Origin of the sequence: Gelidibacter japonicus (assembly GCF_010725055.1) — a bacterium.
GTDB classification, from domain to species: Bacteria; Bacteroidota; Bacteroidia; order Flavobacteriales; family Flavobacteriaceae; genus Gelidibacter; species Gelidibacter japonicus.
In genome coordinates, this window is the sequence record NZ_BJKB01000008.1 from 57,672 (window position 1) to 115,342 (window position 57,671).

At 38.4% G+C, this 57,671-nt stretch carries 53 protein-coding genes (2 of these 53 cut by a window edge); 28 read left to right on the forward strand and 25 right to left on the reverse strand.

The genetic code is table 11. The features are described 5' to 3' along the window. The 3 genes from G6N06_RS09715 to G6N06_RS09725 form a co-directional block, all read right to left on the reverse strand. A protein-coding gene (locus tag G6N06_RS09715; protein WP_163516319.1) for a hypothetical protein crosses the window boundary here: on the reverse strand, positions 1–150 show its 5' portion. It extends 99 nt beyond the left edge of the window; 150 of the gene's 249 nt are visible here — the first part of the coding sequence; its start codon is at positions 148–150; the stop codon falls past the left edge of the window. Between the two features lie 206 nt (positions 151–356). Further along, positions 357–1,268 carry a tetratricopeptide repeat protein gene (locus tag G6N06_RS09720; RefSeq protein ID WP_163516322.1) on the reverse strand — a complete coding sequence of 304 codons (912 nt, stop codon included), beginning with the start codon at positions 1,266–1,268 and terminating at the stop codon, positions 357–359. A 45-nt stretch (positions 1,269–1,313) separates the two neighbouring features. After that, entirely contained in the window at positions 1,314–2,015 is a 702-nt protein-coding gene (locus G6N06_RS09725) for a hypothetical protein (RefSeq protein WP_163516324.1), read from the reverse strand. A 220-nt stretch (positions 2,016–2,235) separates the two neighbouring features. Here G6N06_RS09725 and G6N06_RS09730 point away from each other — a divergent pair, with 220 nt between their 5' ends. Next, positions 2,236–4,614 carry an arylsulfatase gene (locus tag G6N06_RS09730; protein WP_205334753.1) on the forward strand — a complete coding sequence of 793 codons (2,379 nt, stop codon included), beginning with the start codon at positions 2,236–2,238 and terminating at the stop codon, positions 4,612–4,614. A gap of 175 nt (positions 4,615–4,789) precedes the next feature. On the opposite strand, the gene G6N06_RS09735 is transcribed toward G6N06_RS09730, so the two are convergent. Further along, positions 4,790–6,445, reverse strand: coding sequence for a tetratricopeptide repeat protein (locus G6N06_RS09735; RefSeq protein WP_163516326.1), 1,656 nt, complete (start codon positions 6,443–6,445; stop codon positions 4,790–4,792). Positions 6,446–6,845: 400 nt separating this feature from the next. On the opposite strand from G6N06_RS09735, the gene G6N06_RS09740 reads away from it, so the two are divergent. From G6N06_RS09740 to G6N06_RS09830, 19 genes are all read left to right on the forward strand, one after another. Next, the gene (locus G6N06_RS09740) at positions 6,846–8,309 is read left to right on the forward strand and encodes a DUF1254 domain-containing protein (protein WP_163516328.1); all 1,464 of its coding nucleotides are present in this window, start codon (positions 6,846–6,848) and stop codon (positions 8,307–8,309) included. 72 nt (positions 8,310–8,381) lie between these two features. Continuing rightward, positions 8,382–9,821, forward strand: a complete 1,440-nt coding sequence (locus tag G6N06_RS09745; RefSeq protein ID WP_163516329.1) for a DUF1254 domain-containing protein — start codon at positions 8,382–8,384, stop codon at positions 9,819–9,821. 118 nt (positions 9,822–9,939) lie between these two features. Then, entirely contained in the window at positions 9,940–10,335 is a 396-nt protein-coding gene (locus tag G6N06_RS09750) for a YidH family protein (protein WP_163516331.1), read from the forward strand. Between the two features lie 11 nt (positions 10,336–10,346). After that, on the forward strand, positions 10,347–10,730 hold the full coding sequence (locus tag G6N06_RS09755; RefSeq protein WP_163516334.1) for a DUF1622 domain-containing protein: 384 nt from the start codon (positions 10,347–10,349) through the stop codon (positions 10,728–10,730). A 44-nt stretch (positions 10,731–10,774) separates the two neighbouring features. Then, the gene (locus G6N06_RS09760; RefSeq protein ID WP_163516336.1) at positions 10,775–11,641 is read left to right on the forward strand and encodes a pentapeptide repeat-containing protein; all 867 of its coding nucleotides are present in this window, start codon (positions 10,775–10,777) and stop codon (positions 11,639–11,641) included. Positions 11,642–11,652: 11 nt separating this feature from the next. Beyond that, positions 11,653–12,420, forward strand: a complete 768-nt coding sequence (locus G6N06_RS09765) for a hypothetical protein (RefSeq protein ID WP_163516338.1) — start codon at positions 11,653–11,655, stop codon at positions 12,418–12,420. A gap of 91 nt (positions 12,421–12,511) precedes the next feature. Next, positions 12,512–13,324 carry a transporter gene (locus G6N06_RS09770; RefSeq protein WP_163516340.1) on the forward strand — a complete coding sequence of 271 codons (813 nt, stop codon included), beginning with the start codon at positions 12,512–12,514 and terminating at the stop codon, positions 13,322–13,324. Between the two features lie 52 nt (positions 13,325–13,376). Continuing rightward, positions 13,377–13,856 carry a hypothetical protein gene (locus G6N06_RS09775; protein ID WP_163516342.1) on the forward strand — a complete coding sequence of 160 codons (480 nt, stop codon included), beginning with the start codon at positions 13,377–13,379 and terminating at the stop codon, positions 13,854–13,856. Between the two features lie 13 nt (positions 13,857–13,869). Continuing rightward, the gene (locus tag G6N06_RS09780; RefSeq protein WP_163516344.1) at positions 13,870–14,382 is read left to right on the forward strand and encodes a glycine zipper family protein; all 513 of its coding nucleotides are present in this window, start codon (positions 13,870–13,872) and stop codon (positions 14,380–14,382) included. 15 nt (positions 14,383–14,397) lie between these two features. Beyond that, complete coding sequence (locus G6N06_RS09785; protein ID WP_163516346.1) at positions 14,398–15,174, forward strand: hypothetical protein; 777 nt, start codon at positions 14,398–14,400, stop codon at positions 15,172–15,174. A 139-nt stretch (positions 15,175–15,313) separates the two neighbouring features. Continuing rightward, entirely contained in the window at positions 15,314–16,039 is a 726-nt protein-coding gene (locus G6N06_RS09790; RefSeq protein ID WP_163516349.1) for a DUF3575 domain-containing protein, read from the forward strand. 80 nt (positions 16,040–16,119) lie between these two features. Continuing rightward, on the forward strand, positions 16,120–16,797 hold the full coding sequence (locus tag G6N06_RS09795; RefSeq protein ID WP_163516351.1) for a hypothetical protein: 678 nt from the start codon (positions 16,120–16,122) through the stop codon (positions 16,795–16,797). 36 nt (positions 16,798–16,833) lie between these two features. Continuing rightward, positions 16,834–17,535: a porin family protein gene (locus tag G6N06_RS09800; RefSeq protein ID WP_163516353.1), complete on the forward strand. Its 702-nt coding sequence runs from the start codon at positions 16,834–16,836 to the stop codon at positions 17,533–17,535. A gap of 28 nt (positions 17,536–17,563) precedes the next feature. Then, a complete protein-coding gene (locus G6N06_RS09805; protein ID WP_163516355.1) occupies positions 17,564–18,595 on the forward strand; it encodes a hypothetical protein in 1,032 nt (343 codons plus the stop codon). A gap of 61 nt (positions 18,596–18,656) precedes the next feature. Next, complete coding sequence (locus tag G6N06_RS09810; RefSeq protein ID WP_163516357.1) at positions 18,657–19,793, forward strand: BamA/TamA family outer membrane protein; 1,137 nt, start codon at positions 18,657–18,659, stop codon at positions 19,791–19,793. A 119-nt stretch (positions 19,794–19,912) separates the two neighbouring features. Next, a complete protein-coding gene (locus G6N06_RS09815; RefSeq protein WP_163516359.1) occupies positions 19,913–20,818 on the forward strand; it encodes a transporter in 906 nt (301 codons plus the stop codon). 133 nt (positions 20,819–20,951) lie between these two features. Continuing rightward, positions 20,952–21,968, forward strand: coding sequence for a DUF481 domain-containing protein (locus G6N06_RS09820; RefSeq protein WP_163516361.1), 1,017 nt, complete (start codon positions 20,952–20,954; stop codon positions 21,966–21,968). Between the two features lie 25 nt (positions 21,969–21,993). Further along, positions 21,994–22,470 (forward strand): YqhA family protein, encoded by a 477-nt coding sequence (locus G6N06_RS09825; protein WP_163516363.1) that lies wholly within the window; start codon positions 21,994–21,996, stop codon positions 22,468–22,470. An 11-nt stretch (positions 22,471–22,481) separates the two neighbouring features. Continuing rightward, a complete protein-coding gene (locus G6N06_RS09830; protein WP_205334754.1) occupies positions 22,482–24,473 on the forward strand; it encodes a mechanosensitive ion channel family protein in 1,992 nt (663 codons plus the stop codon). Positions 24,474–24,590: 117 nt separating this feature from the next. Here G6N06_RS09830 and G6N06_RS09835 read toward each other — a convergent pair whose 3' ends face one another. The 8 genes from G6N06_RS09835 to G6N06_RS09870 all read right to left on the reverse strand — a co-directional run bounded on the left by G6N06_RS09835 (position 24,591) and on the right by G6N06_RS09870 (position 32,764). After that, entirely contained in the window at positions 24,591–25,268 is a 678-nt protein-coding gene (locus G6N06_RS09835) for a metal-dependent hydrolase (protein WP_163516366.1), read from the reverse strand. A gap of 583 nt (positions 25,269–25,851) precedes the next feature. Continuing rightward, positions 25,852–26,754 (reverse strand): 1,4-dihydroxy-2-naphthoate octaprenyltransferase, encoded by a 903-nt coding sequence (gene menA, locus G6N06_RS09840; RefSeq protein WP_163516368.1) that lies wholly within the window; start codon positions 26,752–26,754, stop codon positions 25,852–25,854. Between the two features lie 18 nt (positions 26,755–26,772). Continuing rightward, the gene (locus tag G6N06_RS09845; protein WP_163516370.1) at positions 26,773–27,612 is read right to left on the reverse strand and encodes a 1,4-dihydroxy-2-naphthoyl-CoA synthase; all 840 of its coding nucleotides are present in this window, start codon (positions 27,610–27,612) and stop codon (positions 26,773–26,775) included. Between the two features lie 21 nt (positions 27,613–27,633). Beyond that, positions 27,634–28,464, reverse strand: coding sequence for a CvfB family protein (locus tag G6N06_RS09850; protein ID WP_163516372.1), 831 nt, complete (start codon positions 28,462–28,464; stop codon positions 27,634–27,636). Between the two features lie 99 nt (positions 28,465–28,563). Continuing rightward, on the reverse strand, positions 28,564–28,905 hold the full coding sequence (locus G6N06_RS09855; RefSeq protein WP_163516373.1) for a DUF2853 family protein: 342 nt from the start codon (positions 28,903–28,905) through the stop codon (positions 28,564–28,566). An 87-nt stretch (positions 28,906–28,992) separates the two neighbouring features. Beyond that, a complete protein-coding gene (gene menD / locus G6N06_RS09860; protein WP_163516375.1) occupies positions 28,993–30,750 on the reverse strand; it encodes a 2-succinyl-5-enolpyruvyl-6-hydroxy-3-cyclohexene-1-carboxylate synthase in 1,758 nt (585 codons plus the stop codon). A gap of 426 nt (positions 30,751–31,176) precedes the next feature. Next, on the reverse strand, positions 31,177–32,337 hold the full coding sequence (locus tag G6N06_RS09865) for a chorismate-binding protein (protein ID WP_163516377.1): 1,161 nt from the start codon (positions 32,335–32,337) through the stop codon (positions 31,177–31,179). A 1-nt stretch (position 32,338) separates the two neighbouring features. Beyond that, the gene (locus tag G6N06_RS09870; RefSeq protein ID WP_163516379.1) at positions 32,339–32,764 is read right to left on the reverse strand and encodes a PaaI family thioesterase; all 426 of its coding nucleotides are present in this window, start codon (positions 32,762–32,764) and stop codon (positions 32,339–32,341) included. A 272-nt stretch (positions 32,765–33,036) separates the two neighbouring features. Between G6N06_RS09870 and G6N06_RS09875 the strand changes: the two genes are divergently transcribed. After that, on the forward strand, positions 33,037–33,681 hold the full coding sequence (locus G6N06_RS09875) for an alpha/beta hydrolase (protein WP_163516381.1): 645 nt from the start codon (positions 33,037–33,039) through the stop codon (positions 33,679–33,681). 37 nt (positions 33,682–33,718) lie between these two features. Here the strand turns inward: G6N06_RS09875 and G6N06_RS09880 are convergent, their stop codons facing one another. From G6N06_RS09880 to dnaK, 3 genes are all read right to left on the reverse strand, one after another. Then, positions 33,719–34,924, reverse strand: coding sequence for an NAD(P)/FAD-dependent oxidoreductase (locus G6N06_RS09880; protein ID WP_163516383.1), 1,206 nt, complete (start codon positions 34,922–34,924; stop codon positions 33,719–33,721). A gap of 114 nt (positions 34,925–35,038) precedes the next feature. Beyond that, entirely contained in the window at positions 35,039–35,986 is a 948-nt protein-coding gene (locus tag G6N06_RS09885; RefSeq protein WP_163516385.1) for an NAD(P)H-dependent flavin oxidoreductase, read from the reverse strand. 411 nt (positions 35,987–36,397) lie between these two features. Next, entirely contained in the window at positions 36,398–38,308 is a 1,911-nt protein-coding gene (gene dnaK, locus G6N06_RS09890; protein ID WP_163516387.1) for a molecular chaperone DnaK, read from the reverse strand. Positions 38,309–38,482: 174 nt separating this feature from the next. Here dnaK and G6N06_RS09895 point away from each other — a divergent pair, with 174 nt between their 5' ends. After that, on the forward strand, positions 38,483–39,004 hold the full coding sequence (locus G6N06_RS09895; RefSeq protein ID WP_163516389.1) for a hypothetical protein: 522 nt from the start codon (positions 38,483–38,485) through the stop codon (positions 39,002–39,004). A 69-nt stretch (positions 39,005–39,073) separates the two neighbouring features. Here G6N06_RS09895 and G6N06_RS09900 read toward each other — a convergent pair whose 3' ends face one another. Further along, positions 39,074–39,304, reverse strand: coding sequence for a hypothetical protein (locus tag G6N06_RS09900; RefSeq protein ID WP_163516391.1), 231 nt, complete (start codon positions 39,302–39,304; stop codon positions 39,074–39,076). 17 nt (positions 39,305–39,321) lie between these two features. Between G6N06_RS09900 and G6N06_RS09905 the strand changes: the two genes are divergently transcribed. The 6 genes from G6N06_RS09905 to G6N06_RS09930 all read left to right on the forward strand — a co-directional run bounded on the left by G6N06_RS09905 (position 39,322) and on the right by G6N06_RS09930 (position 47,351). After that, positions 39,322–40,746, forward strand: a complete 1,425-nt coding sequence (locus G6N06_RS09905; RefSeq protein ID WP_163516393.1) for an L-serine ammonia-lyase — start codon at positions 39,322–39,324, stop codon at positions 40,744–40,746. 212 nt (positions 40,747–40,958) lie between these two features. Beyond that, positions 40,959–42,437 (forward strand): SGNH/GDSL hydrolase family protein, encoded by a 1,479-nt coding sequence (locus tag G6N06_RS09910; protein WP_163516395.1) that lies wholly within the window; start codon positions 40,959–40,961, stop codon positions 42,435–42,437. After that, positions 42,434–43,729, forward strand: a complete 1,296-nt coding sequence (locus tag G6N06_RS09915) for a GDSL-type esterase/lipase family protein (RefSeq protein ID WP_163516397.1) — start codon at positions 42,434–42,436, stop codon at positions 43,727–43,729. The genes G6N06_RS09910 and G6N06_RS09915 overlap by 4 nt, the downstream gene beginning before the upstream one ends. Then, complete coding sequence (locus tag G6N06_RS09920; protein ID WP_163516399.1) at positions 43,722–45,380, forward strand: MBOAT family O-acyltransferase; 1,659 nt, start codon at positions 43,722–43,724, stop codon at positions 45,378–45,380. Before G6N06_RS09915 ends, G6N06_RS09920 begins: the two co-directional genes overlap by 8 nt. A 239-nt stretch (positions 45,381–45,619) precedes the next feature. Continuing rightward, positions 45,620–46,438: a 3-methyl-2-oxobutanoate hydroxymethyltransferase gene (gene panB, locus G6N06_RS09925; protein WP_163516402.1), complete on the forward strand. Its 819-nt coding sequence runs from the start codon at positions 45,620–45,622 to the stop codon at positions 46,436–46,438. A 205-nt stretch (positions 46,439–46,643) separates the two neighbouring features. Further along, positions 46,644–47,351 carry an RluA family pseudouridine synthase gene (locus G6N06_RS09930; protein ID WP_163516403.1) on the forward strand — a complete coding sequence of 236 codons (708 nt, stop codon included), beginning with the start codon at positions 46,644–46,646 and terminating at the stop codon, positions 47,349–47,351. Between the two features lie 213 nt (positions 47,352–47,564). On the opposite strand, the gene G6N06_RS09935 is transcribed toward G6N06_RS09930, so the two are convergent. The 9 genes from G6N06_RS09935 to G6N06_RS09975 all read right to left on the reverse strand — a co-directional run. After that, positions 47,565–48,428: a sensor histidine kinase gene (locus tag G6N06_RS09935; RefSeq protein ID WP_240338027.1), complete on the reverse strand. Its 864-nt coding sequence runs from the start codon at positions 48,426–48,428 to the stop codon at positions 47,565–47,567. 658 nt (positions 48,429–49,086) lie between these two features. Then, on the reverse strand, positions 49,087–49,590 hold the full coding sequence (locus G6N06_RS09940; protein WP_163516405.1) for a hypothetical protein: 504 nt from the start codon (positions 49,588–49,590) through the stop codon (positions 49,087–49,089). A gap of 166 nt (positions 49,591–49,756) precedes the next feature. Then, complete coding sequence (locus tag G6N06_RS09945) at positions 49,757–50,608, reverse strand: 5-oxoprolinase subunit C family protein (protein ID WP_163516548.1); 852 nt, start codon at positions 50,606–50,608, stop codon at positions 49,757–49,759. Beyond that, entirely contained in the window at positions 50,601–51,335 is a 735-nt protein-coding gene (pxpB, locus tag G6N06_RS09950; RefSeq protein ID WP_163516408.1) for a 5-oxoprolinase subunit PxpB, read from the reverse strand. The genes G6N06_RS09945 and pxpB overlap by 8 nt, the downstream gene beginning before the upstream one ends. A gap of 4 nt (positions 51,336–51,339) precedes the next feature. Then, positions 51,340–52,092 (reverse strand): 5-oxoprolinase subunit PxpA, encoded by a 753-nt coding sequence (pxpA, locus tag G6N06_RS09955; protein ID WP_163516410.1) that lies wholly within the window; start codon positions 52,090–52,092, stop codon positions 51,340–51,342. 273 nt (positions 52,093–52,365) lie between these two features. After that, positions 52,366–53,592 carry an Nramp family divalent metal transporter gene (locus G6N06_RS09960; protein WP_163516412.1) on the reverse strand — a complete coding sequence of 409 codons (1,227 nt, stop codon included), beginning with the start codon at positions 53,590–53,592 and terminating at the stop codon, positions 52,366–52,368. Next, positions 53,585–54,706, reverse strand: a complete 1,122-nt coding sequence (locus tag G6N06_RS09965) for a DUF2891 domain-containing protein (RefSeq protein WP_163516414.1) — start codon at positions 54,704–54,706, stop codon at positions 53,585–53,587. Before G6N06_RS09965 ends, G6N06_RS09960 begins: the two co-directional genes overlap by 8 nt. 749 nt (positions 54,707–55,455) lie before the next feature. After that, positions 55,456–56,994 carry a YifB family Mg chelatase-like AAA ATPase gene (locus G6N06_RS09970; RefSeq protein ID WP_163516416.1) on the reverse strand — a complete coding sequence of 513 codons (1,539 nt, stop codon included), beginning with the start codon at positions 56,992–56,994 and terminating at the stop codon, positions 55,456–55,458. Between the two features lie 368 nt (positions 56,995–57,362). Next, positions 57,363–57,671, reverse strand: the 3' portion of a protein-coding gene (locus G6N06_RS09975) for a hypothetical protein (RefSeq protein WP_163516418.1). The gene runs 846 nt beyond the window's last position; only the last 309 of its 1,155 coding nucleotides appear in the window; the start codon falls outside the window, past its right edge — the gene reads right to left on this strand; the stop codon is at positions 57,363–57,365.

Genomic DNA, 57,671 nt, shown 5'->3' on the forward strand with positions numbered 1-57,671 from the left:
CATCTTTTTCTTGAGTTCGCATACCATTGCAGCGCATAAGATATGATCAGCGCATAGATCTCTAAAGTTTTCATCGGTTTTAAATAGAAAATCTATCTTCTCTTCATAATCCGGAAATAATCGAATAATTGAAATGACTTTATTATGCATTGGAAAAGATCCGAAGTTTAAATGATTAAGGTAAATGTAGGTTACCTTAATGCTATTTGTAAGTGTTACACGGTTACTTAACGGTTAAAAGATGGGTTGTAATTTCTGATAAAGTCCCGCTATAATGGCCTTTGTGGACTTTTATCAAAACTGAAAATTTCACAAATTTCTATTATAGATACATCCTGCTAAGTCGTGTTATGCCGTTATGCCGTATGAAGTCCCGCTTTTTTTGCGCCTTCAATAATATCTTTTATCAAAGGTTTATCCAGTAAAAATGCATCCAAGGTTGGATAGAGGTATTTTACTTTTTCAGAAAAACTTTCATTCAACAATCTAATATGATCCTGTGCATCTGCAATCATTCCAAGTTGGCCCTTGGCTGAGGCTTTAGTAAGGGGATCAAGGAATACATCAACAGGTTCGATTTTATTGGCATATTCAAGCGCTTTTTTGTAATTTTTTTTATGAAAATGAACCAGAAAGAAACCGAAATAAAACCACCATGGACAATGCGGATTAAGGTCAAAAGACTTGGTAAGTAAAACCTCAGCACGCTTATATTCTCCAGCGCAGGCCAAATTAAATCCAATACCACCCATTAATGATACCGAGGTGGGATTTAGGGACAAGGCATATTCTAAGCCCTTAATGGCCTCATCTTTATTCTGTAAATACACTTGAAGCCAACCGTACTCGTGATTGGCATGTTGGCACTGTGGATCTATACGCAATGCTTTTTGGGTAAGTTCAAGCGCTACTTTTAACGGCTCTTTAACAGTTGGATAACCAAGAGATTGGGCAAGTACATACAACTCTGCAAGCATTGCCAATCCTGTGGCATAATTAGGATCACTCTCCACCGCCCTTTCCAAAGCTTCTCGGGTTTTCATATAGGTTTCCTTAGAGTAATTCATATGGAAATAGTAGTTCCAAAAGGCTGCATCAAATGAATTTATATTGGAGGCACTTTGCCGTGTTGATTTGGAATTATCTTTAATGATACATCCGTAATACCCTCCCAATACAAAACATATATTTTCAACTATTTGATCTTGAATTGAAGTAAGGTTTTCAATATTTAAAGGATAGCTATAGGAATTGGACCAAATCTGCATCCCATTCACGGTTTTTATCAATTGGGCATTTACGCGAATGTTTTCTTACGATCGTTTTACGGAACCTGTAATAATATAATGTACCCCTAAATCAGAACCTATAATCCGGACATCCTCAGGGTTATCGGCATACTTTCGAGCCGAATGGTGGGCAATGACGTCAATATCCTGAAAGTTACTAAAGAGTTGGGTAAGCTCTTCACCAAAGCCATCTACAAAAAACTGATATTCACCATTAGGCCATAAGTTACGAAAAGGCAAAATGGCAAGGGTAAGCTTTGATCTTGTATAAACCGGAGGCTTGGTATCAACTTTTACTTCTGATTTTTGAACCTGGGCAAGCGTTGTTTCCTTATGCGGTTTTTCAAGGAGATGGCTGATTGCCTGTTTTCTAAAAACCGGCACATAGGTTCCCTTTATGACTTCAATCTTAAGTTGATCTGAAACCCCCGGGCCACGATAATATTCGTTCAGCAATCTTCTAAGTCTGCCGGCATGAATACGGACGATGGCGTCAATTTGTGGATTAAAATCGTCAGGTTTTCCCAATGCATTTACGGCAATGGTATATTCCTTGAGCCCATCTGTATTACCTTTTAAAGTTTCTTCAACAATAAATTTTAAAAAATTTTTAAGAACAGCAGAACGGGAAAACAATTCACTGGTCATAACAAGTTCCAACGCTTTTTGGATTTTACTTTTGGTGGAGTCAGATAGGATGTGTTTTTCTGGTAAATTTTGCTGCATTTATAAGGAAAGTAAGAACATATTTATACTAAAGAGGTGTGGATTGAATTATTACCATCAAATATACTTAAAATTAACAAAATTAGTTTCCATTTTCTTACAAAATCGCAGAGTAAACCGCTCTGTTTTAAAACTCAGTTTTACCGTTAAGTAACCGTATTTAACTTATATGGTTAAGGTTATAGATTTAAATTTGAATGTCTATTTAATACTACAACCAATGAAAACAAAAACTGCATTCTCAATCATTATCACAGCAATCATGTTCTTTATCGCGCCTAATATGGTGTTAGGACAGGATGTTCTGCCCTTTCCTCCTACACCATCGGCCAGTCAGGCTGGATTAACAATGAAAACTTCCACCTATAAAAAAAGAGTGGAGCCACAGCGTCTTGCAAAAGATGCTCCCAATATACTTATCATTCTTATTGACGACGTAGGACCTGCCACTCCATCCACTTATGGAGGTGAAATAAATACACCCAATTTAAGTCGAGTGGCAAATCAAGGGATTTCTTATAACAGATTTCACTCCACAGCCATGTGTTCCCCAACAAGAGCTTCCATTCTTACAGGTAGAAATCATACGGTGGTAGGAAACGGTCAGATAGCTGAAATAGCTAACGATTGGGATGGGTTTAGCGGCACCATTCCTAAAACTTCTGCAACCATTGCTGAAGTTTTAAAAGCGTATGGCTATAACACCAGTGCTTTTGGAAAATGGCACAACACCCCTGCAGAGCAAACCACATCAAAAGGACCATTTGATTACTGGCCTACCGGATATGGTTTTGAATATTTTTATGGTTTCTTAGCTGGTGAAGCATCTCAATACGAACCACATATGGTACGTAATACGACTCCTGTTGCACATCCACATACAACCCGAGATCACGACTACTATCACCTCACAGAGGATATCACCGATGATGCCATAAAATGGTTAAGAGAACAACAGGCTTTTTCGCCAGATAAGCCTTTCCTAATGTACTGGGCGCCAGGAGCAGTACATGGACCACACCATGTCGCCAAGGAATGGGCAGATAAATATAAAGGTAAATTTGACGACGGCTGGGACGAATACCGCAAAAGAGCTTTTAAGAGACAAAAGGAATTGGGATGGATTCCTCAAGATGCGAAGTTAACTGAGCGTAATGAAACCATGGCAGCCTGGGATGATATTCCTGAATCTGAAAAACCATTCCAGAGCCGATTAATGGAAGTTATGGCTGGGTTTTCTGAACATACAGATTATAATGTAGGTTTGCTTCTTGATGAAATAGAAAACCAAGGCAAAATGGACAACACTCTTATTTTTTATATATGGGGTGATAATGGCTCCTCTGCAGAAGGACAAAATGGAACCATAAGTGAATTGTTAGCTCAAAACAGTATACCTACAACTATCCAACAGCATCTTGACGCTTTAGAAGAACTTGGCGGTATGGACGCTTTAGGCTCACCAAAAACAGATAATATGTACCACGCTGGATGGGCTTGGGCAGGTTCAACGCCCTACAAATCCACAAAATTGATTGCTGCCCACTTTGGTGGCACACGTCAACCTATGGCAGTTTCCTGGCCTAAGAAGATTAAGCATGACAACACACCAAGATCTCAGTTTCACCATGTCATTGACATCGCACCAACTATTTACGATGCCGTAGAAATTCAAGAACCATTGATGGTAAATGGTTTTACACAAGATCCTATCAATGGCGTTAGTATGGATTATACTTTCAACGATCCTAATGCTAAAGGAACGAGAACTTTGCAGTTTTTTGACATCATGGGAAGCCGCGGATTGTATTATGACGGATGGTTTGCTTCGGCATTCGGTCTTCGTAATCCGTGGGTTCCCGGAATTCCTGATGGAGCTGCAACATGGAATCCTGAAGAAGATTCTTGGGAGCTCTATAATATTAATGAAGATTGGAGTCAGGCAAATGACCTTTCCAAAAAGAATCCAAAGAAACTTGCAGAAATGAAGAATATGTTTTTGGTAGAATCTGCCAAGAATAAAAACCTTCCAATTGGAGGAGGCTTGTGGTCAATTATTTACCATCCTGAAGATGCTCCCGCAACACCTTATACAGACTGGACTTTTAGCGGTCGTATAGAGCGCATGCCTGAATTTACTGCACCAAAACTGGGTAAGTTCGATAATAATGTAAGCATGGACATCACTGTTCCAGAAAATGCCAATGGTGTACTATATGCACTTGGTGGGTTTTCAGGCGGCCTATCGCTTTATGTAGTAGATGGTTATTTAAGCTATGAGTATAATCTATTTGAAATTGATCGTACTCAAATCAAGTCTAAAACCAAATTACCAACTGGTAAAGTTGCTATAGAAGTGGTTTCTAGATTGGCCTCTCCTCAACGTGGATCGGCGCTAAACGTCTCATTGAAAGTTAATGGGAAAGAAGTGGCTAATGGTCAAGTGCCAATAACAGCAGCATTCGCATTTACAGCAAATGATTGTTTAGATTTTGGAATTGACTTGGGCTCACCTGTATCTATAGATTATTATGATAAAGCGCCATTTAAGTATAATGGAACCTTAGGTACTTCAAAGGTTTGGTATCCTAAAAAATAGAAGAATCTTTAAATAAGATAAACGTTCACCTCAATAATCAGGGGTGACCGTTTATATTTTTAAACCTATCATATAACTAGTTTACTTTAAAGAGATGCGTATTCTGAAAAATTGTTGTAACAATAGGTTCAGCAAAGAAGACACCAATTCTGACAACGAATGGGTAATTAAAAGGTTAATTAATATTAACCCCCGCTTTTTTGGCTCCCTGAATAATTTCTTCAATTATAACTTTATCAAGTAGAAAGGTGCTAAGCGTAGCCTCCAGATTATTCATAATTTGTGAAAAATTTTCGTTTATTCTTTGTACACTTAGTTGGGCTTCCAATAACAATCCCAATTGTCCCATTGCCGCAACTTTAAGCAAAGGGTCCAAAAACACATCTTCGGAAACATCAATTTTTTGGGCGTACTTCAAGGCTTCTGTATAATTACCTAAATGATAATAAACAAGGAAAAAACCCAAATAATACCACCATGGGCAATAAGGGTTTAAATCCAATGATTTATGCAACAAAAATTGAGCCCGCTTATATTCACCCAAACAGGCAAAACCAAAACCCAGTTGCCCATCCACCGAAGCTGAAGAATAACCTAATTTTATACTGTTTTCAAAAGCCTTAATTGACGCTTTCTTATCTCCCAAGTAGATGTTTGCCCAACCATATATAATGTGGGCGTATTGGGAACGAGGCTCAAGTTTTATAGCTTTTTTTATTAGTTTGATGGCTTCATTTATTGGATCTTTAATATTTGGATACCCAAGTGAGTGTGTAAATAAATAAGTATCTCCCAATACTACCAGACACATGACGTTATTTGGATCCTTTTCAAGGGCCTTTTCCAATGCGTATCTACTTTTTAGACAGTCGTCCTTGCCATGGGTCATTTGGGCGTAATAGTTCCATAATAAAGCATCAAAAGATTGTATATCTTGCTTCATATCAGATTCAACCAAACCTAATGTGGTTCTAACTATAAATCCATATTGACCACTTAAAATTGAAAAAACATCATGATCAATTTGATCCTGTATATCGATCATATCATTTTTTTCCAGATCGTGGGTGTAATTTTTTGACCAAATTTGAATGCCTTTCACAGTTTCAATCAAAGCTACATTCACTCTAATCTCCTTATTGGAACGTTTTACCGATCCGGTGATGACGTAATGAACCCCCAAGTCGGCACCTATCACGCGGATATCTTCAGAGATACTCGCATATTTTAGAGAAGAGAAATGGGCAACCACCGCAATATCTTCTTCGGCACTAAATATTCTTGTAAGTTCTTCTCCAAAACCATCCACAAAAAACTGATATTCATCATCCGGACATAAATTTCGAAACGGAAGAACCGCAAGCGTTAGTTTTGAACGTGAATAAACTGTAGGCGTAGGTGAAAGCTCAATCGCTTTAAGACCGTGTTTTTTTTCTGTGTCCTCCTGCTTAAAATTGGAGGATTGAACTGATTGCGACCTAAAAGCAGGTACGTAGGTGCCTTTTACCACTTCAATTTTTACCGAATTATTTAGTCCAGGACCCTTGTAGTAATCGTTTAGCAATCGTCGGAGCCTTCCTGCATGTATTCTGACGATAGCATCTATCTGCGGATTAAAGTCATCAGCTTTCCCCAATGCACTTACGGCAATGGTATATTCCTTTAAATTTTCAGTGTCACCCTCAATGGTTTCTTCCACTATAAATTTTAAGAAATTGGATAATACCGAAGAGCGAGAAAACATTTCACTCGACAGAATACGGTCCAATTCTTCGCGAATTTCTTCTTTCGTGAAATTTGATAATTCAGGTTTGCTTGAATCTCCTTGCATTTATAATAGGTAACAATTTTGAATGGCACTATTTCTTAGTGATTGCATTAAAATGGAGACCAAGATAGTTAAATTTTAGAGGGCAGTGGATTTTTTTTATTCGTAAACCACTAAATCTATGGTTCTTATCGGTACGATTTAACAAATGGATTTAACCGTTAAGTAACCGTATTACACTTACACAGCTAATCGTATCTATGTATTTTTGATAATCACTTAGCGCATTTTAACATTTGATACCATATAGGCTGGAGCTCCATTTTAAAAATTTTCAAGTGAATTTAAAGTTTTTTAAAGTCTATCCTTTTTGATGAACCAAATGTGTATCGTTTTAACAATGCGTACTACTTTTTATAATGTAAAACTTTAATTAAGGGACTATAGTCAAAAAAAAATAATCATGGAAAAACCAGAAAACAACTCTCAAAAAGACAAAATATCTAAGGAATTATTAGAGTCAATTGGAATGCCTGATCACGTGGAGACCTCTATTGGCAATCTTGAATTCTTTGATGGTGTACCTACTGACGAAACCATCGCTAAGCTCTATGACAATCTTGACCGTTCGCGTGGAGTTCAAGTATTTCTTGACAACCAAGGGGCCGCATCTCTATTTGCCATGCGTAAGGGAAATTCGGAGATTGGTGTAACTGCCAATAAAGTGAGTATTACAGAACAACTTCTAAAGGCAAATTCTCTTTACTTGACGGGCAATACGTCTACGCTTTATGCACTAACCTATCTCGATCTGGATATTGATGGGCCTCTGGTGGTTGATCTTCCACCTGGAATGCTTGGGTTTATCGATGATGCCTGGTTTCGTTTCGTCGAAAACATGGGGCTTCCCGGACCTGACAAAGGTCAAGGAGGTAAATATTTGATGTTGCCTCCCCATTATACAGGTGATGTGCCCGATGGATATTTTGTAGTCAGGACGACAACTTTCCATAACTTGATGTTTTTGCGAGGTTCAATTGCCAAAGGTCTGGAAACAGCCGTAGAAAACATCAAATCGGGACTGAAAATTTATCCGTTATCCAAGGTATCTAATCCCCCCGCCACAGAATTCGTGAATTGGTCGCCAAGAAATTACAGCACTGTTATTACCCGAGGTTTAAACTTTTACGAGGGCCTTAATCAAGTAATACAGGAAGAGCCAATCGATGCCATCGATCCTGAAACACGAGGCACATTGGCAGCTATTGGCATTGTAAAGGGAAAACCTTTTAAACCTGATGCCCGTATGCAAAAAATATTGATTGAAGCAGCAGATATTGGAGCGGCTACGGCACGAGCTATCACCTACCGTCCACGATTTGATGGCGTGATGATCTATCCCGATACAAATAGCGCTTGGTCTATGGGGTATGCTCATAAAAACACCTCTTTTATTACAGATGGAGCGATGAATCAGGATGCGCGTGTTTTATTTCTTTACAACGCCACTGGTGTAACCCCTGCAATGGCATTAACACGAGCAGGTGTGGGTTCAGATTATGCGATGGCACTCTTGGATGCCGATAAAAACCCTTTCGATGGATCCAAAACCTATAAGTTGCATCTACCTCCAAATGTACCCGTAAACGATTTCTGGGCAGTAACCCTTTATGATACGCAAACACGCTCCTTATTGGAAACCAAGCAGCCATTTCCAACGGTGGGCAGTCAGGACAAGGGTATACAAAAGAATGAAGATGGATCTTACGATGTCTATTTCGCACCAGAAACGCCCACCGGGAAAGAAGGCAATTGGGTAGAAACCGTACCAGGAAAAAGTTGGTTCGTTATCTTACGAATGTATGGACCACTGGAACCTTGGATAGAGAAGGTATGGCGACCAAGTGAGGTTGAATTGGTAAAATAACATTTTTTGCTATTTAAGCAAGCAATCAATATTCCATAAGAGAAGAATTTATAAACTATTAAAACGAGAACTATGAAAACAAATTTATTAAAAACTATTGGGGTCTTTACAATGATCACCAATTCCGAACAAAATGACAAAAAGGCTGGTAATGGGAGCAGCAAGCTTAGCCTTGGGCAGCTCAAGACCCTCGCCGAAGACGGATTTATTTTCGGCTTGCCTTTAGTGATGAATTATGCCATTATGAACGAATATGCCGTTGATACGACTTCCAATCAGTTCAAGGCACCATTTAACCATATCAAAAATGAGCCGCGTTTGTTTACCTATAAGGATTTGGCTGTTCTTAGTCCAAATAGCGATACCCCATATTCATTGGCCTGGTTGGATTTGCGCGCTGAACCTGTTGTAATTACTGTACCAAAGGTGGATAAAGGTCGTTACTATTCCGCGCAATTGGTGGATGGCAACGTTTACAACATTGGTTACATCGGCAGCCGTGCCACTGGCAATGATGCAGGTTCTTATGCCGTTGCAGGCCCTGACTGGAAAGGCGAAAAACCAAATGACGTAGGACAGGTATTCCACTCTACTACTCCATTTTTACTGGTCGTTTTTCGTACTCAGCTTTTTGATGCTCAAGACATGCCCAATGTTATAAAGGTTCAGAATGGATATAAAATTCAAACCCTTTCTGCATTTCAAGGTACATCGGCACCACAGTCGGCCCCAAAAATTGACTTTCTACCTGCCAAATCCTCAGGGGTTAAGGCCAATTTTTGGACCTACCTCAACGCCGCACTTAAGTATATACCAGAATCCAATCAAGACAAGGATATACGCAACAGGCTTTCCAAGATCGGCATTGGAACAGGAAAAGAATTCGATATAAAAGATCTGTCCGCAGAACAACAACAAGCTATGTTGGATGGAATGAAAGCTGGAGACGACAAGATTAATCAATACGTGGCCAGCGGGGCAACCGACGTTAATGGTTGGCAGGTAGGTTCTTTGTGGGGCGATGTCGATTTCTATAATGGGGATTGGCTTAAACGAGCTGGAGGTGCCAAGGCTGGTATTTACGGTAATAATGCTTCCGAGGCCATGTATCTATTGGGTCGAAAGGACGCCGACGGGGGAGTTTTGGATGGTAGTAAACATAACTATACACTCACATTTCCTGCAGGTTCGCTTCCACCTGTCAATGCCTTTTGGTCGGTGACAATGTATTATGGTGATAGCCAATTCCTCGTCGAAAACCCTATCGATCGTTATCTAATTAATTCTCCTATGCTTTCAGACATGAAGAAAAACAATGACGGTTCGTTAACGCTTTACCTTCAAAAGGATTCACCGGGCAAAGACAAAGAATCCAATTGGTTACCAGCACCTGCTGGACCCATTTATTTAGCCCTTCGTTTGTACTATCCATCGCCGGCCACGGAGGCTTCTTCCGTATTGCCTCCCGGCAAAGGTAGTTGGGGACCTCCAGGAGTTAAAGTAGCCGATTGATCTTGCGAGCCTATGGCTTATTCGATTATGGGTAAGTCGTTGGGTCAAGAAAAATGTAGTAGCCATTTGAATTACAGTTAAAACGGATTTAGAAATTTTCTAAAAGATAACATCGAACATGGAAGTAAAAAAAGAAATACCGGAAGAACAGGCCATAAGCAGTACAGATCTTGCTTTTGAGCGGACCTTTCTTGCCGAAAACCGGACCTTAATGGCTTGGACTCGAACTGCAATAACCTTGATCTCTTTCGGATTTACTATTTATAAGTTTCTAAGTGAAGTTGTTGATAAACATCCGTCTCAAGCAAGACTATTAAGCCCGAGAACTGTGGGATTGATCTTGATAGGCATTGGCATGTTGGCTCTAATTATGGGTTTGATGGACTATAATACGATGGTAAAAAGAATGAAAATAAATTACCCAAACATGAATCGTCCATACACCCAAATACTTGCGGTTTTGGTTTTGGTGTTTGGTCTTTTAATGTTGGTTGGAATCCTATTCAGGCAATGATAATTAAAGTTATGGAAGATTTTGTTGCAGATATTAAATCAATATTGGATCACTGGGGAGAGTTGACAGAAGTTCTTCTGAACGCAATTTCGCTTATTACAATTGTCACTGGGTTTATTCTTTCACTTGTAAAAGCGGGTAGAATACGCAGTGGTTTAAAAAGCGGGCTTCCACTTCACACCAATTTCAGGTATTTCTTTGGTGGATGGTTGGTGGTGGCGCTCGAAGTTCAATTGGCCGCCGACATAGTGGGAACCATTATTTCTCCCACTACAGCACATCTTATAGAACTTGGTGCCATAGCTGTGATTCGAACCTTCCTTAATTATTTCCTGAGCAAAGAACTCGCTGAAGTAAAGGAAACGGAAATAGAGTTTGAAGAACGACAATCTTGAAAATAAGAAAAATTAAGTACCGCTAATACAATAAAAACGGAATTATGTCAGGAAATTATTCAAATAAAAATCTTCAAAAGTCCTCATTCAGAAATGAGAAACTTTCCGATGTCAGTTTTTCAGGTAGCGATTTGCGTGGTGCAGATTTTAGCAATGCCGATCTATCTGGTGCAGATTTCACAAATGTGAGAACCGGTATTACCACCCTAAATGCAGTTTTATTATTTATTGGAGCATTGATCGTGTCGCTATTTGCAGGATATCTCGCCACATTAGTGGCCAGTACTTTAAGAGGATTGTATGAATCAAATGATGCAGAAGTCAGAATAGGCGGCATTGTTGCTACCGCTTTGATCATCGTTTTTATTTTTTATGCACTTTGGAAAGGAGGAGCCAAATCCATTTATCACCTTATTGTTCCAGCAGTAGTCCTTTCACTGATGAGTTCACTTATCATCTACCTCACCGGTTTGGGAAGTGGGATAAATATGCTCTACGTGGGACTTGCGTTTTTTATACTATTAATTATGTTTTACGTCGGCACAATCGCCCGGACTGCTGCGGGCAGTCTATCCAATATTCTTTTTTTATTGGTGGCGGTATCGGGTGGCGTAATCAGCAAACATTTGGGAGGTGGCATCGGTACGACCATACTTGCCATTGCCTGCGCATTGATTAGCAAAAGAGCATTGGCCGGCACAACAGGGTTTGAACATTTAAAGAAGATTGCCAATTTCATTACCAAAAAATTGGGCACATCTTTTCGCAACAGCAATTTGTCCGGAGCTAATTTTTCCGGCGCAAATATCCATAACACCGATTTTAGCGGTGCGGACACGAGTTCCGTAAACTGGGAAAATTCTAAAAAGGTGCATTCTATTGAAGAATCGCCAGCACGAATAGTCCATTAACATTCAACATTATGAAAAATTATTTCAAAATATTCGTAATTCTTTTCTTCCTGTTGTCGGTTGTTGCAGTTAATGCACAACAACCTGGAAGTACAACTAATAAAAATACCGACTGGAGTTTTCTCATAGAACCTTATATGATGTTACCCAATATGAGTGGCGAAACAGGAATTGGTGAGGTTATTCCTCCAGTTGAAGTGGATGCCAACGTCGGTGATATTTTGGGGCACTTGAAAATGGGCGCCATGTTATATTTTGAAGCAACCAATGATACCTGGAGCATCAGTACTGATTTTATCTATATGAAATTGGGACAAGACATCAAAACAGGAAGCTTTTTTACCGGTGGCGACGTAACGATGCAGGAACTGGCTTTTGAAGTAGCCGGATTACGACAAGTAACGCCATGGTTGGATGCAGGTATTGCTTTAAGATTGGTAAGCTTGGATATGGAAATAAATACGCAAAGTATTGTCAACGAACGAAACGCTTCTACTGATGCCACGTGGCTGGATCCAGTGATTGTAGCAAGAACGCAAGGTCAGTTTAATGATAATTGGATTTATAAGGTTCGAGGAGATTTTGGAGGTTTCGGGATTGGAACAGATTTTACCTGGCAACTTCAAGCAGATATTGGATACCAATTTTCTGAGCTCTTTTACACCACCTTGGGCTATAGAATTATTGGTATGGATTACGATATAGGCAGTGGTTCCGACCGTTTCCTTTATAATGTGGACACCTATGGTGCTGTAGTGCGTTTTGGTTTCAATTTATAGTAATATCGAACAATTTATCAATCCATGAATTTTAAAAATTAGATTCATTTCGCAATTTAACGTACAAAGAATAAATTAAAAAAACAACAATATGAAAAAGATAGCACTTTTATGCACCGCCCTATTCATTGTAAATGTGACGTTTGCACAAGATCAACCCCAAACAGACACAGCTGGAGCGGATGCCTTGGCCAAGCAATTACAAAATCCAATTTCCAGTCTTATCAGTGTTCCATTTCAGGGAAATTTTGATTTCGGATTTGGACCTGAAAATGGCAATCGATCCATTATAAATATTCAACCCGTCATTCCTTTGAGTATCGGTGAAGATTGGAATTTAATCACTCGAATAATTCTACCAGTGGTGTCCCAATCTGATATTTATGGCAATAGTGGCAACCAGTTTGGACTTGGAGATGTTTCCTTGAGCGGATTCTTTTCGCCTAAAGAGCCAACCTCCGGAGGGCTTATTTGGGGCGTTGGGCCTGTTCTTTCAATTCCTACTGCTACCGATAATTTATTAGGGAGTCAAAAATTTGGTGTCGGACCAACTGCGGTTGCGCTAAAACAGGTCGGTACAATTACGGTTGGCCTGTTGGTCAATCAAGTATGGTCTGTAGCAGGCAATGAAGACAGAGCTGATGTTAACAATACGTTTATTCAACCTTTTTTGGCGAAAAATTTTCCAGGAGGCTATGCATTAAGTCTAAATACAGAAGTGAGCCAAAACTGGGAGGCAGATGCCACATCAGGGACAGTTAATATTGGGGGATCCAAAGTAATAGCCTTAGGAAAACAACGTGCACAAATTTCAGTCGGCCCACGAATTCCTTACGGGGGTGGCAACAATTCCGACTGGGGATTTAGAGCACAGTTTACCTTATTGTTTCCAGCTGGTAAATAATCAACATTAATTATTAAATAATACAAACCATTAACCATTAAATCATGAAATCATGAAAAAAAGAAATTTAAACCTATTAAATGCACTCTTTATCACATTATTTCTGTGCCATAATGTAAATGCACAATCTGCCAAGGAGGAGACAGATTTATACCAATCCATTTTCGGAATGGAAAAAAAAGCCATTGTTGCCGACTTTATAGGAGTTGACAGCGCAGATCCATTTTGGGTTCTATATGATGAGTATGAAACCAAACGTAAAGAATTGGGCAAAGATCGAATTAACGCTTTGATGAACTATGTTGATAACTACGATGGTTTAGATGATACCACCTATGACACTACTATTAAAAAGATGATCGCTCTCCGAGATGGCCACGACAAATTAATGGATCAATATTATAAAAAAGTAAAGAAAGCTTCTGGTGCCAAAGTGGCCGCACAGTTCTTTCAATTGGAAGGGTTTTTCCTTTCTGAAATTAGATCTGCCATTTTTGAAGAAATTCCATTTATCGGCGAACTCAATAACTAATTAAATAATAAAAATGATGAAACAGACAATTTTAAAAATAGGACTCGCAGTTTTCTTTATAAGCGTTACCTCAAATTCAGTTGCTCAAAGTGCTGGGGAGGCCGTTGCTAAAAAGATAGGCGTTTATGTATTCCCAACAAAAGACCAGTCAAGTGCACAACAGGAAAAAGACATGTCCGATTGCTATACCTGGGCGGTTCAACAATCAGGGTATGATCCAATTAATCCCACTAAAGTGCAAGCCAAAGAAGTGGATCAAGGTCCTGATGGTTCGGCAGTAAAAGGAGCAGCAGGTGGTGCTTTGGTTGGGTTAGCTATTGGATCTATTTCTGGGGATGCCGGAAAAGGAGCAGCCATTGGTGCTGTCAGTGGATCTGTTTTGGGACACAGACGTGGAGCGATGGCAAAAGCATCAGAACAAAACCAAGCCAACCAACAAGCTGCAAATGTCAATAAAAACATGGAAGATGGCTTTAAAAAAGCTTTTGAAGCGTGTTTGGAAGGAAAAAATTACACCGTTAAATAATCCACAAAATTTCAAATGATGAAAACAATAAAACTCATACTATCACTTTTCTTAATTCTCGGATTTCAATCGGTAGATGCACAAATATCCGACAAAGACTTAAACTATTTATTGGTAAGACAAGACGATGTAAAACCAAGTCAAGCGGCAGCGTATGAAACATCGCTTCTTGAGTTAAAGCAGTTTTTGGGCAATAATAACGTCAAGCACGTCAATTATATGACGCAAGTTCAGGACAATAATTTTTATTCGCACGTTACGCCTTTAATAGATTTAAATGATATTGAAGGTGGCTTAAAAACCTTCGTTATCGGTGATCAAAAATCGGCAGAATTCGATGTGATTTGGTCTTATTTAAACTCGGCAATAGAAAGTGTCAAGTACTATGTTGTCAAGTACGAACCTGAATTATCTTATGTCACTGATGGAAACGTCTGGTTAGAAGAGGCTCCTTACCGCAGATGGAACTATCTGTATTTTGAACCTGGTACTGAAAAGGAAGCGGAAAAGCTTCTCTTAGCTTATAAAAATCTTTACAAAAACAAGGGCGTTAAAAGCGGGTTCAGAGTGTTTAGAGCCGTGATCGGGTTGGATCAACCCGTGGTTATGTTTACCACCTGGTCTAAATCTCCTTTAGATTACCAAATGGAACTTCAAGAAAGTATTGACCTCTTGGGTGATGAAGGTACCGTTTTATGGTTGGCCATGATGGATCTTGTCAGCGCTACCGAAACCATTGAAGGGTGGTATTTACCACAATATTCATTTATGCCCATGGCACAAAAGAAATAACAATAGCGTAAGGCACAACCTATTTAAAAGTAGAAAGTGGATACACCATTGAAAGATGTTCAATCATCTTAATCAAAACGAGATGATAGATTATAAAGGAATTAGTTCCTCGATTTCATAAGTCAAAAATACATATCTCATGAAAACGTTAAACCTTTCGCTTATTTTTCTCTTTGTCTTTACCTATTGTCGGGGTCAGGATGTTATTGAGGATAAAACAAAAAAAAACGAAATAAGCATTGTCATCTCTGACATCATAGATGGGGCACTTCAAGTAACTTACGAACGCGCCATTTCAGAACATTTTTCATGGGGCATTGGCGTAGGATATAAAAGTGAACACGGCCTAATTAGTCTCTCCGGATTGGATACGGAAAAAATTAAAACAAATGAAATCACCTATACCGGATTTAAAATCATCCCCGAAATACGCTACTATTTTCGTAAAGATGGGGTAGCAAACATGAAAGGTTTCTATGTAGGTGCGTATCTAAAGTATTCGCAGTACGAAACCGATTTTGACGGGCGCTATATCAATGATGCACTTGAGAATTACGACATCGAATTTGATGCCAAAATTAAGGTCACCTCCATTGGGTTTATGGTGGGCTATAAATTACCGGTGTCTGAAAAATTTTCAATTGATTTTTTGATTGCAGGACCAGGAACAGGTTTTTACGGATTTACAATTGACAACAAAAAGGATTTACCTGATGAGTTTTATGAGGATTTAAATGAAGCTCTCGACAAGTATCATATTTTCGATTACTTGGATGGCGACTTTAGATTTAGTGCCGCCCATAGAAAATCAAATTTCAATTTATTAACCATGAGATATGGCATTTCCTTGGGCTATTCATTCTAATGGCCTAAATAATGACCTATCACCATAATTTTTTACTCAATTATATAATTTCAGTTTAACTATTTAAAACAATTAAAATCATGAAAAAGTCAATCTATTTTATTGCAAGCATAACACTACTACTAATGTTCAGTGGTTGTTCAAGTTCAAAAGTGTTAAGCTCTTGGAAAGGTGACAATGCCGATGCTGCAAAAGACAATAATTTCCTTGTTATTGCAAGAACCGCCAATAATCAAGCACGAATTGCCTTTGAGAACGAAATTGTACAACAACTCAGCGCAAAAGGCATAAAAGCCACCTCGAGCTATACAAAATTTCCAAAGATTAATCCCGATCAAGAATTATCTGAAGATAAAATCGCCGACATGGTTTCCATGGTAAAAAATGAGGGATTTGATGGCATCGTTTTAACCGTATTGAAAAGCGTAGAGAATTTAACCCAAACAACTCAAGACGGCGGCTATTATGCAGGAGGTAATTATTATGGATATTATCCGCGTTATTATGGCGGATTTAATAGGTACTATGGTCACCCAATGTCCTATTCTACTTATGGGAATTACGTACCTGCAACCACCACCACCAGAACCTCACACAATTATGTGTTAGAAACGGTGTTTTATGACCTGGCTGAAACTGGAGAAGAACAATTATTGGCCGTCGTAACATCTAAAATTGAAGATCCATCAGACGCTTCAAAAGCAGCTGCAGATTATGTTAAAGGCATTGTAAAAAGCTTCGACGCTAAAACAAAATAAAAATAAACCATAAACAACATTAAAATTCAAAGCCTCATGAAGAACCTGAAAACTCTGTTGGTTTTAGCTATGATGCTCATAAGCGTCAATTCGCAATCCCAAGTTTTATTATCGATTTTATTTGGTGATAAATTGAATTCCGAAGGATTGGAGTTTGGACTTGAGGGCGGTTTTAATTGGTCTGACATTTCACAATTAGAAGCCAATAAGAGATTGTCATCTTTCAATCTCGGCTTCTACTTTGATTTCCGACTGAAAAACCAATGGAATATTTATACGGGAGTTTTAGTGAAAGCCAAGTTGGGAGACAATGAATTAACCCCCAATGATTTGGCGTTTCTTGAGATAACTCCACAGGAAGAAGAAGGCAGCTACAGCCAAAAGATCAATTATTTTGTGGTACCGGCATTGCTTAAATATAATTTTAAAAATAGAATTTATTTAGAAGCCGGTCCTCAATTTAGTCTTAGATATAAGTCGTGGGTAGAGTTTAATTCTGACATCGATGACCGAACTACTAATATAAAGGATTTCAATAAAGATAAGATCAATCCTCTGGATGTAGGGATAACCGTTGGTACAGGTTACAAGATCATGGCTGATAAAGGAATGACCGTGGGTGTCAAATATTATCATGGTTTTGCCAACGTGTATAAAAACACATCGGGAACCAACAATAGCTCATGGTTTTTAAAGGTAAATATTCCTATAGGGGCCCATAAAGACAAAGAAGAATAATATTAATTATAATAAAGATAAAAAAACTATGACAAGGCTCTATCTACTCTTAATAGTATCATTATTTCTTATACCGCATGCGCAGGCACAATACGCCACAACAAAAGTAAAGGAAATACACGAGGCCTATACGGACAGCTTAAAAGCAGTGAAATACGATAATATTTTTCCCGCCTTTGGGCAAAAGATTTACCAAAAAGGTTTTGACCTCCCCTATCCAACCGGGGTCATGGTGAATTATGTCCATATCAAACAAGGATTGATCATTGATAACATGCAATTGGGAATTCTTACTGATGCTTTAGATATCCCATTAACGGGCATCGACTTTATCGAATTTGGCAATAATTACAGTGCGGCGAGCACAGTAATTGTTCGTCCTGATTTATGGGTGCTACCGTTTTTAAACGTATATGGCCTTTTTGGAAGAGGCACATCTACCACTGAAATCAACTTAAAATTCCCCATTGAACTCAAATCGGTTGTGGAGCAAAATTTGTCTTCCAATGGCTTTGGAGCAACCGCTGGTGGTGGGATAGGACCTGTTTGGTTGGCGCTGGATTGGAATATAACCTGGAACAAACCTGAATTATTGGATAAAGCTGTAAAGGTAGAAACCTTTGGCGCTAGACTAGGCCACAACTTTGTCCATAGCACAAAACCTTACCGAAACTTGGGGATTTGGGCCGGTGCCATGAGTGTGAAATTGGGTGCCAATACCGTTGGTGAAATTCAACTGAGTGATGCTCTTCCGGACGAAACTTGGGCGCGTGCCGATGAAATAGTGGCCAACTATGATGATTGGTATAATAATACAGCTACAATTCCGCAAAAGAAAATTGCAGACAAAACCCTTGGTCCTTTGGTAGAAGCCATTGATGACGCCGATGGTTCTGCCGTGATTAGATATGGGCTTGATAAAAAAGCCAAAGAACGCTGGAATGGAATTATTGGGGCACAATATCAGCTCAATAAGAATTGGATTTTCCGAACTGAGGCAGGTATTATAGGCGATCGTAAATCGATATTGTTTTCAGTAAACTGGCGTTTTTTATTATAGAGGGATGACAACCCCAATTAATCATTTGAAAAATCATCTTAAGAACATAGGTAATTAATTTTTGCAAAAACCAGAAATCATAAAAACAGTACTTCTCATAGTCATCCTTCTATTACCCATCTTGAGTTTTTGTCAATATGGTAAGCAAGTCATTGACTCTATGGTCGTTCGATCTTCAGACAGTGTAAAAACCAAAAAACTAACTTTTAATGGATATCCTTATGCTTTTTATACACCTGAAACTCAAGCTGCCATTGGTGCAGGTGGGATTTTCTTATTTTATACAAGCAATCAATCAGAAGGATTGAGACCTTCAAAAGTTGGGTTCGGAGCATTTTACACCACCAACAAACAGTATAAGTTTTCCGTGAACCCAAGCATCTACTTCAACTCCAATAAGTTGGTTATGCATATGCCTATGTCATTTGGTTACGCTCAAGATAAATTTTGGGGCGTGGGCAATGAAACCGTAGAAACAGGCACTGAAGAGTATTTCAGGGAGGATACCGGTATCCAATTGGAAGTGCAAGTGCCTCCACTATTGTTTTTCTCCGACCGCTCAGGGTTTATCTTAGATTATAAACATACGGCTATAGTAGATAGGAAGGATAACCAATTCTTGATTGATGAATCAGTAAATGGTACTCAAGGAGGTAATCTTTTTGGTTTGGGAATGAATCTTATATGGGATCGACGTGACAATTTATTTTATCCTACTTCCGGTCATTATCAATATATAAAATTCATTGCCTACACTGAACCCAGTGATTACACCTTTACCTCTTTTGAACTTGATGTGAGGTATTTCAAATCGGTTTTCAAAAAAGCAGTTTTGGCCTCAAATCTCTATATCAAAAGCATCAGTGGCAATGCACCATTTTATGAATTGGCAGCCTTAGGTGGCCATCAGCGCATGCGTGGTTACTTTCAAGGTAGGTATAGAGATAAAAATTACATGACTTTACAAACAGAATACCGTCAATATTTCACCAAACGATTAGGGTTTGTGGCGTTTGGAGGAATTGGCGATGTTAGCAACGAGATTACCGATCTTAGTCTCAACGATTTGAAATTCAGTTTTGGCGGAGGACTTCGCTATCTGTTTAACAAGAAAGAACATGTAAATCTCAGAATGGATATTGGTTTTGGTCCGCACGGTCATACTGGCATTTATTTTGGAATTGAAGAAGCGTTTTAAGGAGCCATTGGATTTAACACCTAATTAAAATACTCGGTAAAAAGAATCAAGACCGCTACGCTGTTAGAACCAAGAACAAAGACATGAATCGTAAGAATTAATACAGAAATCAAGCTACCATGCATTGCCGACCGTTGTACATATGGATTCTATTATTATTTGTTACTAAGGTATATACTCAAGATATTGAACCAAGGCGCTGGACGCCTTTACCTCTTAAATCGAATATTGTAGGTTTTGGCTATGGGTATACCGAGGGCCATATTGCTTTTGACCCAGTTGTGGAAATTGAAAACGCCGGGATAAAACAGAATGCCCTTGCTTTACAATACGTTCGGCCTTTTAAACTAGGTAAAAAATTAGCACGTTTGGATGTATTAATTCCGTATGCCATAGCACATTGGGACGGTTTGCTTAATGGAATCCCGGCATCGGTCAATCGCAGTGGTTTTGCTGATCCTCGTTTGCGGCTTTCTGTAAACATTATTGGTCCATCTGCCATGGAGCCGAAGGAGTTGCACGAGTTTTTGGTGGCACACCCTGTATTTACAGTTATTGGCGTTTCATTGGCTGTATCATTTCCGATAGGAGAATATTATAACGACAAATTGCTCAATTTAGGGCAAAACCGATTTATATTCCGGCCCCAAGCGGGTTTTACCCACACTTGGGGAAATTGGTCTTATGAACTTACAGGCTCGGTCTTTATATATACCAATAATAACGATTTTTTCAATGCAAGCGTAAGAAAGCAAGATCCGGTTTTTGCCATGCAAACGCACCTCATTAGAAGATTCAATAACAACATTTGGGGCTCTCTAAGTTTAGGAACAGGTTTGGCAGGACAATCCATAATAAATAACCAGCCTAAAGATGAACAAGAGAACATTATGGGAGCCTTGTCTATCGGGTTTCCAATACTTAAACAGCAAGGCTTTAAGTTGGTTTACATCCGATCTCAAACGCTAACAGACGTAGGCGGGGATACAAATACATTTGGTGCAGTATGGTCTATCATCTTCTGATCAATCGTTATCTAATAAAAAATAAAGATGATTTTAAGTTATAACATAAATTTTAGATGTTCTTTTCAAGGTTTGAAGAATGGGACCGTCGAGCTCAAGTTCCCTAAGTTTATTTGTATTAATATTTAGTATAATGAAGGCAAAGAACTACCCAATAATCATTGGCTTATTGTTAAGCTTCGCGTTATCCGCTCAAAACGATACCATTCAACTCAAAAATAACGATGTATTGGTGGGCGAAGTTAAAGCATTGATTAAAGGGGTGTTGACTTTAAAAACTTCCTATAGTGATAAAGATTTTAAAATTGAATTTAATGAAGTGAAAGGTATCGTCATTCAAAAAAAATGTCTCATCCTTTTAACGGATGGAAGACGACGCTTTGGAAATATTAGAACAGAAACCGCTGGATTGGTGAAGGTCACTTTAGCCGATAACAGCAGTGAAATTTTTAATGTCAATGAAATCATTTCGTTGCAGGAGGTTGACGATAATTTCTGGAGCCGAATTACTGGTTCTGTAGATTTTGGGTTCAATTTTACAAAAGCGAATAATACCTCTCAATTTAATGTTGGCGGCACAGTCGATTATGTTGATAAGAATTGGAGGTTTGAGGGAGATATTAATCTCATGAGCTCTGAACAGGATAAGGCAGCCAAAACTAAACGTACGGACGCCAGTGTGGCATTAATTAGAATCCTTGCAAAAAAATGGTATTTATTGGGAGGTGCGTCTTTCCTTTCAAACACTGAACAAGCTTTGGACGGACGTTTAAATCCACGGGTTGGTGCAGGAAAGTTTCTCATTAGCAGCAATAGACTTTATCTGGGCGCAAGTCTTGGCATTACCTATAATATTGAAAATTATGTCGACACCTCTCTCAACAAAACGTCCACCGAGGCCGTACTGACGGGTAGTTTTAATATGTTCGATTTTGAGGATATCGACTTAAGCACAAGCGTCGACTTTTATACAAGTCTTTCTGAGAAAAAAAGATTTAGAACGGATTACAATATTACCCTTAAATATGATTTGCCTTTGGATTTTTATATTAAAGTAGGCTTCACCTTAAATTATGACAACCAACCCGCTATAGCCGGAAATGAATTTGACTATGTTTTTAGCAGTGGCTTTGGTTGGAAACTTGACTAACTGATTAACTCAAAATAATAATATTATGAAAACATTTTTTAGATTTATCATTGCAATCCCAGTTATAACGTCATTTGTTATTGCCATTTTGTTTATCGTCATGGGAGTTTACGAAACAGTCCATGGAATTATCGGCGTTTTAAAAGGGCAAGCACATTCCGAATTTCGACCTGGTTTAATGCTTTTTGAAGCCTTAGATATCTTTTTAATAGGTTTTCTATTCTTGATATTTGCAATAGGATTTGCCCAACTTTTCTTCTTAAAACCATCTAAGTTCATGGATTGGGTTGATAGTTTCACTCCAGAATGGCTTAAAGTACACAACTTTACAGATCTGAAATTAATTTTGTGGGATACGGTTTTGACTACTTTAGTGTTTTTATGCATTGGAGATATCTACACCGCATCAGGAGTTTATACCTGGGAATTATTAATGACGCCCATCGCCATTTTACTAATTTCACTATCCAAATTTTTAATTAAAAAAGCTAAAAAATTATAACCCTATTAGAGATGTATTCCATAGCAAAGATCATAGCACTGAATGTCTTCAATATTTTGCCTAATCGTAAAAGTTGGAGACGATTGGCTATATCTGATCTTCACGCTCATTTAGAAAAAGCATCCTTTACAAAAATGACATTTTTTTTATTGCTCTGTCTTAGTTCTATCACTGCCTATCCCTATTACTTCTTTCAACAAAATGATTCTGATCATACCCTTTCTGCTTCAGAAAAACAGCGTCTCATTGATTCTGTAAGACAAGCGTATTTAAAAGAGTTAGTCATTGCTTTTACTCCAAAGGATGGACTTAACAAAAAGGAAGTTCAGAATCCGTTAAAGAATACCGACACTACTGGAGTCGACCATATCAACTCCAGAAAAGCATTCATCGATTCGCTTCGTGAAACAACTAAGGGCTACCCAGTATTCGGACCAAAAAATGATACCATTTTTCTTATTTACGCCAAGCTTGGTGCTTCAACACCAAAGGACAGAGCGTTTTATGTAAGCAATAAAATAAAAGCCTTATATGACGATGATTTTTTCAATTCTGATTCTATCATAGTCGAACACTCTGAGTTATCTTATGACATTGTCTATGGCAATACTATCATTGTCAGTGTAACTGAAGACGACGCTCTTTGGCACGAAACTACGGCCATGTCTCTGGCAAATAATTTTAAAGAAGCAATCACAAGTTCAATCGTAAATCTTAAGGAAGAACGCAAAATTTCTAAAATAATGGTGCGTTTGGCTTTAGCGATTTTAGTCATAGGCATTATATGGTTACTTACGCGATTGCTCAAGAGAGTGCATCGGTGGTCAGCGGCTCGTATTGAGAAAAAATCAGAAAAGTGGCTCAAAAGTTTAAATTATAAGGATTATACGTTTCTTTCTGCAGAACAGGAACTAAAAGTCATCCTGTTCATTCTAAAATCTATCCGCTGGATCATTTTATTTTCAGTGCTGTACATTGCCCTACCCATTGTATTTAGCATATTTCCTATCTCTCGACATTGGGCCGATGTCTTGTTTAATCTTGTTTGGTCTCCTTTACGGACAATTTTCATTTCTGTTTGGGAATATTTCCCTAAGCTTTTTAAAATTTTTGTCATCATATTTGTTATTCGATATATTATAAAATTTATACGATACTTTTTTCAGGAAATAGAATCAGAAAAACTCAAAATTTCTGGTTTTTATCCCGATTGGGCCCCACCGACCTTTAGTATTATTAAATTTCTTTTATATGCATTCACCTTCGTTCTTATTTTTCCGTTATTGCCGGGTTCGGATTCGCATATATTTAAAGGAGTTTCAGTTTTTGTAGGTGTCCTGCTATCCTTGGGATCTTCAACAGCGCTTTCAAATATGATTGCTGGATTGATCATCAATTATATGCGTCCGTTTAGGATTGGCGACCATATAAAAATAGCAGATATCAAGGGTGATGTGGTTGAAAAATCGTTATTGGTAACGCGAATTAGAACCATAAAGAATGAAGTCATTACCATTCCAAACGGCTCTATCCTCACTGGAAATACCGTCAACTACAGCACGGGAATCCACGACAACGGTTTAATCTTGCACACCAACGTAACCATTGGTTATAATGTGCCTTGGTCAGATGTTCACCAAGCCCTAATTGAAGCTGCCTCTCGATCTGAATTCATTTTAAAACACCCTAAACCCTTTGTACATCAAACTGGTTTGGACGATTTTTATATTGTTTATCAACTCAATGCCTATACGCAGGAAGCATCGGGACAGGCTCAGGTTTATTCAGAATTGCACCAGAACATTCAAGATGTTTTTAATGAAAGAGGCATTGAAATTTTATCTCCGCATTACAGAGCAGCAAGGGACGGTAACGAAAGTGGTATTCCTACAGAGTATCTTCCAAAAGATTATAAAGCACCCAGCTTTAATATTAAAGTGAATCAAGAACCTCGGGACCCGTCCGACCAGCACCGGGCAGGCAAGCCCACGAGCTATATATAAGGAATTGTCTTTTCGATGGAGGCAAGCCTCGGGGTATTAAAACTCACTGGTGGGAATAAATAACAGCAACCTTTTCTGATAAAAAAAGAAGCTCATTGAGAGTTATATTGAGTTAATTTACAACTCAATCCCCTCTCCAATCCCCAACAACATCAAATCTTTATTCTTATCAAAAAACTTACGTTTGGATTCTTCATGGTCGATTTCGATATAACCAAAGGTGTCAAAATGGTAGCCCATAATTTTATCACATTGGAGAAAATCACTGGCAATGATGGCGTCATCAACACCCATGGTAAAGTTGTCTCCTATTGGTAGAATCGCTAAATCAAGTTTAAGGCGCATGGGAATAAGTTTCATATCCATGGTCAGCGCAGTATCTCCAGCAATATAGATGTTTTTTCGTTCGCCTTCAATGACAAAACCTCCTGGTTGCCCGCCATAAGTTCCATCAGCAAATGACGACGTGTGGATAGCGGTAACGTATTTGACCGTCCCAAATTCAAAATCCCACGAGCCGCCATGATTCATGGGGTGTACTTCCAATCCCATAGCCTCAAAATGACTTGTAATTTCAAAGTTGGACACAATCATGGCATTGGTGCGCTTAGCAATGGCTTCAGCATCTAAAACATGATCTTGATGCGCATGCGTTAAAAGAATATAATCGGCTTTTAAAGTATTGATGTCAATATGTGAGGCTTTTTCATTCGCTGATATAAAAGGATCTACTAAAATGTTGACCTCATTGACTTCAATACCTAAACAGGAGTGACCGTAATATGTAATTTTCATGATTTTGGAAATTTGTTGTATGAATTATTTGTACGACTTAAATATATTCAAAATATTTATGAACGAGTCCATTTGTGCGCGATAAAAAGTAGGATTTCGGGAAGATGGAATGTGTAAGATGGCGGTTGGATGGGATTTGAAACTTGAAATTTTATAAATATTGGGAGTCTGCTGTCTATTTTAATTGCGTAGTTTCCGGGTTATAACCTGGAATTAGAAAATCGGATACAATCTAACTAAACTCGACATTACATCCTGAGACCCCACCAAAAAGCGGGGTTAGTTCAACCAGCTATTTTGAATGCGCATTTCATGCTTTTCAAAATAGGGTACAGAAATATCGCTTTTGTTAGCTTGAGACCCCGCCAAAAAGCGGGGTTAGTTCAACCAGCTATTTTGAATGCGCATTTTATGCTTTTCAAAATAGGGTTTCACTAAAAAAACTCAGACAAATTGAAGAATGTGCCTGAGTTTTAAAGCCCCAAATTTTATAACCAACTGATTAAGAAAATGAATGTTGGCTTAAAAATTACTTTTAAATATACAACTTAAATCATTGATCACCAAATCTCAACGATTGTTTTTACAAAATATAACCGATGCCCAATAACAATGAAAACAAAAATGTGGACAATGCCAACACTTTTAATTGCGAATCGAAATCAGAGGATACTTGAGCACTTATTATTTTTTTAATGTGAATTGCAAGCGGAATATAGGATATAAAAAAGAGGAAATTCCAAAATGATGTATAATACAAAATGGCAAATACTACCCCAACAATCATAGCACTAATGACGAGAAATAAATGGTATTTTTTAGATTTTTCCTTACCCAATTTCACTGCAGTAGTAATTTTATTTGAGAGTTTATCCGACTCAATGTCCCTCATATTATTGAGATTGAGCACGCCTACACTTAACAGACCAACAGCAATGGAAGGGAGTACAACGATATGATCCAATTGTTTGGAGAATAGGAAATAGCTCCCAACAACACTCACAAATCCGAAGAACACAAGTACAAAAACATCACCTAAACCTCTATACCCATAAGCTGAATCGCCCATGGTATATTTCATCGCTGCATAAACCGAAAGTCCTCCCAGGCCCAAAAAGAAGAGAGAGTATAAGAAATAACCGTGTCCAAAAGCCGTATAAATGAGAAGTATGGTCAAAAATATAACGATCAAGACATTGATTTTCAATGCTTCAAACATTTGTTCCGGAGTGATTTTTCCACTTTGAACGGCACGCATGGGGCCGACTCTATTTTCATTATCAGTGCCTTTTATTCCGTCGCCATAGTCATTGGCCAAATTTGAGAGAATTTGCAGTGAAAGTGTTACCAATAAAGCCAATATAAAAACTAAAGAACTGAAAAATCCGTTATAAACAGCAAAACAAGCTCCTATAACAATTCCTGAAATAGATAATGGCAGCGTTCGCAATCTGAACGCTGAAAACCAAGATTTTAATCTTTCCATTCTAAAATTTTGGGTGGTTTATGGAATCCATTTTTTCTCAAAATTGGGCTTTCGCTTTTCCAAAAAGGCATTTCGACCTTCAATGGCTTCTTCAGTCATATAGGCAAGACGCGTTGCTTCTCCAGCAAAAACCTGCTGGCCGACCATCCCATCATCAGTCAAGTTCATCGCGAACTTCAACATTTTTATAGAAGTAGGCGACTTCGCTAAGATTTCCTGTGCCCATTGATAGGCTGTATTTTCCAATTCGGCATGCGGAATAACGGCATTCACCATTCCCATTTCATAGGCTTCTTGCGCAGAGTAATCTCTTCCCAAGAAAAAGATTTCTCGAGCTCTTTTCTGACCCACCATTTTTGCAAGGTAAGCAGAACCATAACCACCGTCAAAACTGGTCACATCGGCATCAGTTTGCTTAAAGATTGCATGTTCCTTACTGGCTAAAGTAAGATCGCACACCACATGCAAACTATGGCCACCGCCAACGGCCCATCCTGGAACCACAGCAATGACTGCCTTAGGCATGAACCTGATCAAACGTTGTACTTCTAAGATATTTAACCGATGATAGCCATCCTCGCCCACGTAACCTTGCTTCCCTCTGGCTTTTTGATCGCCGCCACTACAAAAGGAATAGACTCCATCTTTAGACGATGGTCCTTCAGCAGATAATAAGACCACACCAATATTCACATCTTCATTGGCATCGTAAAACGCATCGTACAGTTCACTTGTGGTTTGAGGTCTAAATGCGTTTCTGACATCAGGTCTGTTAAACGCTATTCGGGCGACACCATTACTTTTTTTATAGGTGATATCTTGGTATTCCTTTACAGTTTTCCAGTTGATTTGACTCATGTATTGTGTTTTTAAAATGAATTAAATAAGATAAATGCCATCTTCCTTAATTTCGATTAACCGTTGTTTATATAAAGTGCCTATGGCTTTTTTAAAGGTCTTCTTGCTCATTTGGAGCATTTCTTTTATATCCTCTGGATCTGATTTATCCGTTAAATTGAGATATCCGCCATTGTCTTCCAATTCATGCATGATGGCATCGGCATTCGGCTCAATTTTCCTGTACCCAATCTTCTCTAAAGTGATGTCCAATTTATTGTCAGGTCTGATTTTTTTGACGAAACCCTTCATTCGGTCGCCAACACTCAATTCTTTATAAATATCATCTTGAAAAATCAATCCAGCATGTTTATTATTTACAATAACATTCATTCCAATGTCTGAAGGATGCGAAATAATGACGTCCACTTCTTCAAATTGGGTAACCGTCAGATCTTTATTATCCAAAAAACGATTGGTTTTACTGGAAGCTGCCAATCGGCCTGTTTTTTCATCCAAATAACAATGCACCAGATACCACCCGCCAGCTTTCATTTTAAAAACCTGTTCCTTGAATGGACAGAACAGCTCCTTTACCATGCCCCAGTCCAAGAAAGCTCCGTGGTCAGTGACTTGGTTGCAGCGCAACATTGCAAATTCCCCGCGTGTTATATAGGGCTTATCGGTTACAGCAACAAGGCGTTCTTCATTGTCCAAATAAACAAAGACTTCAATTTTATCCCAAATCTGATACGTTTCAGGAACATATCTGTTTGGCAACAACACTTCGTTGCCTTCCGTATCAGCAATATAGACGCCTTGTTCAGCCTCACGAATTATTTCTAAGGTATTATATTCTCCAATATGTATCATGGTGCAAAGGTAAGTATATTCATGTTTATCCAACAAAAAAAGCGATACTGTTCTGAAATTTCAGAAGTAACGCTTTTTTTATTTAGAGGTTGGAATTTATTATTTGTAAACAGCTTCTTTCTTAAAGTGTTTTGTCAATAAATAATAAACCACAGCTCTATATTTATTTCTGTTTGATTTGCCATAGATTTCCATAACTGAATCAATCCCCTTATCCAACTCCGGACCATCTTTCAATCCAAGTTTTTTAATTAGAAAGTTGTTTTTAACGGTTGCGATTTCATTAGGATCAGTACCTGAAACTGTTGATGCGTCGGCATTGTAAATTGATGGACCACAACCAATGGTTACCTTGGTCAATAAATCCATGTCAGCATTCACGCCACATTTCTCCTTTAAGTCTGCAGCATACTTTGTAATTAATTCATCTCTTTTACTCATTATTGAAAAGTTTTAAGTTACATTATTTAGTGTCTCAATATACTAAAATTTAACAGAGATATAAAAATTTGCCAACAGATTTAATGATTATTTTATATACTTAAAATACTCCAGCAAAATTTCATCATTTGCTTGGTCTGCGGTATAAATTTCGAGAATTTTTGGCGACTTACTTTCTTTGTAAAAGGTATTGAGCGCAATACTCAAATCATTTTGGGAAGACACTTTCTTATATTTAAAATTGTACATTTCGGCTAAATGTTGTGCGGTCAATTTATGCTTGGTTTCAAAAAATGTATCGAAATTCTTCGTGTTTTTATGTCCAGGAAGAATTCTAAAAATACCGCCTCCACCATTATTGATCACAATTATTCTAAAGGAATCCGGGATATAATTGTTCCAAAGGGCGTTACTATCATAGAAGAAACTCAAATCACCCGTTATAAAAGTAGTCTGTCGTTTATGGGCCAAAGCACATCCTATCGCCGTTGATGTACTCCCATCTATCCCACTTGTGCCTCTATTACAGAACACTTCAATGGATTTATGGATGTCAAATAGTTGTGCATATCTAATGGCCGAACTGTTCCCTATTTGCAAAATAGTATCATTAGGAAGTGTTTTAAAAAGCGTATCAAAAACCTTAAAGTCGGAAAACGATATTTTCTCCAAAAAACTGTTGTGCTTTTTGTTTCGCTCCATCTTAATTCCCGTCCAATAATTTCTATAGGAACTTTTTACCTGCTCGGCTTTTGGAAGAAACTCACTAAAAAAATAATTGGGGGTTTCTTTAATATGTTGGGTCAAACAAAAATATGTATCATAGGCTCTGGTTTCACTGATATGCCAGTGTTCTTTGGGTTGGTATTCCCTCAAAAAAGCCTTGATCTTCTTAGAGACTACCATCCCCCCAAAAGTGATGAGGATCTCTGGTTGCAATTTTATGAAACCTTCCTTTTGAAGAGGCGCTATCAACTTGTCAATGCTCGTAATAAATGTGCCGTGGTCCAAATTGGAAGTGGTTTCGGTTAAGACAATAACACTGTCATCTTTCGCCAATAAGTTTAGCCATTTTTGATCAATTTTATCAGGAGCGTACTCGCCTACCAATACCATTTTTCGCTTTGCTTTTCGCCAATCGTTCAAACATTGGTCCATGATATATGAATCCATTTTGGGTTCTTCCAATTCGATGGGTATGTTCTTTGGCGCAACGGTTAAAGCATCAACCATCTCATAAAGCGGTTCATCGAATGGTACATTGATATGAACCGGTCCTTTTTTGAAGATGGATTTATTTATGGCATCGTTCAATTCTTGTTCATTAAACTTTTGAATATCCTTTTGAAGACCTAATAAACGTTCCAGTTTGTCTTCAATATTCTTTAAAATAGGAATGTCCTCAGTTACGGGAATATTCAGTTCGTCCTTTACATCCAATTTTAAATTTGCAGAATGGAGTATATGATTCTCAAATACGTTTTTCTGATTGATAGTTTGTCCGTCACCAATATTCTGAAGGTGTTTTGGCCGATCGGCAGAAAGAACAATTAACGGGATTTCACTATAAAATGCTTCCGCAACCGCAGGATAATAATTGAGCAATGCACTTCCAGAAGTACAGACCACCGCAACAGGTGCTTCAATCTGCTGGGCAATACCAAGGGCGAAAAAAGCCGCACAGCGCTCATCTACAATACTGTAACATTTAAAAAATGGATCGTTGGAAAAACCGATGGTCAAAGGTGCGTTTCTGCTGCCTGGTGAGATAACAATATGTTTTATGTTTTTTGCTTTGCAAAGCTGAATAACGGTCTGAGCAAGCGGAATTTTAGGATATTTCATTCATGGATAATCTTATCGCAAAAGTACGAATTTAGGTGAGCTAATTGAAAAATTATCGCCTGAAAAACTACAAAGTTTAAAAAATCAAAAACCAAAATTTCAAATCCCCTATCCGCCCACAGGCAGGCAAATTCCAAACTCCCAATTTAGGACAAGCTTGACTTTAGTTGAGTACTTTACTTTTGAAAGAATCCTTGATGTCTTTGTGGAACCTCTTTGGCACAACTATTATTTCCCGCTGATTACGCAGATTTACGCAGAATGTTACTTCATTCAAACCTTAGCATTTCCTCTGCGGAACTTAGTGCCTCCTTTGTGGAACTTAGTGCAATAACTTTTTATCTCCAGCAGATTGTGCAGATTTCTTCCTTTAATGTGTGCGTGGAACTAATCCCCAATACCTAATTCCTAATCCCTTTTTCATCTCTACAGCACACTTTTGATAATCTTCGATTTATGCACCGTTTCTTCCCATTCCGATACAGGGTCAGAGTCTTTAGTAATCCCGCCACCAACATAGATAAAGACCTGATGATCTTTCATCTGCATACAACGCAAATTGACATAAAGGTCGGAAACCGATTTTTGAACCCTGTAGGCATTATTTTCTACATTGCGTCGGTTGGGGTTTCTGCTGATTCTCTCTTTCAGGTGCAATTCGCCCATAAATCCCGCATAGAATTCACGAGGATAACCTTCATTTTCAACAATATACGATTTGGACTTTTCTTTTGGGAAACCACAAACTGCTGGGGTTGGATGTAGGGCTTCTAAGATGGGCTTGAGGCCTCTCGTTTCAGGTGACAATCGCATAGAAATCTCTGTTTGAAGATGTAAAAGATTTCCAGCTCTTACGGTTTTTTGCTCCGATACTTTTATGAAGTCAGATGAAAATTGCCAATTGCCAACTGATTCCCGCAGACTTTCAACAATAAAATCAGTAACTATTTGTTGTTCTTCCTTCTCTTTGTCCTTCCATATTACATCTGCACTTCCTTCAAAAGCTTGGGTACCTGCCAAAGACATGGTTTTTAATTGATCGCCCCTTACATTCAATAAGGTTTCTGGCGTTGCTCCTAACCACAGGCCTACTTTTGGATGGTACCAACAATATACAAAGGCGGTTGGGTAGCGCTGTAATAAACGTTTGAAAATTTCAATGGGAGAAGTACCTACATTCTCAATAAGTTCTCGCCTTGAAAGTACCACTTTTGAAAAGCTGCCTTTAGCAATCGCCTCAATCCCTTTTTCAACGTGCTTAATATGTGATAATTTTTCCGATTCTTTATTGTTATTGACAATATCTGACGTTTCATGACTCCTAATCTCAGTTTCCGAAAAATCATTTTTATCAAATTTCGCACAAATAACATCCGCATGTTCTATGGGAAGTATATAGGCTTCTTGAAGGCTGTCAAAAGGAGCAAATACGAATCCGCTTTCAGAAAAATCAACAACCACATGCAAAGCATCATCATGCTGAAACATACGCTTCAGTTCTGACGAATTCGGTTTTCTATAAACCACAAAAGGTAACTTCTCATCATACTGCTTTTTGATCTGCTCAAAAAATTGATCCAAAACCATTTTATTTGCTTTTTGGTAAGCTGATGGTAGACAATCTGCAGATGGAGATCAAGTTATCGTGATCATCTGTAATCCTTATATCCAAAAGCTGAGTGGTTCTGCCTTTGTGAAGAAAAGTCGCTTTAGCATAGACAAACCCGTCCTTAACTGACTTTAAATGGTTAGCGGTTATTTCGATGCCGCGGACAAACAAATGCTCAGTATCTAAAAAAATGTGAGACGCAAAACTCCCAACGCTTTCGGCTAAAGCAGCGGTGGCCCCACCATGAAGTACGCCGTCAGGTTGATATACACGCGAATTGACAGGCATTTTCGCCACTAAAAAATCGGGGCCATAGTCTATCATTTCAATATTCAAGGTCTCCATTAAGGTATTCTTACTGGCACTATTTGCTTTTGCCAGAATAGCTTCTTTAGATAATTGCATATAAAATTGGGTTTTTCAAATCGAATGTAAAGGTACAAAACAATCTTTCAGGTTTCAGATTTCTTGTTTCTTGTTTCTTGTTTCTTGTTTCGGGTTTTTAAAAAAAAATATGGTCATTTCTATATTGATTGTTGTTCTTATGTATTCAAAGTAGATTATTTTCTGTTTTGTCTTGAATCCTGAATCTTGAATCCTGAATCTTGAATCTTGAATCCTGAATTTTTTATCAATTCTTATCTCAGTATCTTTATGGAATAATAAATGTCAAAAGCATGAAGCCAACAGAAAAAGAAATCACCTACCAAACCACAAACTCCTACTCCGCTCTAAACACCTTATCTGATAGCACAAAAAACGTATGGTTCGCCTGTCATGGCATGGGTTATTTGAGCCGGTATTTTTTGAAATATTTTGCGGAATTGAATCCTGAAGAAAACTATATTATTGCTCCTCAAGCACAAAGTAAATATTATGTAAGCTCCAGATTAAAACATGTAGGTGCCAGTTGGTTGACCAAGGAAAACACTATCAAAGAAACTGAAAATGTAATGCGTTATCTTGATGCTGTTCTTAATGCGGAACATCTTTCCAAAAATCAGAATCTAATTATGTTGGGATATTCACAGGGTGTTTCTGTTGCTTTGAGATATATCGCCAAACGGCAATTGAGGTGCTCTCAAATCGTGATGATGTCTGGTGGGATTCCCAAGGAATTAACTGCTGCTGATTTTAAATTTTTAGACCCGATGACAAAAATCTCTTTGATTTATGGAACTAATGATGAATACCTCGACGAAGATCGCCTGTCCTTAGAAAAAAACAGAGCTTTCGAACTGTTTGGCCATTGCGAATTGCAAATTATGCCATTTGACGGCAAACATGAAGTCAATACATCACTGATTAAGCAGATTGCTTAGTGCGATTTTAAATTACTGTTCCTGTTTCCAGCGTAATTTATCTGCCAAATTTAAAGTATTCAGAGAGTTCATGTTTTTCTCCCTTTAACATCGCCGATACCATATCCATGCCAATAACTGAAAAGGTAATCCCATTACCGCCAAAGCCCAACACGAAATACGCATTTTTAAAATCGGGATGTTTACCAATATAAGGTAAGCCGTCCCAGGTTTCTCCAAAAGTTCCTGCCCAGCCAAAATCGACTCTAAACGTATAATTGGGGAATATCTTGGTCATGGTTTTTTCTAACTTTCTTGCTTTCTTTTTGAGCAATGCATCTCTTTTATCGGCATTGACAAAATCTTCATCCTCACCACCAATCAAAAAACGGTTATCATCGGTAGTTCTCATATAATTGTACGGATCGGAAGTGTTCCAAAACAAAGTGTTTTGTAAATGTGATTGGTCATCTTCATTCTGTTCGCCAACTATGGCATAGGTAGACAAAAGATTCACAATTTTCTCAGGTATGATCTCTGTGCTTTCAAAACCATTGCAAAAGATGATTTTTTTGGCCTTAATGGTCTTTTCGAATTCGGTATGTACCAAAACGTCCTTACTGCGGTATTCAATCTTAACCACATCGGTTTTGTCGTAAATCTGTAAACCATTTTTATGATTATGGTATAACAGATCATGCGCCAATTGAAAAGCATCTATACTCCCACCTTGATCTGACAGAATACCACCATGCGAATTCGCGAGTTGGTATTGTTTCTCAATGGCTTTTGCTTCCAACCATTTTACGGGAAATCCATGTTTTTTTCGAGCTTCAAACTCTTGCTTTAACCAAGACACATCCTTTTTTCTTGATGCGAAATACAAGGATTCCTTTTTTGTGAAACCACAAGTCGATTTTATGCTTTTTGAAATCTTTTGAAGTTGGTCAATAGAATCAAAACAGGCTTTATAACTTAACACGGCGCCTTTTTCGCCAATCATGTCGATAAGCTCGAAGAGTGGCTTATCAATTTCGTACTGGAGCATAGAGGTTGTCGCCGATGTACTCCCATGGCACACCTCCCGCTTGTCGACTATGACCGTTTTGTAACCATCGGAAATACATTGATGTGCAATTAAACTGCCAGTGATACCAGCACCAATAATAACAATATCCGTTTCTATATCTACATTCAGTGAAGGATAGGAATGAAGAATGCCGTTTTTAACCAGCCAAAAAGGTTCTACAGATGTTAATCGCATAAATTCTAATTTGGATCCCACTAAGGATATTATTACCGAAGATTCTTGATTTTATGTTAAAATTAATCCATTTAGAAAACTCATTCACAAAAAAGACTACCCCATTAGCCTCTTTTAAGTTGTGAGGTTCTGAATAATTGATTTTACAGGAAGAATTTCTGTTGTGTGCTCAATACTTGGTCCCGCTACCCAAACGGTTTTATAGGTTGCTTCTTTTGCTGCTTTTTCCGTAGCTCTCATACCAATCGAGAAACGGATCATCTTTACCCATTTTTTGAGTTTTTTGTTTTTGTTCAACACGGATTCCAACCACGATTCCTTAGTGCCGATCTTTTGAACGTAAGGCGTGTTAATGACCGTACACGGTGTTCCGGAAATTCGTTGTGTCATCACAATATCATTGGCGCCATAATCGACACAGGCTTGTTTATACTCATCGGTTACACCTGCTTCCATAGAGGCAATAAATGGACTTCCAATAGAAACGCCATCGGCGCCATACCCCAACATGGTATCAAGTTCCGCTTTCGTACCGACACCTCCAGCCGAAATCACTGGAATCTTACAATTGCTTTTCAAAAGAACAATTAAATCCTTAGGTGAAATTTCGCCACGATGTCCTCCTGCTTCATTATTGACTGCAATAATGGCATCGGCCCCTAAAGCTTCAACTTTTTGGGCGAATTTCAGATCGGTCACATCACAAAGCACCTTAATACCCACCTTATGCGCTTGGTTGATAGTTTCTTCCGGACTTCCCAAAGAGGTGATGATAAAGTCACAGCCTTCTTCACATAATACACGGAGTTGATCTTTGTACTTGATATTGGATTTGTTGACAATCAAATTGAATCCAAAAGAACCACCTTCCACCTTGGCCGCTTTGAGTTCATGAATGGCAGCTTTAAGCTCTGGCAATGTTCTGTAGTTTAAGGCTGGAATGCATCCCGCAATCCCCCCTTTCATAGCTTCAATAACCATAGCAGTATTTGACACCAAAAACATTGGAGCTTGGATGATGGGATATTTAATATTGAGAAGTTGGTTAAGTTGTGCTGACATGAGATTTAATTAAAGACTTGACGGTTTCGAAAACCTTAGTCCGATTTTGTCAGGCAAATATATGAAAATATGTTATGCATGCATAATAAATTATGAAGTTATACGGAAGTGTAAATTTCATATCAACAGAGCAGAATTCCACCTTAAAACATAAAAAGACCTCACAGGTTTTTAAATCCTGTGAGGTCTTGTTCAATGGCTCCGGTTTTGGGTTTTGCTTGCTTGTTGGCAGATAGGGGTTAGATTCTCAAAACCCTTTCAGAGTTTGAAACCTTGAAAGGGCTGAATAAATGAAGACCTGCAAGAAGCTCCGGGATTGGAAACCTTGCAGGTCTGGATTTCGCATAAAAAAACGCAACCAAGCTAATGATTGCGTTTTTTTGATGAGATTCCTGCCTTCGCAGAAATTTGTTATTTCACTTCTTCAAAATCAACATCCTCAACATCGCTGCCTTCATGAGACTGTCCATCTTGACTGGCACCTCCAGCGTCTGGGCCTGGTTGTGCACCTCCCTGATCTGCTTGTGCTTTGTACATCTCTTCACTCGCTACTTTCCAAGCTTCATTGATTTTCTCAAGAGCTGGATCAATTAATGCGATGTCTTTAGAGTCAAAAGCTGTTTTCAATTCTGCCAATGCTTCTTCGATTGGTTTTTTCTTATCATCAGATAATTTATCACCAAACTCTTTCAATTGACTTTCCGTTTGGAAAATCATTGCATCAGCAGCGTTTAATTTGTCAGCTTTCTCTTTTGCTAATTTATCGGCTTCAGCATTGGCTTCAGCATCTGCTTTCATCTTTTTGATTTCTTCTTCAGTCAATCCAGATGATGCTTCGATACGAATATCTTGTGTCTTTCCAGTTGCTTTATCACTTGCCGTTACGTGAATGATACCGTTGGCATCAATATCAAACGTTACTTCAATTTGTGGAGTTCCACGTTTTGCTGGTGGAATACCATCCAAATGAAAACGTCCAATGGTTTTATTATCGGCGGCCATAGTACGCTCACCTTGAAGTACGTGGATTTCTACTGAAGGTTGATTGTCTGCAGCTGTTGAGAATACTTGCGATTTCTTAGTAGGAATCGTCGTATTGGCCTCAATCAACTTCGTCATGACGTTACCCATAGTTTCAATACCTAAAGACAACGGCGTCACATCAAGAAGCAATACATCTTTAACATCTCCAGACAAGACACCTCCTTGAATTGCTGCTCCTACGGCAACCACTTCATCAGCATTCACACCCTTACTTGGTGCTTTTCCAAAGAATTTTTCAACTGCAGCTTGTACAGCTGGAATACGTGTAGATCCACCAACCAAGATGACCTCGTCGATATCTCCTTTTGAAAGACCTGCAGCTTTCATCGCATTTTGACATGGCTCAATGGTACGCTTTACCAAATCATCAATCAATTGCTCAAATTTTGCACGGGTTAAAGTTCTTACCAAGTGTTTTGGACCACTTGCAGTAGCCGTAACATACGGCAAGTTAACTTCTGTTTGGGCTGAAGATGACAACTCGATCTTTGCTTTCTCGGCAGCCTCTTTCAAACGTTGAAGTGCCATAGGGTCTTTACGTAAATCGATATCTTCTTCCGATTTAAACTCGTCGGCCAACCAATCAATTACTTTTTGATCTACATCATCACCACCTAAATGGGTATCTCCTTCTGTTGACAATACTTCAAAAACGCCATCACCTAATTCTAAGATAGACACGTCATGTGTTCCACCTCCAAAGTCAAAAACTACAATTTTTTGGTCTTTTCCTTTCTTATCCAATCCGTAAGCCAAAGCAGCTGCGGTTGGTTCGTTGATAATACGTCTTACTTTTAAACCAGCAATTTCACCAGCCTCTTTAGTGGCCTGACGTTGTGAGTCATTAAAATAAGCAGGAACCGTAATTACAGCCTCGCTTACAGTTTGACCTAAATAATCTTCAGCAGTTTTCTTCATTTTTTGAAGAATCATTGCTGATAATTCTTGTGGTGTATATAAACGTCCGTCAATATCTACTCTTGGCGTATCATTATCACCTTTGACCACTTTATATGGTACACGTTCTGCCTCATTCTTAGATTCAGAATACTTGTTTCCCATAAAACGCTTAATAGAATTAACGGTCTTTCTAGGATTCGTTACTGCCTGACGTTTCGCTGGGTCACCAACTTTAATTTCGCCACCTTCTACGAAAGCGATAACTGATGGTGTGGTTCTTTTACCTTCTGCATTAGGAATTACAACTGGCTCATTACCTTCCATTACCGAAACACAGGAGTTGGTTGTACCTAAATCGATTCCAATTATTTTACTCATAATATATGTTTTGTGTTGAATATTAATTTTTTATTTCTCTTTGTATATGTCAATGACTGTGCCATGACAGAAAATATGACAAGGTGTCATTTATTTTACAAAAACTTCAACACCGTTATTGCTCTAGATTAGGAAAGGATTTGTAATTTTACAAATAACCCAAAACAAATTCACATGAAAAAGATGTTTTCTTTATTGTTTGTCACAACTATGTTATTTACTGCATGTACTGGTTCCCAAGGACCACCAGGACCTCCGGGACCTCCGGGAAGTACGGGATCTCCAGGTAATGATGGTGAGATAATTGCTTCCTCTGCCTTTGAAATTGATATCACTTTCAACGCTGACAATAACTTCTCGCACACAGAAAATTATGGCTTTGTAGTCTTAGAGTCTGATGTTACTCTTGTTTATATTTTATGGGAAACCATAGATGGCATAGATATTTGGCGCTTGATGCCTCAAACAGTGGCTTTCAACAATGGCAGTCTTATTTACAATTTCGATTTTACCCAAACCGATGTCCGCATCTTCTTAGATGGCACTACAAATTTCGCAACATTAGGAAGCGAATGGACAGATAACCAGGTGTTCAGAGTGGTGGTCATACCTGCGGACAATGTGGATGGAATAGATGTTTCCAATCTTAATGAAGTCATGCAATCCTATCATATTGAAAGTTTTGAAATAAAATAGATATAGAACTGTCCATATTCTATTAAGGATGTATTTACAACTATCTATTGTCAGTTTGAATCTGCCTCGTCAGTAACGGGGCAGATTATAATTGTCATTATTTTGTGCAATAATGACATCTTTTTTAGAATTAATCAGTGAGAAGGTTTCCTGCAGATATTCTATGTTTTCACAAATAGTCTGCCTACCACAGCTTATTCTCTGAACCTTGAACACGGAATTCTGAACTAAAATACCCAACTCAAAACTCGTCCTCTTCACCTCTGTGTTTTCACCTAAAAAGAGACTATATTTGTCCATCTAAATCGTTTTCGTCAATGGAGTGTATTTCTGTATTCGATATGTTAAAAATTGGGGTTGGCCCATCAAGTTCTCATACCTTAGGGCCTTGGCGTGCTGCCGAACGCTGGATAAAGGAATTAAAGGATAGCAATAGATTTCACAAAGTAGAACATATCACTGTTGATCTTTATGGCTCTTTATCTTTAACCGGGAAAGGTCATGCTACAGATTATGCCGTTATGTTGGGACTATATGGGGCAGATCCTGAACAGATTCCGATAGATGACATCGAAACTATTATTGCATCCATTAAAAACACAAACTCGTTGATGTTCAACAATGAGATTCCAATAGCTTTTGATGCCAAAACGGACATTGTTTTCAATAGAAAATTTTTACCGTACCATGCTAACGGCATGATATTTACTGCGACCATCAATGGTCGAAAATCCAGTTCTACCTTTTACTCTATTGGAGGTGGATTTGTGGTAAAGGAAGAGCGAACGGTCTCAAAAAAACAAGATGAAATCTTTGAAAACACCTTTCCATATCCTATTCGTTTGGGTACGGAACTATTATCATATTGCAGCGACTTAAACCTGCCTATCTCTGGAGTAGTCTTAGAAAATGAAAAATCGATTAGAGATATGGAAACTATCGATTTTGAATTAAAACGTATTTGGGACACCATGTTGGAATGCATGTATATTGGATGCCACACAGAAGGCCACTTACCAGGAGGTTTGAATGTAAGACGACGGGCTTTCGACATGCATAAAGCTCTGAAATGCGATCTGCCTTATGAAAATCCTCAAGAATGGTTAGAGACCATTAGAAAAACCGAAGTCAAATTTAGACAGATTCTACAGTGGGTCAGTTGTTTTGCGCTAAGCGTCAATGAAGTGAATGCTGCTTTGGGTCGCGTAGTGACAGCACCAACCAACGGAAGTGCCGGTGTAATTCCCGCCGTATTGATGTATTATATGGTGATTGAAAATCATGAAGCCGATTTTGAACATATTAAAAAATTTCTCTTGGTGGCGGGCGAAATTGGCAGCGTATTTAAAAAAGGCGCAACCATTTCAGCGGCTATGGGCGGCTGTCAGGCAGAAATTGGCGTCTCGTCTTCCATGGCAGCTGGTGCCTTATGTGAATTACTTGGAGGCTCACCCGAGCAAGTGTTGATCGCTGCTGAAATCGCCATGGAACATCATTTAGGAATGACCTGCGATCCTATTGGAGGCCTGGTCCAAATTCCGTGTATTGAACGCAATGCCATGGGTGCCATTAAAGCCATCAATGCGGCAGAAATGGCATTGGGAACAGATCCCAAAAACGTGAAGGTGCCTTTTGACAAAGTGGTCAACACCATGTGGGAAACGGCTAAAGATATGAGTTCCAAATACAAGGAAACTTCCGAAGGTGGTCTGGCAGTTGGTGTGAATTTATCAGATTGTTAGGCGTCAATGCAATAGCTATTGACATACCAAAGGAATGCAAATTGCTGATGTTTAACCTAAAAATAAAACACTCTGAAATCTTAATTTAATTCAGTATCTAATTTGAAATCGTGACGTGCATCAACTTCGATTATTTTGGTCACATCCGTTTTATTAGGCCATTTTGTTAGTATATTTCAGACCTCAAAACTTAACCAGTTCCCGAATCACGAATGAGGTATTCACCGTTTAAAATACTGCTCTATCTTGTTGCTACACTTTTGGTGATGTTAGGAGTGACCTATTTTAGCACCTCAAGAAAGCTTGATAATGGGAAAACTCAAGAAGGTTTTTTTGTGGGCAATGTCCATATTAAATATCCCACACACGAAAGTTTTTTGCAGGAACAGAGCCATGATCCTTCAAAAATTAAAAGCTTGGATAGTATCGTCGAAAATATCGAAGGCTTGGTGAAAGACCTTGATAAAGACATTTCAGAACCAGATTCAAAGCCTAAAATTCCGGATTTCACAAAAATTGACACGTCCAAAGTACAGCGCATCAAATATCCTAAAGATCGCCAGGTTTTTATAGCCCAGTTACGAGAAAATCTGCAAAGCAACCAATGCCGAATCATTCATTATGGCGATTCGCAGCTTGAGGGTGATCGGATTTCAGGATATCTCAGAAACAGGCTGCAAGGCTTATATGGCGGCACGGGTCCGGGTTTTATACCCATTGTTCAGGTTTATGACCAAATTAGCGCCAATGTCACCCATTCCGATAATTGGACACGACACGCCTATTTTGATCCTACCCAAGTCAAATTCCCGCATAAAAAATATGGCGCCTATTCGTCTTTATCCCGATTTACGGAGGCTTATGAAACTGTGGACAGTCTGCTTTTAGATTCCCTTAAAATCACCAAAGCGACCATCAACATTGGAATTCCCACCAAATCCTATCCGCTTCTTAAAACTTTCAATACAATAGGTTTGCATTATGGGAATGCCCATGCACCAACCACTGTAAAGGTGTATAACGATGGTCAACTCATCAAGTCTGAAAAATTAATTGCTGATGGTGCTTATCATGAGTTTGCTATCAACTTGGCCAACACGCCCTCCAATCTGAACATTGAATTGGAAAGTAAAATAAGTCCAGATTTTTATGGACTTACCTTAGATGGTAAAGGAGGTGTTTCTTTGGACAACGTGGCTATGAGAGGTTCTTCAGGAACTATTTTCGCTGGTACCAATAGTGGAAATTTCCAAAAGATGTATCAGCAACTACAGCCTAAACTATTGATTTTTCAGTATGGTGGCAATTCGGTTCCCTATATTAAAGACTCTTTGGAGGTTGTAGAATATGCTGGGTATCTAAAAAATCATATCAATTGGGTAAAACGAAAAAGCAATAATGCCAAGGTCATTTTTATCGGGCCATCAGATATGACTACCAATGAAAAGGGAAAGATGACAACCTATCCGTTGCTTCCTTATCTAAACAAAACCTTACAACAGATGTGTACAGAAAACGGCATTGCCTATTGGAGCATGTTTGATGCCATGGGAGGTGAAAATTCAATGCAACATTGGGTAGATCAAGGATTGGCAGCAAATGATTACACCCATTTTTCGCCCTCAGGCACCAAAATCATCTCGGAATTATTTTTTCTATCGCTCTATTTAGATATAATCACTAAGAAATGAAGAACAATCTACTACTCCTTTTTATAGGATTTACCACAACAATTTTCGGTCAGCATTATGTTTTGGACAGCCTTACCCCAACATACGGCCATCTGATCAACTTTGAAGCGAATACCTTTAAAATGGCAGAAAGCTCTCCAACTTTCCATCAATTTTTTGCCAAATTGGATTCCGTTTACAGTGGCAAGAAACAAAAACTGCATGTTTTTCACATCGGTGGATCGCATATTCAAGCTGATATTTATTCCAACAAAATAAGAACCTATCTTCAAAACACAAACACTGTATCTCAAGGACAACGCGGATTTGTATTCCCATATCATTTGGCACACACCAACAATCCGACCAATTATCGCATTGAAGCCACAAAATCAAAATGGAAAGGGTACCGCTCTTCAGTTAGGAAAGATAGTATCGCTTGGGGATTGGCTGGAGTAACCGCTGCCTTTAGCGAAAAATCGGATACTATCATTGTAAAGTCCAATTATCGAAATTACACCAATCAACCGTATGAATTCAATAAACTAAGAGTCTTTTACAACACTTGGAAATCAGATTATAATCTGACAGTAATGAATCCGGAACTTGTGATAGCTGATACTTTAAATTTGGACAAAATGTATCGGGAGTTTCAATTTAATAAACTGATAGACGAGGTTGAGATTTCCTTGGAGTTAAAGAATGACACCATCCAAAATCCTGAATTTGCTTTGATGGGTATGGAATTCATGAATGACGATGATGGTATTGAATATACCAGCATCGGCGTTAATGGTGGAAGTTTTGCCTATTACAACCGAGCGGTCTATTTTGAAAAACAGCTTCAGCTCTATCAACCTGATTTGTTCGTCATTGCTATTGGTACGAATGATGCCTATATGCCTAAAAACGAGTTTGATGCCGAAAAATTCCGAGAATATTACGAAGCGTTCATTCAAATGATCCAACGGGTCAATCCTAATTGTGCCATTTTATTGATGGTACCCAATGACGATTATTACAAGCGAAAAATTCCTAATCCAAATACTGCCACACAACAAAAAGTGATCATGGAGCTGGCAAGGAAACATCAAATGGCCGTTTGGGATTTTTACGAAATCATGGGAGGCTTGGGGTCTTCTAACAAATGGTATCAAAACAAATTAATGCCTCGAGACCGAATTCATTTTACACAATTGGGCTACAGTATTAAAGCCGATTTGTTCATGGACGCATTGATTGATGCTTGGGCAAAATCAACTCACCGAAATAAAGAAGAATTGTTAAAGCACTATAGAACCTTGGATGAATAGGTTATACGATATTTTTAAGTTTTCGGAAGATTTTCCGCTGATCTTTACCCAAGCAGATTTTTGGATATTTTTTGCCGTGGCCTACTTTTTGTTCGCTCTTGTGCACAAGAAAATTAGACTGCGGAATTCATATCTCTTTTTAATTTCACTATTCTTTTATTACAAAACCAGCGGATTCTTTATCGGCATCCTTATTTTCAGTACACTCGTCGATTTTTTTATCGGAAAAAGCATTCATAAAAGTCAAGAACAAACCAAACGCTATATTTTAGTAACTTTAAGCGTGGTCATTAATCTGACCGTGCTGTGTTATTTCAAATACGCCTATTTTTTTACGGACTCTTTCAATATGTTGTTCCATACCAATTTTGAAGTGGTCAATTGGTTGGCGCAATGGGGAAATAGTTTTAATAATCAGAATTATTTCACTGTAGATAAAATTATCCTTCCAGTTGGAATTTCTTTCTACACGTTTCAAACCATCAGTTACAGTGTGGATATTTTTAGAAGAAAGTTAGTGCCTTTAAACTCCATTCTCGATTTCGGTTTTTATGTAAGTTTCTTTCCGCAGTTGGTCGCAGGCCCCATAGTTAGGGCTGAAAATTTTGTACCGCAAATTTCCAAACCCACGGTCATTACGAAATCTGATTTCGATACCGGAACCTTTATGATTTTAAAAGGATTGATCAAGAAAATGATCTTTGCCGATTTTATCGCGATGCACTTTCTGGACCGAGTGTTTGACGCTCCTGAAATGTTCTCTGGCTTTGCCAATGTCATGGCCATGGTTGGGTACTCCCTTCAAATTTATGGCGATTTTTCCGGTTATACAGATATAGCCATCGGATTGGCATTATTGATGGGATTTAAATTGCCCATCAACTTTAATTCGCCCTACAAAGCTACCAATGCCGGCGATTTCTGGAAACGCTGGCACATCTCCCTCTCAACTTGGCTTCGTGATTATTTGTATATTCCTTTAGGTGGCAATCGAAAAGGCACTGTCGCCTCCTATATTATTTTGAGCATCATTCTGTTGGGAGTTCTATACGCTTATCAAGACATGTTGGTCGTTTCCATTGTATTGAGTTCTGCCCTTCTAATTTATATCTTGTCACTCTATAATACTACGGTAAAAAATCAAATCAACACCAATATTAACTTGATGTTGACCATGCTCATAGGTGGTCTTTGGCATGGTGCATCGTGGAAATTCGTTATTTGGGGCGGACTGAATGGTTTGGGAATTGTGGTTTACAAATTTTGGCGAAAAGTGAGTCCGTACGAAACCAACAACCAATGGTATGCACGTTGGTGGAAGATATTGATTACGCTGACTTTCATCACTTTTACACGGATTTATTTCAGGGGTGAAAGTATGGATCATATTGCGCGTTGGTACAAGCAAGTTGCCTACCATATGGATTGGCATTATGCCTTAGATATTTTAATCCACTATCAACTCGTATTTTGGGTAATGCTTATAGGATATATCACGCATTGGTTGCCAGAATCCACCAAAACTAAAATTGAGGGCGCGTATGCAAAAAGCCCGGCATTTGCCAAAGTATGTATTGCAACAAGTGTTGGGATTATCTGCTATCAGGCATTCTCTTCTGATTTTCAACCTTTTATTTATTTTCAGTTTTAAAGGAACAGACTTAAGTACTGAGTATTAAGAATTAAGAAAATTGTACGTCCCTGCATAGCTTATCACTTAAAGAGTGAAAAAATAGTGTCTTGGCTATAAAAATCCACAATTAGAAAGTCTTATATCCTCTGTCATCCTGTACTATGTCTTAAATCTATAAGCTTTGTTCTAAATTCCCAGCTTGTCGACCTGCAGGTTAAAACTTAATTGTTATTTTTACAGCATTAAAACTAGAAACTATGTCAGTAGCAAAAAGAGATTATAAGAGAATTACCGTTAAAACCTTGGTGGATATGAAAACCAATGGCGAAAAAATATCCATGCTTACCGCATATGACTTTACCATGGCAAAAATTGTTGATGGTGCTGGTGTAGATGTGATATTGGTTGGCGATTCTGCAAGTAATGTCATGGCAGGTCATGAAACCACCTTGCCAATTACCTTAGATCAAATGATCTATCATGCTGCTGGGGTAGTGCGTGCCATAGAACGCTCATTAGTGGTCGTAGATTTGCCTTTTGGAAGCTATCAAAGTGATCCAAAGGAAGCGTTACGTTCTGCCATCAGAATCATGAAGGAAAGTGGTGGCCATGCCGTAAAGTTAGAAGGTGGAAAAGAAATTAAGGAGTCTATCAAGCGGATTTTACACGCGGGAATTCCTGTGATGGGCCATTTGGGTTTGACGCCACAATCCATTTACAAATTTGGAACCTATACGGTAAGGGCCAAGGAAGATGAAGAAGCAGACAAACTTAAAGAAGACGCTTTGATGCTTGAAAGAATTGGTTGTTTTGCGATTGTATTGGAAAAAATTCCTGCAAAATTGGCGCAGGAAGTTGCTGAAAGCGTTACTATCCCGGTTATCGGCATTGGCGCGGGCAATGGTGTGGACGGACAGGTACTTGTCCTACATGATATGCTGGGAATGACCCACGAGTTCCATCCGCGTTTTTTACGTCGATATATGAACCTCTATGAAGACATGAATAAAGCCATTTCACAATATGTGGAAGATGTGAAAAATTTAGATTTTCCTAATGATGAGGAGCAGTATTAGGGTTATGAGTTATCAGTTATCAGTTATCAGTTATGAGTTATGAGTTCAGGGTTATGAGTTCAGAGTTATGAAACAGTCTTGATTCTTGATTCTTGATTCTTGTTTCTTGTTTCTTGTTTCTTGTTTCTTGTTTCTTGTTTCTTGTTTCTTGTTTCTTGTTTCTTAATACTTAATACATCTTTCAAAATTAAACATCTGTCTATTCGTGGCAAAAAATCAAGAAAAAATCCTTTCCAATAAAGACAATCTCCAAGTTCTGTATGAAGACAATCATCTCATTATCGTAAACAAACGTGCGGGTGATATTGTTCAAGGGGACAAAACCGGAGATAAGCCCTTGAGCGAAGTGGTTAAATCCTATATAAAGGATAAGTACCAAAAGCCTGGAAACGTCTATCTTGGAGTGGCACATCGATTGGACAGGCCAACCACAGGCGTGGTCGTTTTCGCCAAAACAAGCAAAGCCTTACCTCGTCTCAATAAAATATTCGCTGAAAAGGACGCTAAAAAAACCTATTGGGCTTTGGTCAAGCAATTGCCACCAAAAACTGAAGACACCCTCATTCATTGGTTAAGAAAGAATCCGAAAAACAACAAATCTACAGCTTATAACAAGGAAATTGCTGAAGGAAAAAAAGCCATTCTTCATTATAAAATCCTAAAGGAATTAGACCGCTACTATTTACTTGAAATTGAGTTAGAAACAGGACGACACCATCAAATTCGCTCGCAACTCTCAAGTATCGGCTGCCCTATCAAAGGCGACTTAAAATATGGTTTTGATCGAAGCAATCCTGATGCCAGCATTAGTCTGCACGCACGTAGACTATCATTTATCCATCCTGTTTCCAATAAGAAAATTGATGTAGAAGCGCCTTTACCAGAAGATCCGCTTTGGAATGCGTGCTTATAGTTAAATTTATTATCATTCTGAAAACGGACCTACATTAACCTGGGAACAATTACTTAGAAGCTACATTATCGAGATTTACTTCTTAAAGTAAAAAATCCACTTAGTTATCACCTTTCATTTACAGTCAAAAAACATCAGGTCTGTTAACGGACTAATACTTAAACAGATTATTTGAAGGTGGATAAATATCAATTTAATTTTTTTAAAAAGAGCTTACAATATTTCGTGCGTTTTTAAGCCACGTTTTGTTATTGGATAATGAATTTTGAGCATTGTTCCCTGATTGGGATGAGAGGTCAAGCTGAACGTTGATTCCGTGAGCTCTGCCCTATTTTTCATGTTCAATAGCCCAGAACTCTCTTTTACATCATCCAAAACAAATCCATTACCGTCATCAGTTGCCTTAATGATCAATAAGTTATCTCGACTATAGTCTAACAATATGTTTAGCGATTTCGCTTTTGAATGTTTAACGGTATTTGAAATAAATTCCTGTAAAATTCGAAATAGGATAATGCCATCCTTATCATTCTTAAACGGCTCGACATCACCAATAATATTAAAGTCTGCCGTAATTAAGGACAATTTATTAAGGCGTGCAATCTCCGCATTTATCGATTTTTCAAAACCTCTGTTTTGTATGACATCGGTGTTTAATGACTTGGACAGAGCCCTGACTTCATCCAAACTTTCCTTAATTGTTTTTTGGGTCTCAGCGAAAGGTTCTTTGATATCCTCCGCTATTTTAACACCCAACATACCCATTTGCATACTTGCCAGTGAAAGTAACTGACCAATATTGTCATGAAGCTCCTGGCCTAAATATTTAAGTGTTTGTTCTTGGATTTCTTCACTGGTCTTGGCTACGGTTTCTTCAAATTCCTTCCGTTGTTTGATTTTTTCTAAAAGTAACTTGTTCTTTCGCTTTTGAAAGGCAATAAAAAAAACAATCACCATAGTCGCCAATAATATGACCACTAAAGTCATATATCCTATCAAGGCAATTTCCTCCTTATTTATCGTCTGCTCTTGTAAAGCGGATATAAAAACGCAAAAGCGAAACTTGAGTAAGTACATATATTTATAAATAATAAGAGTAAAGTTCTAAACCTTGCAAAATCTGAATTTATCGATTTGAAATACCCATCAAAAATAAATAATGGTATGATGCTAAGATACCAAAGTAACAAAATGATACTTATATAAAAAGAAGGCAGTTTATAAAAATCAAGGATTCTATCGCTGTTTATCAATTGTAAAAAATATAATAGCACATATAGGCAAATTATAGAAACACTAATAAAAAAATGATATGGAAGTGCTGCGATAAAAAAAGCATCAGTTAATGTAAAATAAAGAATTGAAAATAGGCTAAAGATTCCCAGCGTTGACAATACGGTGATCTTAGTTTTAAAACTGGTCATTAAATTATAGTAAAAAATACTCAAAAATCCCATGGCCAAATAAGAATAGATATTATAAAGCCAAGTATTGCGACGAAATACACTGTTCTTAATAGCTATAAACCATTCGTTATCGAAGTCATATAACATCAAAAAACTATAGCTTCCAACAATTTCAACAATAACTGTGAGCCATAGATAATACACAAAAATTCTTAGTGCTTGATCATTGACTTTCCTGAGATAATAACTTCCAGATAAAGCAGCAATCAGCTCAAAAACTATGGTAATTATAGCTCGATAGTCAATTAAAAACTCTTTCAACATAAACTCTATTGAGGGTAATTTGCATCAGGCGGGTATCCGTGATTTCCATAATCCAATCCTTCACCTCCAGGAATGTCACCACCATTTGATTGCATGGAAAAATTAAACATGGACGCCGATGCTTTGTTTGGTTTTCCTGTTGGAACAAAAAACATGGTCGTATAGCCAGCTACTCCGTTTTCAGGTGGATGCGCGCCCAAGTAAATTCGAACGCCGTCCATGGTATAACCTCTTTCCTTAGCATTATTTTCTGCATAATTGAGATAGTTTCTGACTTCATCCAATCCATACCACGACGATCGGTTATCGCCACCTTCCCTTTTTACGAGAGAATCACTGATTAAGCGGTATCTTTCATTGTATGCCTGATCTAAGGTTTTAGCCTGATCAGGCGAAATAAGTCCTTTGGGCGCAGTAATCGTCAACTCAGTTTTTGGTTGGCAACAGTAAAAATACATGGCCAAGGCTCCAATAACGATTCCTAAAATGAGCATTACAAAATTTTTCATAATGGTTTGGTTTTAATTGTTTAGACGATGAAATTATAGAAAATTTAAATATAAGTGCTCAAAACACTTATAAAATTATTAAAACATCCATCGAGAATGTAAAATTTTAAATCTCATATTTAGGAAGTTGGATATAATATTCATGGCCATAAACATACATCTTTACTCAGACCTTCAAAAGCTCAAATTGAACTATTTGTCCAGGAATTCTTTGTGATAATCGGTTAATGGCCATTTCGGAAAGCTGTAAAATTCTTGGATACCCTCCCGTGGTCTGGCAATCGCGCATCAGAACCATCAATTGCCCAGAAGGCGTTAATTGCACAGTCCCAGGTAAAACCGGTGATGTGATGATGGGTTCCAATGAGTTCTCAAAACGCTCATCCAATTGATAAGCCATGCGATTGCTATCCGTGGAAACGGTAAATTCTGTAGTAAATATTTTGTTTTGATGATCAGGACCAAGCATCTCAAATTCAATCCCTTTAAACACCTTAATTCTTACAGACTCAAAATGTGCTTTAGGGGTTTTTAATACAGCATTTGATCTTTTAAATGGTATCGGTATCTGGGATAGATTTATAAAATCGCCAGTTTTTAAGCGTTGTTGTTCGGTTATGGATTTATAAAAACTTCTGCTTTGCATGATTTTTTCTGATTGGAATCCGCCAAGTACCGCCAAATACCCTCTACAACCCAGTTTTCGTGTGCCAAAAGAAAGTATGTCGTTCTTTCTTACGATGACATAGGTATTGTTTTCAATAGGTTTTTCATTGATTTTAGCTTGACTTTCCATTCCTGTGATGCAAATAGCAGTGGTCCTATGAAATTTCAGGCGTGGCGCTTTTAAAGTAAACTCCAACACAGCGGCGTCCTCTTGATTTCCTAAAATAGCATTGGCAAGTTGTCTCGAATAGTGATCCATAGTTCCGGAAATAGGAACCCCAAATTGCTGATACCCCAGACGTCCTAAATCTTGGATACTGTCATATAACCCCGCTTTTAAGATTTCAACCATCAATTACCTCGCTTTCCATTTTATAAGTTCTGTTTTTAACATGTGATGAAATTTCCTGATGAGTTTCAAGATCGACAGGAACAAACCGAATACAATCTCCAGTTCTGGCAAAACAAGGTTGTTCTGCTTTGGGATTGAAAAACGCTATGGGTGAATTCCCGATAATATTCCAACCTCCGGGACTCTCAATGGGGTAAACTCCAGTTTGTTCCCCACCAATACCTACCGCTCCCCGCTCAATATAGGGTCTTGGACTTTTCTTTCGTGGCATGAACAAACGTTGGTCCAAACCTCCCAAGTATAAAAAACCCGGAAGAAACCCAATGAAATAGACCGTATAAATGGCTTCAGAATGTATGCGGACAATTTCTGGAATTGATAGTTTTTTTGCTTTTGATAATTCTTCTAAATCCAAACCAAAACAGAGATCATAACAGGCAGGAATTTTCCATAATTTTTGAGCTCGTATTTCTAAATCCTGTCTTGAATCATATTTAGATTTCAATGATGCAATTTGTGCATCTATATCGACACTATTAAATCCATAAGTAATTAAAATAGAGCAATATGCATTGGTTATTTGGATGATTGATTCACTATTCTCTTTTAATAAATAATTTTTGAACAGTAGTACGTCATTAAGGATTTCCGGTGCAATGTATTGGGGCCATTCCACCAAAATAGAAGTTTCAGAATATCGCGAATATGTCAATTTAAATTTGTTCAAAATTCTATTTAATCTGTATCCCTTTTCTATTTAATTCTGCTGTCAGAATCTGCAAATGCTGCTCGGCCTTAGGATGATCACCATGAATACAAATCGTATCTGCTTTGATGTCTTTCTCGGCACTATTGATAGTCTTTACTTTGTGATGTTGTAACATAAAAAGAACGTGGGCGCTTAATTCGGCCGCATCCTCAATGAGTGCATTTGGATGTGATCTTGATACCAAGGTCAAATCGTCATTATAATTCCTATCGGCAAAAACCTCATATACAACCGTAATACCGTTCTTTTCTGCCATTTTGGACACCATCGATCCAAATGGAGCATAAAGCTTGACTGATTTATCATAATGTTTCATCAGCGAGATGACAACCTCAGCATAAGTGTTCTCGGTATTGGCAAGATTATAGAGTGCACCATGTGGTTTGATATGATGTAGGGGTTCATTTTCAGCTTTTAGAATCGTCACCAGATCGTTTACTTGAGCTTTTAGGGATGCCAATAAATTTGCTGGAGAGATGTCCATTGGAAGTCGTCCAAAATTTGCTTTATCAGGAAAAGATGGATGTGCACCAATCTTAACCTGATGTTGTTTTGCTAATTTCACAACGGAGGTCATCGTCATCTCGTTTCCTGCATGTCCGCCACAGGCAATATTGCACGAGGATAGAAACGGCATGAGTTGGCCTTCGTTATCAAGGCCTTCGCCGACATCGGCATTAAGATCTATAAATGTTATGAGGTTTTCTTCAGACATTGATTTTTAATAGAACGCAGACCCACCCGTCCGTTCAGGCGGGTAACAATGATACTGCCAATTTACGCTGATTTTTTTTATACATTTTCCGATAGCTATCAGGATCACGAATTGTCACTAATTATTTAAATGAAATTTGGTACTTGTATTCTAAGCTATAAATTTTCTAATGATTTGTTTAAACATAAAGTTTATCTTCTTACAATTCATTGCAACATTATGCCTCTCCACCTCCGCGTCCCTGTCTGCCGACAGGCAGGTCTGCAAGAATATTTATATCACCCCAAACACCATTAAAATACTCTTTGCTCCCAAAAACACAGCCACACCTACAATAACGTAACCAATGACATTCTGAATTATAGTATTCTTATACTTCCCTAAAATACTTGATTTATTCATCACCCACAATAAAAATCCCGCGATAATGGGCAACAGCAATCCATTGGTAATTTGAGCAAATTTGATAATTTCAATAGACTTAAATCCGATGGACGAAAACAAAACACCCAAACCCAAAATAAACATCCAAACCGCTTTAAATTGTTTTGATTTCATACTTGTTGACCAGCCCATACATCCAGTAGCTACATACGCCGCGGCCAATGGTGCGGTAATGGCACTAGTGATTCCTGCAGCAAACAGACCAAGCGCTAAAAAGTACTTAGCAAAACGACCGAATAAGGGTTCCAAGCCTTTGGCCAAATCGGCAGCACTAGAAATGTTCTGAGTGTCAATAGCAGCAGCCGAAATGATGATACTCATGGAAACAGTGCCGCCCAAAACGACAGCGATTATGGTGTCCTTTCTTGCATATTTTAAGTCGGATGCCTGATGCCATTTTTCTTTTACCAACGTGGCATGTAAAAACAAATTATAAGGCACTACCGTGGTTCCAATCAATCCAATAATCGTCAGTAAATTTTCCTCCGAAACTTGGGGGACAAAAAGTCCGCTGAGAATATTTGAAAGATTTGGTTGTGTGATTATTGCAGTCACTAGAAAAGACATACTCATCAAAATGACCAACGATACTAAAACTCGCTCCAGAACTTTATAATTCCCCACATAAAGCACTGAAAAGGCTATAATTCCAACGATAACACTCAATACATTCAAATTAAAACCGGAAAAAATCACTGTAGGATTTCCGAAAATTGTTTCCATTCCCAAAACGCCGCCACTGATATTTCCAGCTTCATACGCTGCATTGCCAATAACAATTGCTGAGAGAATCAAAAGAATTGTAAGTCCTCTAAGTATCGAATTTTTAATTTCTGATCGAATAATTTCCGAAAGTCCCTTTTGTGAAATAAGGCCCAAGCGTGCGGACATTTCCTGGAGAACAACGGTTGCCATGATGGACAAGCCCATGGCCCAAAGTAAGGCAAACCCGAAATTGACACCAGCTAAAGTGCAGACGGTTACTGTTCCTGGCCCTATAAAAGCTGCGGCAACTAAAGGACCAGGACCAATATTTTTAAACCAGTTTTTAATCACGCGCTACAGTATTTAGCGCATAGATGGCAAAACTACCTAACCAGTGACCTCCTTCATAACTATCTCCCACAATACTTGGCAGGGAATAAAGAATGTGAGCGTTGGCAATATTTTTCAGATGTGCATATTCCGGCAAGTCTTTAGAAATCTCATATAAACTCCATGCTCTCGAAAAATTGACACCGTCGAGATGCACCAATTTCCCATCGGTTCTGTCGCTCACCTTTCCCGTTTCCAAAGCAAAGTTTTTGTCTTTTAATTGGGGAAGAAAATCGGATAACCAAGTTTTAAATTCTTCTGTAGGAAGCACACGTTTCATCAAGGCAGCTTCTTCCAAACAAGGAGACAAGAAGTCAAAACCACTTGGCTCCCAGGTCAAAGGACAATTCGCATCTTTTAAATAAAAATCTTTTGATCGCAGAACGATTAAGGATTTTAGTGTTTCGTTCCCTACAGTATTCGCATAATCATAGGCAAATGACAATCCGAAAGCCGTATTGGGATGTTCCCCAACCCGAATGGGATAATTGAGCTTTGGTAAAAATTCGATGTATTTTTCGACCATCAAATCGGTTAAGGGCTGCAAATTAGATTCCAACTCTCTTGCCAACGGTGCATCCCAGGTATGAAGTTCTTCAGCGAGTTTCAATAGCCAAGCCCAACCATAAGTGCGTTCGTAAGTCGCGTTGTGTTTGCCAAAAAAATAATCCACTTCAATTTGAATATTGTCTTTGGACATGTTTTGCAACAACATCTGCTCAATATCTGCCTTTTTATCGAGCTCTGGAAACTGCTTTAACAAACTCACCAAACTCCAATGGCCATGGACTGAGGAATGCCAGTCAAAACAACCATAAAATGCGGGGTGAAGCGTTTTAGGAGACTTTAAATCGTCGGCACTGCCTATGGTTTGATTGAGTTTGTTAGGGTATTCAACTTGCACACAATTAATGGGTAATTCTGCTAAGCGATTGGCTTCTTCCAAATGTAGTGTTGGAACTTCAACTTGTACGATTTCTGATAGTGGCTCGGGTATGGATTGTTCTTTTTCTTTGGAATTGTTGCAGGCAAAAAGAAGTAGGATTGGAATTAAGTATCTTAATGAGTGGATCATAATGAGCGTATTGATTTTTATGTAATTAAAGTTGTCTTTTTGATCATGAGATTAACTTTGTTGAACCTAAAGGTTTCCTGCCTTCGCATGTCTGCCGGACAGGCAGGCAGGAATTAGTTAACCCAGCCAACCTCCCCTCTCGAGACTTCGGTATTGAATGGTTTCACTGAAATAATAAATCTAAAACTTGTTAAAATGATTTTAAATTTAACTAAAACAATCTTGACTACATGAAAAATAATAGATTTATGTTAATTAAATATCATTCATCTTTATAATAAAAAAAACGCCAATATCGAAATATTGACGTTTTACAATTTAAATAATTACCTGGGATTTATACTCTGCAAATCAGACAGGGTTTTACCTTTCAACTACTTGAGTCTTTGTAATTATTTAATTTTAAAAGCGCACCAAATAGGTTGCTTTCATAATTATCAAATATAGAGCATTCCATTAAGAAACATAAAAAATGTTATCGACAACATACTGATAACCAGTATATTAAATTGATGAGCTAAAAATAAAAACAAGAAGTTTAAATTAATTTTATGCCTTTTATTTTTAACGAAAAATAGTTGTTAACAAATTTAAATTTTGGATAAAATGAGTAAATTGTAGAAAAAAAGCGGAAGAATGAGAATAATGTTTGATTTAGATTTATTTCAATCGTATTAAAAAAATACTTTTCACTAAATAAATTTGAATTATCTCTTTTGTCATGAGATTCCTGCTTTCGCAGGAATGCGTTAGCCTAACCACCCTTCCCTGTCCAAACTTCTGTATTGAATGGCCTCACTGATGTGGGCGCCATTTAAATCTTCAACGCCCTCTAAATCGGCGATGGTTCTTGCCACTTTTAAGATCCGGTCGTAGGCTCGAGCCGAGAGATTTAAGCGTTCCATAGCCGTTTTTAACAAGTTCTTTGAGGCCTCGTCCATCATACAGTACTGACGGATTTGCTTGCTGCTCATCTGTGCATTATAATGGACGTTTTCATGTTCTTCGAACCGTTTGGTTTGACGCTCTCTTGCCGAGGTCACACGTTTTCTGATATCTATGGACGATTCGCCTTTACGTTCATCTGACAGTTTCTCAAAAGGCACTGGGGTGACTTCTATATGAATGTCGATACGGTCTAAAAGCGGCCCCGAAATCTTACTTAAATAGCGTTGCATTTCTGCGGGAGAAGAAGTCACCGGCGCATTCGGGTCGTTGAAATAGCCTCCAGGACTCGGATTCATGCTCGCTACCAACATAAACGACGAGGGATAGGTCACCGTAAATTTTGCGCGTGAAATGGTCACCTCCCGATCTTCCAAAGGCTGGCGCATAACTTCCAAAACATCGCGTTTGAATTCTGGCAGTTCGTCCAAAAACAAAACACCATTATGGGATAATGAAATCTCTCCGGGTTGCGGATAACTTCCACCGCCAACTAGGGCGACGTTAGAAATTGTGTGATGGGGACTTCTAAACGGTCGCTGCGACATTAATCCCGTATTATCCTTGACACGTCCAGCTACCGAGTGGATTTTAGTGGTTTCCAATGCTTCGCGGATGGTCATGGGTGGCAAAATACTCGGCAAGCGCTTGGCCAACATGGTTTTTCCTGCCCCTGGTGGGCCGATCAAAATGATATTATGACCGCCAGCCGCCGCAATTTCCATACACCGTTTGATGGATTCCTGACCTTTTACATCTGAAAAATCAAATTCCGGGAAATCTAAACTTTTATAAAACTCTTCATCAACATTAATGATGGTGCGCTCCAATGGCACATTTTTATCAAAAAAATCGATGACCTGTTTAATGTTTTCTACGCCATAAACTTCCAAGTCGGAAACAATAGCCGCTTCTTTCGCATTTTGCATCGGCAGGATAAAACCTTTGTAGCCTTCCTCTTGTGCTTTAATGGCTATGGGCAATGCACCTTTAATAGGCTGCAAATTGCCATCCAAAGACAATTCGCCCATAATCAAATATTCCTCCAAATTCTCAGCCTGAATCTGTCCAGTGGCGGCCAAAATTCCAATGGCCAAGGTCAAATCGTAACTGGAGCCTTCTTTGCGTAAATCGGCGGGAGACATGTTAATGATGATCTTTTTCCCAGGGATTTTATACCCGTTATTTTGAAGGGCCGCGGCAATCCGGAAATTGCTTTCCTTTATGGCATTGTCGGGTAAACCTACAAGGTGGTAACCAACGCCGTTATCCACATTGACCTCAACGGTTATGGTTGTTGCCTCAACGCCAAAAACGGCACTTCCGAAAACTTTTTTGAGCATAGCAGGATTGGTTTGGTTAAATGTATGAAGAATGCCTCTAACTTCAAAGTGGAAAGTTTGAAGTGGGGTTTCTGTTGGTGAAACCATCAATGACCGACACTTATATGCAGTAATAGCAAAACAAAGGATCCGTAACGGCCCAGTCACCCATTTTCGTTTAATAGTACATGTCAAATACACAACTTAACCGCAAGGAAGGTAAGTAAAATCGTAAGGTGCGCAAGGTTTTAAAGCAAATAGAATACAGTAATAGGTGCTTGACTTAACCCCTCGCTCCTACTACGTTAAAAATTATAGATTGTTAGCTTTAGCTTTTTAGGATTATAATTGCTACTGATTAATTACGAAGTTCCCAATTATCCCTAAATCTACTTATTCGGATCCAAAACCACCGAGCTATCAAAATCCAATCCCCATTGGATCCCAAAAAGCGCTACGGTTGACCCTTCGTTCCTAAAGTTTTTTCCGAAGCCGCCGTTTATCGTAAAGGCCTCACTGATTTTATATCTGATGCTACCTATGGAGCGTTCTTCGTTATTGTTTTCTGAATCTCTGGTAATGTATTCATAGCCAAAAGACAGCTTATCCAATTCCAAAGCAATTTTAGCCCCGTAGTCGGTGGCATTTTCAATCCTTAAATCGCCAGAATCCGGATTGAGATTTAAGCCATCCCTAAG

Coding starts and splice junctions, on each gene's coding strand:
- G6N06_RS09835 (WP_163516366.1), bottom strand. CDS start 25,268: ATGAAAATTACATATTACGGTCACTCCTGTTTAGGTATTGAAGTCAAT.
- G6N06_RS09865 (WP_163516377.1), bottom strand. CDS start 32,337: ATGGTTTTGGATCAATTTTTTGAGCAGATCAAAAAGCAGTATGATGAG.
- menA (WP_163516368.1), bottom strand. CDS start 26,754: ATGGAAAGATTAAAATCTTGGTTTTCAGCGTTCAGATTGCGAACGCTG.
- G6N06_RS09855 (WP_163516373.1), bottom strand. CDS start 28,905: ATGAGTAAAAGAGATGAATTAATTACAAAGTATGCTGCAGACTTAAAG.
- G6N06_RS09745 (WP_163516329.1), top strand. CDS start 8,382: ATGAAAACAAATTTATTAAAAACTATTGGGGTCTTTACAATGATCACC.
- G6N06_RS09910 (WP_163516395.1), top strand. CDS start 40,959: ATGAGGTATTCACCGTTTAAAATACTGCTCTATCTTGTTGCTACACTT.
- G6N06_RS09770 (WP_163516340.1), top strand. CDS start 12,512: ATGAAAAAGATAGCACTTTTATGCACCGCCCTATTCATTGTAAATGTG.
- G6N06_RS09780 (WP_163516344.1), top strand. CDS start 13,870: ATGATGAAACAGACAATTTTAAAAATAGGACTCGCAGTTTTCTTTATA.
- G6N06_RS09870 (WP_163516379.1), bottom strand. CDS start 32,764: ATGCAATTATCTAAAGAAGCTATTCTGGCAAAAGCAAATAGTGCCAGT.
- G6N06_RS09850 (WP_163516372.1), bottom strand. CDS start 28,464: ATGATACATATTGGAGAATATAATACCTTAGAAATAATTCGTGAGGCT.
- G6N06_RS09750 (WP_163516331.1), top strand. CDS start 9,940: ATGGAAGTAAAAAAAGAAATACCGGAAGAACAGGCCATAAGCAGTACA.
- pxpA (WP_163516410.1), bottom strand. CDS start 52,092: ATGTCTGAAGAAAACCTCATAACATTTATAGATCTTAATGCCGATGTC.
- G6N06_RS09965 (WP_163516414.1), bottom strand. CDS start 54,706: ATGATCCACTCATTAAGATACTTAATTCCAATCCTACTTCTTTTTGCC.
- G6N06_RS09765 (WP_163516338.1), top strand. CDS start 11,653: ATGAAAAATTATTTCAAAATATTCGTAATTCTTTTCTTCCTGTTGTCG.
- G6N06_RS09845 (WP_163516370.1), bottom strand. CDS start 27,612: ATGAGTCAAATCAACTGGAAAACTGTAAAGGAATACCAAGATATCACC.
- G6N06_RS09935 (WP_240338027.1), bottom strand. CDS start 48,428: ATGTACTTACTCAAGTTTCGCTTTTGCGTTTTTATATCCGCTTTACAA.
- G6N06_RS09725 (WP_163516324.1), bottom strand. CDS start 2,015: ATGCAGCAAAATTTACCAGAAAAACACATCCTATCTGACTCCACCAAA.
- G6N06_RS09885 (WP_163516385.1), bottom strand. CDS start 35,986: ATGTCAGCACAACTTAACCAACTTCTCAATATTAAATATCCCATCATC.
- G6N06_RS09820 (WP_163516361.1), top strand. CDS start 20,952: ATGAAGGCAAAGAACTACCCAATAATCATTGGCTTATTGTTAAGCTTC.
- menD (WP_163516375.1), bottom strand. CDS start 30,750: ATGAAATATCCTAAAATTCCGCTTGCTCAGACCGTTATTCAGCTTTGC.
- G6N06_RS09875 (WP_163516381.1), top strand. CDS start 33,037: ATGAAGCCAACAGAAAAAGAAATCACCTACCAAACCACAAACTCCTAC.
- G6N06_RS09825 (WP_163516363.1), top strand. CDS start 21,994: ATGAAAACATTTTTTAGATTTATCATTGCAATCCCAGTTATAACGTCA.
- G6N06_RS09815 (WP_163516359.1), top strand. CDS start 19,913: ATGCATTGCCGACCGTTGTACATATGGATTCTATTATTATTTGTTACT.
- G6N06_RS09740 (WP_163516328.1), top strand. CDS start 6,846: ATGGAAAAACCAGAAAACAACTCTCAAAAAGACAAAATATCTAAGGAA.
- G6N06_RS09755 (WP_163516334.1), top strand. CDS start 10,347: ATGGAAGATTTTGTTGCAGATATTAAATCAATATTGGATCACTGGGGA.
- G6N06_RS09795 (WP_163516351.1), top strand. CDS start 16,120: ATGAAAAAGTCAATCTATTTTATTGCAAGCATAACACTACTACTAATG.
- G6N06_RS09760 (WP_163516336.1), top strand. CDS start 10,775: ATGTCAGGAAATTATTCAAATAAAAATCTTCAAAAGTCCTCATTCAGA.
- G6N06_RS09900 (WP_163516391.1), bottom strand. CDS start 39,304: ATGGACAAATATAGTCTCTTTTTAGGTGAAAACACAGAGGTGAAGAGG.
- G6N06_RS09970 (WP_163516416.1), bottom strand. CDS start 56,994: ATGCTCAAAAAAGTTTTCGGAAGTGCCGTTTTTGGCGTTGAGGCAACA.
- G6N06_RS09895 (WP_163516389.1), top strand. CDS start 38,483: ATGAAAAAGATGTTTTCTTTATTGTTTGTCACAACTATGTTATTTACT.
- G6N06_RS09830 (WP_205334754.1), top strand. CDS start 22,482: ATGTATTCCATAGCAAAGATCATAGCACTGAATGTCTTCAATATTTTG.
- G6N06_RS09920 (WP_163516399.1), top strand. CDS start 43,722: ATGAATAGGTTATACGATATTTTTAAGTTTTCGGAAGATTTTCCGCTG.
- G6N06_RS09800 (WP_163516353.1), top strand. CDS start 16,834: ATGAAGAACCTGAAAACTCTGTTGGTTTTAGCTATGATGCTCATAAGC.
- G6N06_RS09945 (WP_163516548.1), bottom strand. CDS start 50,608: ATGGTTGAAATCTTAAAAGCGGGGTTATATGACAGTATCCAAGATTTA.
- G6N06_RS09790 (WP_163516349.1), top strand. CDS start 15,314: ATGAAAACGTTAAACCTTTCGCTTATTTTTCTCTTTGTCTTTACCTAT.
- G6N06_RS09905 (WP_163516393.1), top strand. CDS start 39,322: ATGGAGTGTATTTCTGTATTCGATATGTTAAAAATTGGGGTTGGCCCA.
- dnaK (WP_163516387.1), bottom strand. CDS start 38,308: ATGAGTAAAATAATTGGAATCGATTTAGGTACAACCAACTCCTGTGTT.
- panB (WP_163516402.1), top strand. CDS start 45,620: ATGTCAGTAGCAAAAAGAGATTATAAGAGAATTACCGTTAAAACCTTG.
- G6N06_RS09785 (WP_163516346.1), top strand. CDS start 14,398: ATGATGAAAACAATAAAACTCATACTATCACTTTTCTTAATTCTCGGA.
- G6N06_RS09880 (WP_163516383.1), bottom strand. CDS start 34,924: ATGCGATTAACATCTGTAGAACCTTTTTGGCTGGTTAAAAACGGCATT.
- G6N06_RS09730 (WP_205334753.1), top strand. CDS start 2,236: ATGAAAACAAAAACTGCATTCTCAATCATTATCACAGCAATCATGTTC.
- G6N06_RS09775 (WP_163516342.1), top strand. CDS start 13,377: ATGAAAAAAAGAAATTTAAACCTATTAAATGCACTCTTTATCACATTA.
- G6N06_RS09735 (WP_163516326.1), bottom strand. CDS start 6,445: ATGCAAGGAGATTCAAGCAAACCTGAATTATCAAATTTCACGAAAGAA.
- G6N06_RS09940 (WP_163516405.1), bottom strand. CDS start 49,590: ATGAAAAATTTTGTAATGCTCATTTTAGGAATCGTTATTGGAGCCTTG.
- G6N06_RS09805 (WP_163516355.1), top strand. CDS start 17,564: ATGACAAGGCTCTATCTACTCTTAATAGTATCATTATTTCTTATACCG.
- G6N06_RS09720 (WP_163516322.1), bottom strand. CDS start 1,268: ATGCAGATTTGGTCCAATTCCTATAGCTATCCTTTAAATATTGAAAAC.
- G6N06_RS09915 (WP_163516397.1), top strand. CDS start 42,434: ATGAAGAACAATCTACTACTCCTTTTTATAGGATTTACCACAACAATT.